53 protein-coding genes, 1 tRNA gene and 1 pseudogene (2 of these 55 only partly in view) are annotated in these 57,671 nt (G+C 61.2%); 27 read left to right on the top strand and 28 right to left on the bottom strand.

The features are described 5' to 3' along the window. The 3 genes in view from purB to mnmA are tightly spaced (at most 35 nt apart) and all read right to left on the bottom strand, a layout consistent with a single transcriptional unit that may run on beyond the window. Positions 1-923 carry the 5' portion of an adenylosuccinate lyase gene (purB, locus tag R3E82_05940; protein MEZ5550408.1) on the bottom strand. The gene continues 448 nt to the left of window position 1, outside the view, so the window shows 923 of its 1,371 coding nt (coding positions 1-923); it begins with the start codon at positions 921-923; the stop codon falls past the left edge of the window. A gap of 35 nt (positions 924-958) precedes the next feature. Next, positions 959-1,582 (bottom strand): DUF489 family protein, encoded by a 624-nt coding sequence (locus R3E82_05935; GenBank protein MEZ5550407.1) that lies wholly within the window; start codon positions 1,580-1,582, stop codon positions 959-961. Beyond that, complete coding sequence (gene mnmA / locus R3E82_05930) at positions 1,575-2,720, bottom strand: tRNA 2-thiouridine(34) synthase MnmA (protein MEZ5550406.1); 1,146 nt, start codon at positions 2,718-2,720, stop codon at positions 1,575-1,577. The genes R3E82_05935 and mnmA overlap by 8 nt, the downstream gene beginning before the upstream one ends. A 231-nt stretch (positions 2,721-2,951) precedes the next feature. Between mnmA and moaC the strand changes: the two genes are divergently transcribed. From moaC to R3E82_05915, 3 genes are read left to right on the top strand one after another with little or no spacing between them, the layout of a single operon-like run. Then, positions 2,952-3,431, top strand: a complete 480-nt coding sequence (moaC, locus tag R3E82_05925) for a cyclic pyranopterin monophosphate synthase MoaC (protein ID MEZ5550405.1) — start codon at positions 2,952-2,954, stop codon at positions 3,429-3,431. Then, entirely contained in the window at positions 3,428-3,676 is a 249-nt protein-coding gene (locus R3E82_05920) for a MoaD/ThiS family protein (GenBank protein MEZ5550404.1), read from the top strand. The genes moaC and R3E82_05920 overlap by 4 nt, the downstream gene beginning before the upstream one ends. 5 nt (positions 3,677-3,681) lie before the next feature. Beyond that, positions 3,682-4,185: a molybdenum cofactor biosynthesis protein MoaE gene (locus R3E82_05915; protein ID MEZ5550403.1), complete on the top strand. Its 504-nt coding sequence runs from the start codon at positions 3,682-3,684 to the stop codon at positions 4,183-4,185. Between the two features lie 268 nt (positions 4,186-4,453). Here R3E82_05915 and R3E82_05910 read toward each other — a convergent pair. Beyond that, positions 4,454-4,678: pseudogene (locus R3E82_05910) on the bottom strand (cold shock domain-containing protein). A 441-nt stretch (positions 4,679-5,119) separates the two neighbouring features. Between R3E82_05910 and clpS the strand changes: the two are divergent. Together clpS and clpA are read left to right on the top strand one after the other, a co-directional pair. Further along, positions 5,120-5,524, top strand: a complete 405-nt coding sequence (gene clpS, locus R3E82_05905) for an ATP-dependent Clp protease adapter ClpS (GenBank protein ID MEZ5550402.1) — start codon at positions 5,120-5,122, stop codon at positions 5,522-5,524. Positions 5,525-5,535: 11 nt separating this feature from the next. After that, a complete protein-coding gene (gene clpA, locus R3E82_05900) occupies positions 5,536-7,821 on the top strand; it encodes an ATP-dependent Clp protease ATP-binding subunit ClpA (protein ID MEZ5550401.1) in 2,286 nt (761 codons plus the stop codon). Positions 7,822-7,869: 48 nt separating this feature from the next. Here the strand turns inward: clpA and infA are convergent, their stop codons facing one another. The 4 genes from infA to R3E82_05880 all read right to left on the bottom strand — a co-directional run bounded on the left by infA (position 7,870) and on the right by R3E82_05880 (position 10,073). After that, on the bottom strand, positions 7,870-8,085 hold the full coding sequence (gene infA, locus R3E82_05895; GenBank protein ID MEZ5550400.1) for a translation initiation factor IF-1: 216 nt from the start codon (positions 8,083-8,085) through the stop codon (positions 7,870-7,872). A 128-nt stretch (positions 8,086-8,213) separates the two neighbouring features. After that, entirely contained in the window at positions 8,214-8,924 is a 711-nt protein-coding gene (locus R3E82_05890; GenBank protein MEZ5550399.1) for an arginyltransferase, read from the bottom strand. Positions 8,925-8,992: 68 nt separating this feature from the next. Then, a complete protein-coding gene (gene aat, locus R3E82_05885) occupies positions 8,993-9,787 on the bottom strand; it encodes a leucyl/phenylalanyl-tRNA--protein transferase (protein MEZ5550398.1) in 795 nt (264 codons plus the stop codon). A gap of 100 nt (positions 9,788-9,887) precedes the next feature. Then, complete coding sequence (locus R3E82_05880) at positions 9,888-10,073, bottom strand: hypothetical protein (protein ID MEZ5550397.1); 186 nt, start codon at positions 10,071-10,073, stop codon at positions 9,888-9,890. Between the two features lie 274 nt (positions 10,074-10,347). Between R3E82_05880 and R3E82_05875 the strand changes: the two genes are divergently transcribed. The 6 genes from R3E82_05875 to cysG are packed head-to-tail and all read left to right on the top strand — an operon-like array spanning position 10,348 to position 17,704. After that, positions 10,348-12,591, top strand: coding sequence for a DNA translocase FtsK 4TM domain-containing protein (locus tag R3E82_05875; protein MEZ5550396.1), 2,244 nt, complete (start codon positions 10,348-10,350; stop codon positions 12,589-12,591). 25 nt (positions 12,592-12,616) lie between these two features. Continuing rightward, entirely contained in the window at positions 12,617-13,318 is a 702-nt protein-coding gene (locus tag R3E82_05870) for an outer-membrane lipoprotein carrier protein LolA (protein ID MEZ5550395.1), read from the top strand. Beyond that, entirely contained in the window at positions 13,302-14,660 is a 1,359-nt protein-coding gene (locus R3E82_05865; GenBank protein ID MEZ5550394.1) for a replication-associated recombination protein A, read from the top strand. The genes R3E82_05870 and R3E82_05865 overlap by 17 nt, the downstream gene beginning before the upstream one ends. Next, the gene (gene crcB, locus R3E82_05860; protein MEZ5550393.1) at positions 14,657-15,025 is read left to right on the top strand and encodes a fluoride efflux transporter CrcB; all 369 of its coding nucleotides are present in this window, start codon (positions 14,657-14,659) and stop codon (positions 15,023-15,025) included. Before R3E82_05865 ends, crcB begins: the two co-directional genes overlap by 4 nt. A gap of 16 nt (positions 15,026-15,041) precedes the next feature. Next, positions 15,042-16,319, top strand: coding sequence for a serine--tRNA ligase (gene serS / locus R3E82_05855; GenBank protein MEZ5550392.1), 1,278 nt, complete (start codon positions 15,042-15,044; stop codon positions 16,317-16,319). Positions 16,320-16,333: 14 nt separating this feature from the next. Next, the gene (cysG, locus tag R3E82_05850) at positions 16,334-17,704 is read left to right on the top strand and encodes a siroheme synthase CysG (protein MEZ5550391.1); all 1,371 of its coding nucleotides are present in this window, start codon (positions 16,334-16,336) and stop codon (positions 17,702-17,704) included. 9 nt (positions 17,705-17,713) lie between these two features. Here the strand turns inward: cysG and R3E82_05845 are convergent, their stop codons facing one another. From R3E82_05845 to tusD, 4 genes are read right to left on the bottom strand one after another with little or no spacing between them, the layout of a single operon-like run. Then, positions 17,714-18,022 carry a TusE/DsrC/DsvC family sulfur relay protein gene (locus R3E82_05845; GenBank protein MEZ5550390.1) on the bottom strand — a complete coding sequence of 103 codons (309 nt, stop codon included), beginning with the start codon at positions 18,020-18,022 and terminating at the stop codon, positions 17,714-17,716. 5 nt (positions 18,023-18,027) lie between these two features. Next, on the bottom strand, positions 18,028-18,288 hold the full coding sequence (gene tusB, locus R3E82_05840; GenBank protein MEZ5550389.1) for a sulfurtransferase complex subunit TusB: 261 nt from the start codon (positions 18,286-18,288) through the stop codon (positions 18,028-18,030). Next, a complete protein-coding gene (gene tusC / locus R3E82_05835) occupies positions 18,288-18,644 on the bottom strand; it encodes a sulfurtransferase complex subunit TusC (protein ID MEZ5550388.1) in 357 nt (118 codons plus the stop codon). The genes tusB and tusC overlap by 1 nt, the downstream gene beginning before the upstream one ends. Next, positions 18,644-19,036, bottom strand: coding sequence for a sulfurtransferase complex subunit TusD (gene tusD, locus R3E82_05830; GenBank protein MEZ5550387.1), 393 nt, complete (start codon positions 19,034-19,036; stop codon positions 18,644-18,646). The genes tusC and tusD overlap by 1 nt, the downstream gene beginning before the upstream one ends. Positions 19,037-19,372: 336 nt before the next feature. Between tusD and R3E82_05825 the strand changes: the two genes are divergently transcribed. Beyond that, entirely contained in the window at positions 19,373-20,002 is a 630-nt protein-coding gene (locus tag R3E82_05825; protein ID MEZ5550386.1) for a PEP-CTERM sorting domain-containing protein, read from the top strand. A gap of 44 nt (positions 20,003-20,046) precedes the next feature. On the opposite strand, the gene R3E82_05820 is transcribed toward R3E82_05825, so the two are convergent. The 6 genes from R3E82_05820 to R3E82_05795 form a co-directional block, all read right to left on the bottom strand. After that, a tRNA-Ser gene (locus tag R3E82_05820) sits at positions 20,047-20,134 on the bottom strand. A gap of 80 nt (positions 20,135-20,214) precedes the next feature. Further along, the gene (gene galE, locus R3E82_05815; GenBank protein ID MEZ5550385.1) at positions 20,215-21,228 is read right to left on the bottom strand and encodes a UDP-glucose 4-epimerase GalE; all 1,014 of its coding nucleotides are present in this window, start codon (positions 21,226-21,228) and stop codon (positions 20,215-20,217) included. Further along, the gene (gene prsR / locus R3E82_05810) at positions 21,225-22,565 is read right to left on the bottom strand and encodes a PEP-CTERM-box response regulator transcription factor (protein MEZ5550384.1); all 1,341 of its coding nucleotides are present in this window, start codon (positions 22,563-22,565) and stop codon (positions 21,225-21,227) included. The genes galE and prsR overlap by 4 nt, the downstream gene beginning before the upstream one ends. 1 nt (position 22,566) lies before the next feature. After that, positions 22,567-24,609, bottom strand: a complete 2,043-nt coding sequence (gene prsK, locus R3E82_05805) for a PEP-CTERM system histidine kinase PrsK (GenBank protein ID MEZ5550383.1) — start codon at positions 24,607-24,609, stop codon at positions 22,567-22,569. 27 nt (positions 24,610-24,636) lie between these two features. Continuing rightward, entirely contained in the window at positions 24,637-25,668 is a 1,032-nt protein-coding gene (locus tag R3E82_05800) for an NAD-dependent epimerase (protein MEZ5550382.1), read from the bottom strand. 2 nt (positions 25,669-25,670) lie between these two features. Continuing rightward, the gene (locus R3E82_05795) at positions 25,671-26,960 is read right to left on the bottom strand and encodes a nucleotide sugar dehydrogenase (GenBank protein ID MEZ5550381.1); all 1,290 of its coding nucleotides are present in this window, start codon (positions 26,958-26,960) and stop codon (positions 25,671-25,673) included. 187 nt (positions 26,961-27,147) lie between these two features. Here R3E82_05795 and R3E82_05790 point away from each other — a divergent pair, with 187 nt between their 5' ends. Next, positions 27,148-28,140 (top strand): AAA family ATPase, encoded by a 993-nt coding sequence (locus R3E82_05790; protein MEZ5550380.1) that lies wholly within the window; start codon positions 27,148-27,150, stop codon positions 28,138-28,140. Positions 28,141-28,147: 7 nt separating this feature from the next. Further along, positions 28,148-29,236, top strand: coding sequence for an XrtA-associated ATPase (locus tag R3E82_05785; protein MEZ5550379.1), 1,089 nt, complete (start codon positions 28,148-28,150; stop codon positions 29,234-29,236). Positions 29,237-29,243: 7 nt separating this feature from the next. Here the strand turns inward: R3E82_05785 and R3E82_05780 are convergent, their stop codons facing one another. Genes R3E82_05780 through imuA form a run of 3 tightly spaced genes read right to left on the bottom strand, consistent with a single transcriptional unit; the run spans position 29,244 to position 34,775 of the window. Continuing rightward, on the bottom strand, positions 29,244-32,450 hold the full coding sequence (locus tag R3E82_05780) for an error-prone DNA polymerase (protein MEZ5550378.1): 3,207 nt from the start codon (positions 32,448-32,450) through the stop codon (positions 29,244-29,246). Next, positions 32,434-33,897: a DNA polymerase Y family protein gene (locus R3E82_05775; protein MEZ5550377.1), complete on the bottom strand. Its 1,464-nt coding sequence runs from the start codon at positions 33,895-33,897 to the stop codon at positions 32,434-32,436. Before R3E82_05775 ends, R3E82_05780 begins: the two co-directional genes overlap by 17 nt. Positions 33,898-33,914: 17 nt before the next feature. Further along, entirely contained in the window at positions 33,915-34,775 is an 861-nt protein-coding gene (imuA, locus tag R3E82_05770) for a translesion DNA synthesis-associated protein ImuA (protein ID MEZ5550376.1), read from the bottom strand. A gap of 342 nt (positions 34,776-35,117) precedes the next feature. On the opposite strand from imuA, the gene R3E82_05765 reads away from it, so the two are divergent. Further along, positions 35,118-36,356, top strand: a complete 1,239-nt coding sequence (locus R3E82_05765) for a DUF222 domain-containing protein (GenBank protein MEZ5550375.1) — start codon at positions 35,118-35,120, stop codon at positions 36,354-36,356. A gap of 57 nt (positions 36,357-36,413) precedes the next feature. Here the strand turns inward: R3E82_05765 and R3E82_05760 are convergent, their stop codons facing one another. From R3E82_05760 to R3E82_05745, 4 genes are all read right to left on the bottom strand, one after another. Further along, complete coding sequence (locus R3E82_05760; protein ID MEZ5550374.1) at positions 36,414-36,950, bottom strand: RES family NAD+ phosphorylase; 537 nt, start codon at positions 36,948-36,950, stop codon at positions 36,414-36,416. Then, on the bottom strand, positions 36,947-37,423 hold the full coding sequence (locus tag R3E82_05755) for a hypothetical protein (GenBank protein MEZ5550373.1): 477 nt from the start codon (positions 37,421-37,423) through the stop codon (positions 36,947-36,949). The genes R3E82_05760 and R3E82_05755 overlap by 4 nt, the downstream gene beginning before the upstream one ends. Positions 37,424-37,540: 117 nt before the next feature. After that, on the bottom strand, positions 37,541-38,875 hold the full coding sequence (locus tag R3E82_05750; GenBank protein MEZ5550372.1) for a UDP-glucose/GDP-mannose dehydrogenase family protein: 1,335 nt from the start codon (positions 38,873-38,875) through the stop codon (positions 37,541-37,543). Positions 38,876-38,927: 52 nt separating this feature from the next. Continuing rightward, positions 38,928-40,568, bottom strand: coding sequence for an acetolactate synthase large subunit (locus tag R3E82_05745; protein ID MEZ5550371.1), 1,641 nt, complete (start codon positions 40,566-40,568; stop codon positions 38,928-38,930). 58 nt (positions 40,569-40,626) lie between these two features. On the opposite strand from R3E82_05745, the gene gorA reads away from it, so the two are divergent. The 4 genes from gorA (at position 40,627) to R3E82_05725 (ending at position 45,829) form a co-directional block, all read left to right on the top strand. Then, positions 40,627-41,985 carry a glutathione-disulfide reductase gene (gene gorA, locus R3E82_05740; protein ID MEZ5550370.1) on the top strand — a complete coding sequence of 453 codons (1,359 nt, stop codon included), beginning with the start codon at positions 40,627-40,629 and terminating at the stop codon, positions 41,983-41,985. A gap of 24 nt (positions 41,986-42,009) precedes the next feature. Further along, entirely contained in the window at positions 42,010-43,443 is a 1,434-nt protein-coding gene (locus tag R3E82_05735; protein ID MEZ5550369.1) for an alkaline phosphatase, read from the top strand. Positions 43,444-43,504: 61 nt separating this feature from the next. Beyond that, positions 43,505-45,193, top strand: coding sequence for a sodium:alanine symporter family protein (locus R3E82_05730; GenBank protein MEZ5550368.1), 1,689 nt, complete (start codon positions 43,505-43,507; stop codon positions 45,191-45,193). A gap of 72 nt (positions 45,194-45,265) precedes the next feature. Then, positions 45,266-45,829, top strand: coding sequence for a YkvA family protein (locus R3E82_05725; protein MEZ5550367.1), 564 nt, complete (start codon positions 45,266-45,268; stop codon positions 45,827-45,829). A gap of 27 nt (positions 45,830-45,856) precedes the next feature. On the opposite strand, the gene sppA is transcribed toward R3E82_05725, so the two are convergent. Then, a complete protein-coding gene (sppA, locus tag R3E82_05720; protein ID MEZ5550366.1) occupies positions 45,857-47,665 on the bottom strand; it encodes a signal peptide peptidase SppA in 1,809 nt (602 codons plus the stop codon). 123 nt (positions 47,666-47,788) lie between these two features. On the opposite strand from sppA, the gene R3E82_05715 reads away from it, so the two are divergent. The 5 genes from R3E82_05715 to R3E82_05695 all read left to right on the top strand — a co-directional run bounded on the left by R3E82_05715 (position 47,789) and on the right by R3E82_05695 (position 53,156). After that, positions 47,789-49,432 (top strand): acyl-CoA synthetase, encoded by a 1,644-nt coding sequence (locus tag R3E82_05715; protein MEZ5550365.1) that lies wholly within the window; start codon positions 47,789-47,791, stop codon positions 49,430-49,432. Positions 49,433-49,551: 119 nt separating this feature from the next. Further along, entirely contained in the window at positions 49,552-50,919 is a 1,368-nt protein-coding gene (gene murF, locus R3E82_05710) for a UDP-N-acetylmuramoyl-tripeptide--D-alanyl-D-alanine ligase (GenBank protein MEZ5550364.1), read from the top strand. Positions 50,920-51,034: 115 nt separating this feature from the next. Then, on the top strand, positions 51,035-51,223 hold the full coding sequence (locus R3E82_05705; protein ID MEZ5550363.1) for a hypothetical protein: 189 nt from the start codon (positions 51,035-51,037) through the stop codon (positions 51,221-51,223). Positions 51,224-51,648: 425 nt separating this feature from the next. Beyond that, positions 51,649-52,614 (top strand): radical SAM protein, encoded by a 966-nt coding sequence (locus R3E82_05700; protein MEZ5550362.1) that lies wholly within the window; start codon positions 51,649-51,651, stop codon positions 52,612-52,614. Beyond that, positions 52,614-53,156 carry a DUF1285 domain-containing protein gene (locus R3E82_05695; GenBank protein MEZ5550361.1) on the top strand — a complete coding sequence of 181 codons (543 nt, stop codon included), beginning with the start codon at positions 52,614-52,616 and terminating at the stop codon, positions 53,154-53,156. Before R3E82_05700 ends, R3E82_05695 begins: the two co-directional genes overlap by 1 nt. 4 nt (positions 53,157-53,160) lie before the next feature. On the opposite strand, the gene R3E82_05690 is transcribed toward R3E82_05695, so the two are convergent. Beyond that, positions 53,161-54,816, bottom strand: coding sequence for an electron transfer flavoprotein-ubiquinone oxidoreductase (locus tag R3E82_05690; protein MEZ5550360.1), 1,656 nt, complete (start codon positions 54,814-54,816; stop codon positions 53,161-53,163). 383 nt (positions 54,817-55,199) lie between these two features. Between R3E82_05690 and R3E82_05685 the strand changes: the two genes are divergently transcribed. The 3 genes from R3E82_05685 to R3E82_05675 all read left to right on the top strand — a co-directional run bounded on the left by R3E82_05685 (position 55,200) and on the right by R3E82_05675 (position 57,395). After that, positions 55,200-55,952 (top strand): electron transfer flavoprotein subunit beta/FixA family protein, encoded by a 753-nt coding sequence (locus tag R3E82_05685; protein ID MEZ5550359.1) that lies wholly within the window; start codon positions 55,200-55,202, stop codon positions 55,950-55,952. After that, the gene (locus R3E82_05680) at positions 55,949-56,878 is read left to right on the top strand and encodes an FAD-binding protein (protein ID MEZ5550358.1); all 930 of its coding nucleotides are present in this window, start codon (positions 55,949-55,951) and stop codon (positions 56,876-56,878) included. Before R3E82_05685 ends, R3E82_05680 begins: the two co-directional genes overlap by 4 nt. Positions 56,879-56,960: 82 nt before the next feature. Beyond that, complete coding sequence (locus R3E82_05675) at positions 56,961-57,395, top strand: hypothetical protein (protein MEZ5550357.1); 435 nt, start codon at positions 56,961-56,963, stop codon at positions 57,393-57,395. Between the two features lie 58 nt (positions 57,396-57,453). On the opposite strand, the gene R3E82_05670 is transcribed toward R3E82_05675, so the two are convergent. Further along, a protein-coding gene (locus R3E82_05670) for an aspartate carbamoyltransferase (GenBank protein MEZ5550356.1) crosses the window boundary here: on the bottom strand, positions 57,454-57,671 show its 3' end. It continues 805 nt past the right edge of the window; the window shows 218 of its 1,023 coding nt (coding positions 806-1,023); the start codon falls outside the window, past its right edge; its stop codon occupies positions 57,454-57,456.

Genomic DNA, 57,671 nt, shown 5'->3' with positions numbered 1-57,671 from the left:
TTCTCGAAATCGATCGGGTTTACCTTGTGCGGCATGGTGGAGGAGCCGGTCTCGCCTTCCACCTTGCGCTGGGTGAAGTAGTCCAGCGAGATGTAGCTCCAGGTGTCCCGGTCAAAATCCAGCAGTACCTGATTGAATCTGCACAGGGTATGGAACCACTCCGCCATGTAATCGTGGGGTTCGATCTGGGTGGTGTAGGGATTACTCACCAGCCCGAGCCCCGAGATGAATTTCTCACTCAGTCCGATCCAGTCGGTTTCCGGATAAGCCACACAATGGGCGTTGAAGTTGCCCACCGCACCATTCATTTTGCCGAGCACCTCGAGCGCAGAAAACTGCTGCAGCTGACGGCGTAACCGCGCGCTGACATTACGCAACTCCTTGCCCAGAGTCGTGGGCGAGGCTGTCTGACCATGCGTGCGGGACAGCATGGCGAGGTCCGCTGTCTGCAGTGCAAGTTTTTCGATACGTTCAATCAGATCACCCATTACCGGCAGCAGGATCTCCCGTCCGCGCAGCAGCATCAGACCGTGGGACAGATTATTGATGTCTTCCGAAGTGCAGGCGAAGTGCACGAACTCGATATGATTCGCGAGATCCGCAATCTTGCCGACACGGTCTTTGACAAAATACTCCACGGCTTTCACATCGTGGTTCGTCCTCGCCTCGATCTCCTTTATGGCCCGAGCATCCGCGAGGCTGAAATCCTGGTAGATCTTGCGCAGGGCGTCGAGTTGTCTGACATCCAGCTCGGGCAGTTCCCGGACCGACGGACAACTCGCGAGTGCCTGGAACCAGCGACACTCCACTTCCACCCGTGCGTGCAGCAGGCCGAACTCACTCAATGCCCGGGTCAGTGGCTCGATCTTCGATCGGTAGCGGCCATCCAGTGCACTGAGTGCCAGCAGGGGATCCAGACTCATGTCACCTCACGTTGCGTTGTCTGTTATTCGTGGAATCAATGTATCACCGTGCGATCTTTGAGCGCTGCAGCGAGGGACTGCAGAGCCTGCAGCACCCCGTTTCGCTGCAGCACAAGCTGCCAGCGCCGACCACCCAGCTGCTGCCAGAGCCAGGCAAACCGCACACCGCCAAGCAGCAGGGTGCGGATTTCATTGGCGACGGTCTCCTGCCGCAGCAGATCCGGATTTCCCCGTACTTCAATGCGCTGTCCGAGCGTACTGATTGAGCCCTGGTAGACGGCCGCATACTGCGAGTCCAGCGGATCCACGGGGAGATCATCCAGCAGCCGGCCCAGCCGCTCGAGCACGGCCTTGTGGCGTTTCAGCCGCCCGGCCAGGTCTATCAGCTGCAGACTGTAGCGCAGAATTTCAAGGTCCTTGGGTTTGCTGCTCATCAGCTCGATCGCAAGCTCGACACCGGGTGCAAGTGCCGCAGGATCCGGGAAGATTTCTGCAGTATTTTCAGGGTGCCGGCTGCGGATCGGATGTCTTACCGCTGCGACGGCTGCGGCTCCGAGGCCCGGGCCGTCGCGGCCGTGTGCGCGCGCCTGCACGAGTGCGGCGGCCTGAACCACCCCAGCCAAAGCCAGGCTGCGGTAGTCGAGGGCAGAATCAGGCACCGGAATCACCTCGTGACCGCCGCAGGTCGGCGGGCTCGGGGGCCGCTTCGATCACACCCCCTCCCAGACAGACTTCACCCTGATATAAGGCGACATACTGGCCCGGTGTAATGGCCCGTTGCGGGACATCGAATTTCACCCGCAGCCGCCCCCCCTCAGCCGCAGTAACCAGGCAATCCTGATCGGCCTGGCGGTAGCGGATCTTCGCCTGACAGCGCAGTGGCAGTACGGGCACTTCGACCAGCCAGTTCAGCTCCGTCGCCTCCAGCCAGTCGCCCTCGAGGTCGATGGCATCCTGGGACACCAGCAGCACATTTTCCGCTGCACGTTTGCCGATCACATACCAGGGAGATTCCGGCAGACCGGCCACCCCACCAATGCCCAGACCCTGGCGCTGGCCGAGCGTGTAGTAGGGTAGACCTCGATGCGCGCCGACCCGATTGCCTCGGGTGTCCAGGATCGGACCCGGGTCGGCTGACAGATATCGACTCAGAAAATCTGCAAAGCGGCGTTCGCCGATGAAGCAGATGCCCGTGCTGTCTTTCTTGCGGTGATTGGCGAATCCGGCCGCTGCGGCGCGCCGGCGTACCTCCTCCTTGTGCAGATCACCGAGCGGAAACAGGCATCGGCTCAGTGCAGCCAGTGGCACCGCCTGCAGGAAATAGCTCTGGTCCTTGTTCCGGTCTGCCGCCTTGCGGACCCGGAACTGCCTGTCAGGCCCCGCACCACACCAGTCGCCCCGAACGTAGTGACCGGTTGCGATGAAATCCGCTCCCAGGCTCGCGGCATAGTGCACAAACTGCTTGAACTTGATCTCCCGGTTACACAGTACATCCGGATTCGGTGTTCTTCCCGCGGCATAATCAGCCAGGAAATATTCGAAGACATCATCCCAGTATTCGGCTGCAAAATTCGCGGTATGCAGCTCGATACCCAGCGCATCGCACACCTGCTGCGCGTCTGCGAGATCGGCCTGCGCCGTGCAGTAATCGGTGCCATCGTCTTCATCCCAGTTCTTCATGAACAGTCCGGCCACCCGGTAACCCTGCTCGAGCAGCAGCAGCGCTGCCACGGAGGAATCCACCCCTCCGGACATTCCGACGATCACACTCGCAGAATTCTGAGCTGTTTGAGTCATCACTGGCTGGGATCACTGCGGGCACTTTGAGCGCTGACCACAGACCCCCTGGTACGGATTCTCTGTCTAAGGAGCCTCATTTTACCTGGCTTGGCGGAGAATGGCGCCACGGCTGCGCGCCCGCAGGAAAACGCCCGGACCGCTGCAGGCAGGGTCCTTACCTGTGAAGGCTGCAGGCCGCGGTCGCGAAGACAAACAGGCGCTCTGCTACCCGGGCTATAATGGCCGCCTATGAATAAACTCTCCCATCTGAACGACGCCGGCGAAGCCAACATGGTCGACGTCTCGGAAAAGACTTCCACCCGGCGGGTGGCCCGCGCGGGGGCACGCATCCGGATGCGGCCGGAAACTCTGGCAGCCATACTCGAAGGCGGCAGTGCAAAGGGGGACGTGCTTGCAGTGGCCAGGGTGGCCGGGATACAGGGGGCCAAGCGCTGCAGCGACCTGATTCCACTGTGTCATCCACTGGCCCTGTCCAGAGTGGCTGTGGATTTCACCCCCACTGAACCCGGCGTGCTCACGATCACCGTCGAAGCGACGGTTACCGGACCCACGGGGGTGGAAATGGAGGCCCTGACCGGAGCGAGCATCGCCGCCCTGACCATCTACGACATGTGCAAGGCCCTGGAGAAGGGCATGGTCATCGAGTCGGTGCGTCTGCTGCACAAATCCGGTGGCAGAAGCGGCGCCTGGGAGGCTGAGAACCCATGACCGTACGGGTCCGGTTTTTTGCTTCGCTGCGCGAAGCCGTTGGCGCAGATTCACTGGACGTACCACACCAGGCCAGTATTGAAGGGCTGCTGCGGATCCTGCGGGAACGGCTGCCTGAAACTGCATACCGGGCGATCAGCGCGGAAAACGTGCGGCTCGCCGTCAACCAGGAACTGATCCCGCTGACCACCACCCTCAGGGATGGCGACGAAGTCGCCTTTCTGCCGCCGATCACCGGCGGCTGACCGGCATGAGCCTTACCCCGCATATTGAGATCCGCATCGAAACCGCCGACTTCGATGTAGGCGCGGAAATGCATGCGCTCTATGGGCGGGCCCGCGGCCGCAGCACCGGATCCATCGGCGCAGTGGTGTCTTTTACCGGGCTGGTACGGGACCGGGCATCCGATCAGGCATCATCAGCCGATGTCAGCGGACTGTTTCTGGAGCACTACCCCGGTATGACAGAAGCCAGCATCCGGAAATTTACAGATCTCGCCTGTGAGCGCTGGCCGCTGACAGATGTGCTCATCCTGCATCGTGTCGGCCTGCTCGCACCCTCCGCTCAGATCGTCTATGTGCAGGTCGCCTCCGCCCATCGCAGCGCGGCTTTTGCCGGTGCCCAGTTTCTGATGGATTACCTCAAAACCGACGCGGTGTTCTGGAAGCGCGAGCAGCGGGAGGTCGACGACCGCTGGGTCGAAGCCACCGGAGAGGATCGGCAGCGCCGGGAAGCCTGGCAGACCGACAACTGACAGATGGACAAACAGACCTCAGTCAGCCGGGCAGGGCGCCGTCACCGGACACCGGCAATCAGCGGCAGGCGATCAGCACTCAGTGGGATTGGCTGGCTTTGCCTGGACTGAGACGACCTTCCGCCGCCTGCCCGTCAGCGGTCTCTTCCAGCGTGACCGACAGCACCCGCGACGTAGCAGGGGACGTACTGCCCGCCGATTCAGTGTCCTCGACACCGGAACCCATAGCCGGGCGTTCTTCCGCACGGATTTCGTCGGTTCCGGTTTCGAGACCTCGAATATTGGTCGCCTGCAGGCCTTTCGGGCCTTCGCTGATATCGAAGGTCACATCCTGACCCGCTTTCAGCGTCTTGTACCCATCCATCTCGATCGCCGAGTAATGGGCGAAGAGATCGGTACCGCCAATATCCATACCGCCATCCTCACTCTGGTCAGCGAGAATAAAGCCGTACCCTTTGGCATTGTTGAACCACTTCACTTTCCCCGTCGCCATGGCAAACCGCCCTCCTAAGCAGCTAGGAACTAGCCTGGCATCACAGTACGTTGTTCTGCAGTGAGTCGATTTCGGATTTTACTTTAGAATTTTCCGCCCACTGCGCGAACCGTCGTGGTGTGAAGTGATCGCAGCGAAGACCTGTTTCGCAAAGCGCACAGCCTCCCAACCGGAGTTCTGTCCACCGCCATATCCCCGCCTGTACCACGTCATCCCGCGACGGTACTGCCCCCTGACGCTGCGACTTTCTTACCATTTCGTCGCAGAGTCAAGGTCAAGGTGGTTGCAATCCGGGCGCATGCCCCCACTTCTACCGGGTGCACGGCACACAGACCCGAAGCTGGCAGTAGATCTGCCTTGCTTGGACTAATCACCAGTTTGTCTAATCTTAGGTATGATTACACCCGGATGCGCAGTGACTGGCAGACACCAAGCGACTGGATGAGATACTCGAAATACCCGGACGATTCGAAAAGCCGCTGGATCCGGGCAGCAGACTACGATCGGAGCGGCGACGGTGGCGACGGCAACGAGCAGGAATCCGAAGGCGGGAGCGGTCTCGCGACCGCCACCGCCAGGCCGAAGCTCAAGCGCCCCCCGATGTACAAGGTCATCCTGCTTAATGATGACTACACACCCATGGAATTTGTGGTGCATGTCCTGGAGGTGTTTTTCGGGATGCACCGGGAGAAGGCGACTCAGATCATGCTCGCCGTGCATACTCAGGGAGCCGCAGTGGTAGGCATATTTCCGAAGGACATCGCTGAAACTAAATCGGAGCAGGTGAATCAATACTCCCAGGAAAATCAGCACCCTCTGGTCTCAACCATTGAAATGACCGACTAACGGACCGATAAATGCTCAGTAAAGACCTCGAAGTCACACTCAACGAAGCCTTCCGGACAGCGAAGACCAAGCGGCACGAGTTCATGACCGTGGAGCATCTGCTGCTGTCTCTGCTCGACAATGCCGTGGCGGTAGACGTTCTCGAAAAGATCGGAGCAGATATCGAAAAGCTCCGTAAAGATCTCAGCGACCACATCGATTCGACAACACCCCTCATTCCGGCCGGTGATGCGGATCGCGAAACCCAGCCCACCCTGGGATTCCAGCGTGTCCTGCAGCGGGCCGTGTTCCATGTCCAGTCTTCCGGGCGCAAGGAAGTCACCGGTGCCAGTGTGCTGGTTGCGATCTTCAGCGAGCAGGAAAGCCAGGCCGTTTACTTTCTCAAGCAGCAGAACATTGCCCGCATCGACGTAGTCAACTACATCGCTCACGGCATCTCCAAGGTGGGTGAGGAGAACAGCGGCTCACCAGTACCCGGAGAAGGTGAGGAAGAGGGCGGTGCCGAGGGTCAGCAGCCAAGCGCTCTGGAAGCCTTTGCGACCAATCTGAATGATCAGGCGCGGGCCGGTCGTATTGATCCGCTGGTTGGCAGGGAACAGGAACTCGAACGGGTCATTCAGGTGCTGTGTCGCCGGCGTAAGAACAATCCTCTGCTGGTCGGCGAATCCGGTGTCGGTAAAACGGCCATCGCGGAAGGTCTCGCCAAACGCATCGTCGACGGCCAGGTACCCGACGTGGTCGCCGAAAGCACGATTTACGCACTGGATATGGGCGCTCTGCTGGCCGGCACAAAATACCGCGGCGACTTCGAAAAGCGCTTCAAGATGGTACTCGGCGAACTGAAGAAGCAGGAAGGTGCGATTCTGTTCATCGATGAGGTGCACACCATCATCGGTGCCGGCGCCGCCTCCGGCGGAGTAATGGATGCATCGAACCTGCTCAAGCCACTTCTCACTTCCGGCGACATCCGCTGCATGGGTTCCACCACCTACACGGAATACCGGGGTATTTTCGACAAAGACAGAGCACTGTCCCGCCGCTTCCAGAAGATCGATGTTACCGAACCGGATGTGAACGACACCTACAAGATTCTCAAAGGACTCAAGTCGCGCTACGAGGATCATTACCAGGTGCGCTACACCGATAAAGCGCTCCGGGCAGCGGCCGAACTCGCCGATCGCTACATCACCGATCGCTTCCAGCCGGACAAGGCCATCGATGTGATCGATGAAGCCGGTGCCGCGCAGCTGCTTGTGGCACCGAGCCGCCGCAAGAAGAGCATTGGCGCGCCCGAAGTAGAGCAGGTGGTAGCAAAAATCGCCCGGATTCCTTCGAGTCAGGTCACCACGTCCGACAAGGAAGCGCTGCGCGGACTCGACAAGAAACTCAAGATGGTCGTCTTCGGTCAGGACCAGGCGATCGATACCCTGACCTCGGCGATCAAGCTCTCCCGTGCCGGGCTCAAAGCCGGGGAAAAGCCCATTGGCTCTTTCCTGTTCTCCGGACCGACAGGCGTCGGCAAAACCGAGGTCTGCAAACAGCTCGCCAATGTCATGGGTGTGGAACTGCTGCGCTATGACATGTCCGAGTACATGGAGCGACATACCGTTTCCCGGCTGATCGGTGCACCGCCCGGATATGTCGGTTTCGATCAGGGCGGATTGCTCACCGAAGCGGTGACCAAACACCCGCACAGCATCGTGCTGCTCGATGAGATAGAGAAGGCGCATCCCGAGGTGTTCAATCTGCTTCTGCAGGTGATGGATCACGGTTCACTCACAGACAACAATGGCCGTAAGGCCGATTTCCGCAATGTGGTGCTCATCATGACCACCAATGCCGGTGCTCAGGAAATGAGCCGGGCGTCGGTCGGCTTCACAGAGCAGAACCACGCCCTGGATGGTATGGAGGCAATCAGGAAGCTCTTCACTCCCGAATTCCGTAACCGGCTCGACGCCATCGTGCAGTTCAGCTCCCTGGGCATGGAGGTGATCAAGACCGTGGTCGACAAATTCCTCACCGAACTGCAGGCGCAGCTCGACGACAAGAAGGTCACCCTCGACGTCGATGAGGCCGCCCGCGACTGGCTTGCAAGGGAAGGGTACGACGAGAAGATGGGTGCGCGTCCGATGCAGCGCCTTATTCAGGAGCGTATCAAACGCCAGCTGGCCGAAGACGTCCTGTTTGGCAGTCTCGCGAAATCAGGTGGCACCGTCCGTGTCACTGTAAAAGATGGCGACCTGCATCTGGATACCGTCTCTGCAGAGGATGCCAGAGCAGAGGATGCGCCGGCCTAGGCATCGCCCGGCAGCCTGGCGCTGACAGGGATCAGATAGCGCGCGCCATCACTTGCGGAAAGTGATGCGGCCTTTGGTGAGGTCGTAGGGTGTGAGCTCAACCTTCACCTTGTCACCGGTGAGAATGCGGATGTAGTTCTTCCGCATCTTGCCGGAGATGTGCGCGGTGACGACATGGCCGTTATCGAGTTCCACCCGGAACATGGTGTTGGGCAGGGTGTCGATCACCGTGCCGTCCATCTCGATCTGCTCTTCTTTCGCCATGAATTCCATTGGGTTGTAACGAAGCGAGCGGCATTCTGCCCCAGTCCCTGTCGAAGTGCAAAGCACCGGAGAACAGGCATTCCGCGGTGCGCAGCATCCCGGAACGCGGGAGGGCCTGCGGCAGCCGCTCAGCTCAGCCGGACCCAGCGCCCCTGCACGAGCAGTTCCACCGGCCGGTAATCGACTTTGTAGCGCATCTTCTGTGCATCGCGGATCCAGTAGCCCAGATACAGATGCGGCACCCCCATTCTCCGGCAGTGGTCGATCTGGCTGAGAATGGAAAAGACACCCAGACTGCGGTCACTGAGCAGCGGATCAAAGAAGGTATATACCGCGGCGAAACCGGCGGGTTGTTCGTCCATGACGGCGACCGCAACCAGCCGCTCCTCCAGGTAGCTGCACAGAAAACGGGTATTGGACCACTGACTCAGAAGGAAGGATCGGAACTGGTCCTGTGACGGCGGGTACATGTCGCCATCCGCGTGCCGTGCGCTGATGTACCGGGCATAGAGTTCGTAGTGGATCGGATTGTATGCCCCGGCCTCGATCCTCACTTCGAGATCCGCATTGACCCGCATGACGCGGCGGTGTCGGCGCCGGAGCATGAAGCCATCCACCGGGATCCGCGCCGGAACACAAGCCCGGCAATGCTCACAGTGCGGGCGATACAGGTGACCGCCGCTGCGCCTGAATCCGCGCTCCGCCAGGCCCTGGTAAATCTCAGCCGACACCGTGTCCCGCGGATCGAGGAACAGGGTTCTGGCTTCCCGGCCCGGCAGATAACTGCAGGGGTGGCCGGGCGTCAGGAAAAACTGATGACTGCCTGTCTGATCCTTCACTGGCTGGCTTTCATACTCCGTCTGTCATCTTCGTGTCTCTGACATTCTGCACTTCCCGCAGGGAAGTTTCAGGCCTGAGCCGGGTCCGGCGGCCGGAGTACCGGGTCGGACCCGGACCGGGTCCAGTCATCGGCACGATCCAGTTCGAGCGTCCACTTGCCCCGGCGCGTCTCCTGCAGCGGATTGTCCTCGACAAAGCGCATGAAAGTGCGCCGATCCATCTCCTCCAGCCCCAGAGTGAGCAAGTGGGGGTTACTGAGCTGGCAGTCTATGAGGGGAAACTCCCAGTCATGAAGCTGCCGGGCCAGGTAACAGAGCGCGATTTTGGAGGCATCCCGCTCCCGGCTGAACATGGACTCCCCAAAAAACAGCCGACCCAGAGAAACACCATAGAGTCCGCCGACCAGCACAGGGCTCGTCGAATCAGCATTTCGCCAGACCTCCACCGAGTGAACGAACCCCTCCTCATGCAGGGCCTCGTAGGCGGCCATCATCCGCGCCGTAATCCAGGTACCGCCGGCACCACCGCTGCGAGTAGTCCTGGCCGCCGCACAGCCCCGGATGACCTCAGAAAACGCGCGATCGAATGAGACTCTGAAGCCGGCATTACGCAGGCGTTTGACCAGACTGCGGCTGATCCGGAGGCCCGCCGGTCGCAGGACGCCGCGTGGATCCGGCGACCACCAGAGAATCGGCTCGGCATCGTCGTTAAACCAGGGAAAAACGCCCGCGGAGTAGGCCGCCAGCAGCCAGTCCGGGCTCAGCCGACCTCCGGCCGCCAGCAGGCCATTGGGCTCCTCGAGGGCCTGATCCACCGGCGGAAAGCTGGGACCACGGCGGTGTTTGAGGTTCAGCGCAGCCATGACACAGCGCAACCGAGGCAGGACACCGGCAGAAACGGCTTCATGGGTACCTGTCCTCGATATGACTTCGATTCACGTCCGGCTCGCCTTCAGTTCCCCTTCAGCGGGCTGGTCGCACCATGGGTGCAGAGAAATTCCCGAAAAGGGGTCGCATGCTCCGGCAGGTATTCAGCAGCACGCTGCAGTCGCCGCTGGATGCGTTGCCCATCGGGAGCTTTTCGAGGAAGCTTTCGATACGTTGATCGTCCCATACTTCATTGACGAGGCTGGTTTTGTCCGGACGCATGACTGTCTCTCAATCGGGGTGACCGCAGCCGTGGCAGACGATGATAGCCTGGCGCAGGCCTGTGCGCAGCAGCGTCACCGGGGACACCCTGCGCCAGGTGGCGGGCGTAAACTGTCGTGGCGCACCTGCTGGATTACTGTGGCGGGTCGCCGGGTAAGCACAGAGACAGCGATTTTGAATCGAGATTGAACACGTAACAACCTGAATTAAATGGATATTTGTTAGCAAGATGATAGTTGGTTACACTCCGCCGGTCTTTTCACGGAGCCCTTGAGTGAGCACCAGAGCCTCCCTGCCTGTACGCGAGATTGGCCTGCTGGGCCTCGCCGCAGTGGCACTGTATGTGCTGCTGGCGATTGTCTCCTATTCGCCTTCGGATCCGTCCTTCACCTTCAGCGGCAACGGCGGCGAAGTGAGCAATCTGGTCGGTCGCAGCGGCGCCTGGTTCGCCGACCTGATGCTCTATCTGTTCGGGATCATGGCCTATGCGCTGCCGATTGCACTGGTCACCGCAGGCATCCGGCTGGTCCAGGGCCCTCTCGAGTCACTGTCCTGGCTGCTGGCCGCCGTGCGCGCGCTGGGCTGGCTGGCACTGTTTCTGTGTGGCTGTGTGCTCGCGCAGCTGCATTTCACCTTTGACATGACACTGCCGGCCGGAATCGGCGGTGTCATCGGCCAGTGGCTCGTTGTCGCCGGTGAACCGGTTTTCGGCTGGGTCGGACTGACCCTGCTCTGTGTCACCGGCGCGCTTGTCGGGGTACAGGCGGCCGCAGGGTTCTCCTGGCTCGATGTCGCGGAATCCACCGGCCGGCTGCTGCATGTGACGGCCAGCACCACGGTGGGTTTCACCCTGCGCCAGATCGACCGCTGGCGGGATCGCCGACTGCAGCAGCGCAATCGCCAGGACAAGGTCGATGCACGACTGGAAGCGCGCAGCAGAGACGCGGTGAAACGCGCGGTTCGTCAGCTGCCGAAAATTGAAACGGTCGAAAAGCCCGCGCCGAAAGCCAGGCAACAGAAACTGTTCAACCTCAAATCCACCGGGGAGCTGCCCGATCTGGAGCTGCTCGACGATCCCACGGACGACACGGAGCTCGGCTTTTCCGAACAATCCCTCGAGGCGATGTCCCGCCTGCTCGAGCTGAAACTGGCGGATTTCGGCATCGAAGCCCAGGTGGTGTCGGTGCTCCCCGGTCCGGTAATCACACGCTTCGAGATCCAGCCCGCCGCGGGTGTGAAAGTTCAGCGCATCAGCGCACTGGTGAAGGATCTGGCGCGCTCCCTCGCGGTGATCAGCGTGCGGATCGTGGAAGTGATCCCGGGAAAACCGGTGGTAGGAATCGAAATCCCCAATGAGCACCGGGAGATGGTGCGTCTGAAGGAAATCATCAGCGATCCGGTATTCCAGGACTCGAAATCGCCTCTGACACTCGCGCTGGGCAAGGACATCATGGGAGAACCGGTAATTGCCGACGTCGCCCGCATGCCCCACCTGCTGGTCGCCGGCACGACCGGTTCAGGTAAATCCGTGGGGGTGAACGCCATGCTGCTCAGCGTGCTCTGCAAGGCGACGCCCGCGGAGGTGCGCCTGATTCTGGTGGATCCGAAAATGCTCGAACTCTCGGTCTACGAGGGCATCCCCCACCTGCTGGCACCCGTGGTCACTGACATGAAGGAGGCGGCACACGCGCTGAACTGGTGCGTGGCGGAGATGGAACGCCGCTACCGGCTGATGGCGGCACTGGGCGTACGCAACCTTGCCGGCTACAACCGCCAGGTCGCCGATGCGGAAAAATCCGGCGGTCTGCCGGACCCACTGTGGCAGGACGAACTCGAAGGCGAGGCACCAAAACTCGAGCAGCTGCCGGTGATCCTGGTGGTGATCGACGAATTTGCCGACATGATGATGATCGTCGGCAAAAAGGTGGAACAGCTCATCGCCCGCATCGCGCAGAAGGCGCGCGCGGCCGGCATTCATCTCATCCTTGCCACCCAGCGGCCGTCGGTGGACGTCATCACCGGACTGATCAAGGCGAACATTCCCACTCGCATCAGTTTCCAGGTCTCTTCAAAGATCGATTCCCGGACCATTCTCGATCAGGGCGGCGCCGAACAGCTGCTGGGGCATGGCGACATGCTCTATCTGCCCCCGGGCAGCGGAATGCCGACCCGGGTCCACGGTGCCTTCGTGGATGACGACGAAGTGAACCGCATCGTTGAAGACTGGAAACAGCGCGGAGACCCGGACTATCGACCGGACATACTCACTGGCGGTGACGATGAACCCTTTGTGACCATTGAGCCCGCAGACGGATCCGAAGAAAACGATCCACTCTACGATGAGGCAGTCGAATTCGTGATCAGCTCCCAGCGTGCCTCGATCTCCTCGGTGCAGCGCAAACTGCGTATCGGCTACAACCGGGCAGCCCGCCTGATCGAGACCATGGAGTCTGCGGGTATCGTCAGTGAGATGGGCACCAATGGCGGCCGCGACGTGCTGGTACCGAATCGTGAATAGCCGCCGCACAGGCGCGCGCGCAGGCATGCCTGTGCGGAATTACCTGCGCAGGCTCGGTGGGTTCTGCCGCAGCCTGGGCGATCCGGCAGTCCGGTCTGCCAGCCTGGTGCTGATGCTCGGTATCGCATCTCTACAGGCGGCCCCGGCGGATCCGCTGCTCGATGCAGACCCGGTCAGCGCAGATCGGCAACAGCTCGCGCAACGCCTGCAGGTGCTCGACCGCTACTCGGCCACCTTCACCCAGGCCATCGCCGGAAATCAGGGTCAGATCCTCGAACAGTCCACAGGCTATGTGCGACTGCTGCGTCCCCTTTTCAAATGGGTGGTCGATGATCCCTATCCACAGACCATCCTCACCGAAGGCGATGTCCTCAAGGTCTACGATCCGGATCTCGAACAGCTCACCGTGCGCCCGCTTGCCGAAGCCCTGAAGGACACGCCGGTTTCCGTCCTCACCCGCAGCGAAGTGGTACTCGGTGAAGATTTCCTGGTGTTTCGGATGCCGGTGGAGGAGGGTGAACTGTATGTCGTCGCCCCGCGCGGTGAAGACAGTCTCTACGCTGAGATCCGCCTGACCTTTTCGGCCACCTCACTCACCGGCCTCGGCATCCTCGACCACTTCGGTCAGTACACCGAAATCCGCTTTGTGCCGGATGACAATCCCCAGCTCAGCTCAGCAGACTTTCACCTCGATATACCGCCGGATACCGATGTCATCGGCGGATGAACTGCCGTTCCCGGCCGATGCTGTGTCCACGGCAACAGAGGACGGGGCACCCCTGGCCGACCGGCTGCGACCGCGCAGCCTGGACGATTTCGTCGGTCAGCAGCACCTGCTGGGTGCGGACCGTCCCCTGTCAAGACTGGCTCAGGCCGGCACACTCCATTCCATGCTCCTGTGGGGTCCACCCGGCACCGGTAAGACCACACTCGCCCGGCTGCTGGCTGAAAGTTCCGGGGCGCGCTGGCTGAGCCTTTCAGCGGTGCTCAGTGGTGTGAAGGAGGTGCGTGCCGCCGTTGCGGACGCTGAAGTGGCCCGCCAGCGCGGGCAGCGCACAGTGCTGTTTGTCGACGAAGTCCATCGCTTCAACAAGGCCCAGCAGGATGCGTTTCTACCCCATGTGGAGAAGGGCACCATCACCTTCATCGGCGCCACCACGGAAAATCCTTCCTTCGAGGTCAATGCCGCCCTGCTGTCCCGGGCGCGGGTGTATGTTCTGCGCGCGCTGTCCAGTGAAGATCTCGCCCGGGTAGTGGACCGGGCCTGCACAACCGAACTCGGGCAGACGATCGATCCGCTCGCCCGCACCCTGCTGTGTGATCTGGCCGATGGGGACGCCCGGCGCTGCCTGAACCTTCTTGAAGTCGCCGCCCAGCTCGCCGATGGCCCGATCTCGGAACACTGGGTGCAGGAGGCGGCGGGCACCCGCTATCGCCGCTTTGACAAGGGCGGAGACGCTTTCTACGACCAGATCTCCGCTCTGCACAAATCCGTGCGGGGCAGTGCGCCGGACGCGGCTCTGTACTGGCTGTGTCGGATGCTCGACGGGGGCTGCGATCCCCTCTACGTCGCCCGACGCGTGGTTCGCATGGCGAGCGAAGACATCGGCAATGCGGATCCGCGCGGCCTGCAGATCGCGCTGACCGCCTGGGACACCTATGAACGACTGGGATCACCCGAAGGGGAACTGGCACTCGCCCAGGCGGTGCTCTACCTTGCCAGCGTGCCGAAGAGCAATGCGGTCTATACCGCTTTCAACAGCGCGCAAGCCTATGTTCAGGAACACGGCTCCCACCCGGTACCCATGCATCTGCGCAATGCGCCGACCCGGCTCATGAAGCAGCTCGGACACGGGGCCGGCTATCGCTACGCACACGACGAACCCGACGCCTATGCCCCGGGCGAGGACTACTGGCCGGATGAAGTCCCGGCACAGCACTTTTACCAGCCGACGGATCAGGGACTCGAGGCCCGCATCCGGGAGCGGCTCACCCGCCTGGGACAGCTGGATGCAGCCCAGTCACCCGCGCACAGACGCAAGCCCGGGCAGACCGGGGAAAAAGGATGACGAACGCCCTGTTCTGGGTCGGTCTCGGCGGTGCTGCGGGTGCCTGCGCCCGTTTTCTGCTGAGCACCTGGCTTTTCGTGCCCGCTCAGTTCCCCTGGCCCACCTTAGTGATTAACATCGCCGGCTCACTGGGTATCGGTGTGCTCTGGGGACTTGCCGCAGAGCAGCTCTGGTTCGAAAACTGGGGTCGCTACCTGCTGGTGGTGGGTCTGCTGGGTGGTTTCACCACCTTTTCAGCCTTCTCCCTGGAGGTCGTCGGACTCATCGAAGGCGGACGCATCAGCCAGGCCCTGTTGTACGTGCTCGCAAGCACAGTCGTCTGCGTTGCGGCGGCCTGGCTCGGGCAGCGCCTCGCCGGATACTGATCAGGAATTCTCAACAATGCTGGATCTCAGAACCCTGCGGCAGGATCCGCGCGACATACAGACAAGACTCCGGGTCAAGGGGTTCGAGCTGGATGTCGAGCGATTCGAAGCACTCGAAAATCAGCGCAGGCAACTGCAGAGCGAAACCGAACAGCTCCAGAACGAGCGCAATACCAAATCAAAAAGCATCGGTCAGGCAAAGGCCGCCGGCCAGGACATTGCACCGCTGCTCGCGGAAGTCGGCGATCTCGGGACACGGCTCGAAGCCGCCAAACAGAATTTCGCCCGCCTGCAGGACGACTACCAGGCTTTCGTGCAGGGTCTGCCGAATCTGCCGGATCCGTCGGTTCCGCAGGGCGCTGATGAGTCCGACAACCTGGAAGTAGAGCGCTGGGGCAATCCCCCCGAATTCAATTTTCAACCGAAAGACCACGTCGATCTCGGCGCCGGCGGCGCCCTCGACTTCGAAGCAGCGGTGAAAATCAGCGGCAGCCGCTTTGTCGTGATGCGGGGTGAAATGGTGCGCCTGCATCGTGCACTTACCCAGTTCATGATCGACACCCATGTGCGGGAACACGGCTACGAAGAAGTTTATGTGCCCTATATCGTCAACAGCGACTCGCTGTACGGAACCGGTCAGCTGCCCAAGGCCGCGGCAGACATGTTCCGCCTGGAAGGGGACGCCGGTTTCTATCTCGCACCCACCGCTGAGGTCCCCGTTACCAACCTCTATCGCGACGAGATCATCGATCCTGCCGAGCTGCCGATCCGTCACGTCTGCCACACACCCTGCTTCCGCAGCGAAGCAGGCAGCTACGGCCGTGATACCCGGGGCATGATCCGTCAGCATCAGTTTGAAAAGGTGGAACTGGTGCAGATCGTGCACCCGGAGCGTTCCTGGGAGGCCCACGAGGAACTCACCGAGCACGCCAAAGCCATTCTGCGCAAACTCGAACTGCCTTTCCGCACAGTGGTGCTGTGCGGCGGTGACCTGAGCTTCGCATCGGCGAAGACCTACGATCTCGAGGTCTGGCTGCCGGGACAGAATCAGTACCGGGAAATTTCCTCCTGCAGCAATTTCCTGGATTTCCAGGCCCGCCGCATGCAGGCCCGCTATCGGGATCCCGGCTCGGGCAAGCCCGAGCTCGTGCACACGCTGAACGGCTCCGGTCTCGCTGTGGGTCGAACACTGGTAGCAGTGCTCGAGAATTACCAGGACGGCGACGGACGCGTGCATGTACCCGATGCGCTGCGCCCCTACATGGGTGACGTGCAGACCCTCGAGCTGCGCTGAGGCGCGCAGCCGACGTGGACTACCTGCCGCTTTTTGTCGACCTTCGGGACAGACCGTGCCTGGTCGTCGGTGGCGGCGCCGTGGCAGCCCGCAAGATTGAGCGCCTGTGCGAGGTTGGCGCGGCGGTGTGCGTGGTGGCACCCAGGCTGGCTTCCCGGACCCAGGCGCTCATCGCCGAACATGGGCTCCGACACATCTCCAGATTCTATGAAACCAGCGATGCGGCGGGCATGGCTCTGGTGGTCAGCGCAACCGAAAACAGGGCAGTAAACGCGAAGGTATTTTCCGACTGCACGGCAGCCGGAATTCCCGTCAACAGTGTGGATATGCCGGCGCTGTCCAACGTGATCTTCCCGGCCATCGTCGACCGGGCACCCGTGATTATCGCGGTATCCACCGGTGGCCGTTCGCCGACCCTGGCAAGAGTCGTCCGCACCTGGATCGAAGCGCGACTGCCGCCGCAACTGGGTGCGCTTGCGGATTTTATCGGTGCCCGTCGAGAGCGGATCAAGGCGTCCCTGAATTCGGTGAGCGAGCGACAGAGATTCTGGGAACGGATCATCAACGGACCAGTTGCCGAACAGGTCCTGCTCGGCAATCCGGACCGGGCAGAGCGGGCATTCGAGGAGACTCTGAAGACGGCGAACCCTGGCTTCGTCGCTCTGATCGGAGCGGGACCTGGAGACCCGGAGCTGCTTACGCTGAAGGCGCTGAGATTGCTGCAGAGCGCCGAAGTCGTGCTTTACGACAATCTGGTCAACCGGAAGATACTCGACTACGCGCGGCGGGATGCGGAACTGATCTATGTCGGCAAGAAATGGCGGGCAGCGAGTACCCGTCAGGAAGACATCAACTCGCTGCTGGTTACCGAAGCCTCAAATGGGCGCGCAGTCGTCCGGCTGAAAGGCGGTGATCCCTATATTTTCGGACGGGGTGGCGAGGAGGTGGAAGCACTGCGGGCTGCAGGAATCGACTGCATCGTGGTGCCCGGAATTACCGCAGCCAGTGGCGCTTCGAGCTATGCAGGCATTCCGCTGACCCATCGCCAGGTCTCCCAGTCCATTCGTTTTGTCACCGGACATCGCGCGTCCAACCAGGCCAACCTCGACTGGCCGGAACTGGCCAGACCCGGCCAGACCCTCGTCATCTACATGGGCCTGCCTGCACTGGCAGAGATTGCTCAGAATCTGATCCACCATGGCCGCTCCCCTGACACCCCGGCGGCGCTGATCTCGAAGGCCACCCTGCCTGATCAGGAAGTAATCACGGGAACCCTCGCATCCCTTCCTGCGCTGGTCAGTGAGAGCGCCATAGGTGGACCGACCACAATCATCGTCGGCGAAGTCGTGGCCTTTCGAAACCCGGGCGATACGCCCGGCGGTTAGAGAGGTTCCCTAGAGGCAGTTCGTCGGTCTTGGCAGACCGGCGATCTTTGCCAGCAGTTTGGCGGGACTGCCCGGAAACAGAGTGAGCAGATAGATGCTGTTGGCCTTGTCGTCTCCGAGCCGTTCGCGGATCTGTTTCACCAGCGGACGCATGGCCGGGGAGACTTCGAAACGCGCGTAGAAGTCCCGAACCAGGATGATCAGATCCCAGTGCTGGGCGGTGAGTGAAAGGCCTTCTCTGGCGGCCAGCTCCCGCGCGACCGATTCTGTCCAGTCCGAACGATCCAGCAGGTAGCCTTCGGCGTCCACGTTCAGCATGCCGATCAACGCCAGCTGGCAATCGGCTGATGATCAACCACCAGATCCACGAAGCCCGCATAACTGACGAGTCGGACAGATTCGGACATCCGATCCAGCAGACCCCGAGCCGCGACGTCGTCCTCGAGTGCCAGCAGCTGACGCGACGCAGTCGCCACACCCGCGTACACGCCATCTTCAATGAGGAGAACGGCATCCTGCGGGGCGGCGAGTGTCAGGCAGGAGGCCAGTGCAGACGCACGGTTGACGATATGCAGCGTCGCCATCAGTCGTTCACCACCGCCTGCTGTGTGGCCATCAGAGCCCGCTGTCCTGCCGCGTCCAGCAGTATCACCGGCAGCACGAGGTCCGCCGCTACCAGATGACGCTCGGCCAGTGAAGTGGCACAGACATAGATACGGGTTACCTCGTATTCCGGCAGGGCGGCCACCACTTTCCCCTGAGTCCGCACACCCAGACGATCACCAGCCTGGCCGTTAACCAGCTGCCAGACACCATCATCCTTGAACAGCACCGACACGTTCTGTTCAAACACCCCGGCCACAAACACCGCGTCCAGCGCCTCAATGGCGCGGGCACCATCGTAGGGCGGCTGACGAAGAAGAAAGAGGATGTCCGCCATCAGGCAGCAAAAGTCAGGAATCGGTCGGAGGAAATCATCGCCTCGATAAGCTGCCCAAGGCCCACGACTTCAAATGCTGGGAGCAGGTTACTGGCGGAGCGCCCATAGCGCACCCGTTCTTCTTCATTCAGCACCCCCCGCCTGAGTGCGGCTGCGATGCACACAGCGAGTTCGACACCGTGGTTTTCGTGAAGCGAAATCCAGGCCTGCACCGGGTCCTTTTCACCCTGAGGCGCTATGGTCAGGGCATCCGCTGCGTGTACCGATTCATGGTAGAAAAACACCCTCCGGATCTGATGACCGGCCTGGATGGCGGCCTCGGCGAATCTGATCGCGGAACGTACGGCCGAACCACCGGACGGCGAACCATGAATGGCGATGGCAAAAATCATTTTTCGAGCCTCAACCCCTATCCCTATGCAAGCCAGACCGCCTGGGTTCCCGGCCAGTTTCCGGCCGGATTGTAGCGCCTGGAGCCCCCATCCGGCGAAATTGGGGTCTGTTCCAGTTTCCGTCGAACTTTTTTACATCATTTCCGAGCAGCGGGTGAAATGTGTCGGAATTACTTACAATTGGCGCCTCGCCTGGAATTTTTTCTTTATATTTCAAATAGATAAGATCTGGCCCGTATATTGCTCCTGAAAACCTAGCTGGTACCAGGCGCTGTCCGCAAAGGACAAGGCGACAGGTACTAACTGGTAGTTTGTTTGCCATTTAAAGGAGTCAACGTGAGTGTTTTCGTACGAGTCATTGCGGTCCTGCTGACGTGTCTGGCGATCCCCGCCCATGCATTGCTGATCGATTTCACCTCCAGCACCTGGTCTGGTGTCAGTGGCTCCATGGCAGGCCGGAACATCTCCGGGATCGCCGTAACATTGAGCGCCAGCGGTGGCTCGCTGACATTTAACGCCGCCGATAACGCCGGCTGTCTGGGAAGCGCGGGAGCTGCCGGGGTGCCTCTGGCTTGCGCCGGTGACGGCATCGGCATCGGCGACGACGAAGTCACCAACGGCAACGAGCGCCTCAGCGTCACCTTTGCAAATCCGGTGGATGTTCTGGAAATCTATCTGCTCGATCTGTTCAACAACCAGCAGGAACAGGAGATGGCGCGGATATCGGTGACCATGAATGGCGCACCGACCGCGGTGTTCGACCGCAACGGCGGCACCGACAGTGGCGGCTTCATCATCACCGGGATCACCCGCAACAACGTGACACAGATTCTCTTCGAAGCCATCGGCCGTCAGAGTGATTTTTCACTGGCTGCAATTTCGATCTCCGTTCCGGAACCCGGAACACTTGTCCTGCTTGGCACCGGATTGCTGGGATTGGGTCTGATGCGTCGAAAGGCACGCTGAGCCGGCCAGCAGATTCCGGCCCTCGCTTCAGACGTCATCGAGCCTGGCGGAGGGGGTGGGATTCGAACCCACGGAAGGTTGCCCTTCGCTGGTTTTCAAGACCAGTGCTTTCGACCGCTCAGCCACCCCTCCGGAGGTGCGAATTCTAGGGAGCCCCTCCTGAAGTAGCAACGCTTCAGGGTTGTGCGTGCCCGCAGATGCTGCAGTTGCGGTCAGTGGAAGCCATCAGGATGGGCGGCCTGCCAGCGCCAGACATCCGCGCACATGCGTTCCAGTCCCAGCTCGGCGCACCAGCCGAGATCGGCACGCGCCTTGGATGGATCTGCAAATGACTGCGCGGCATCTCCCGGGCGGCGTGCAACGATTCTGTAGGGAACCGATTTTCCACTTGCGACTTCGAATGCCTGCAGCACCTCCAGCACCGAATAGCCGGTGCCGGTTCCGAGGTTGTGTACATGAACGCCTGAATTGTCGTTGAGATATTCGAGCGCCTTCTGGTGGCCGCGCACGAGATCGGAAACATGGATGTAGTCGCGCACTCCGGTCCCATCGGGAGTCGGATAATCGGCACCGAATACATTCAGATGGGGCCGCTTTCCGGCAGCCACCTGGGCAATATAGGGCACCAGATTGTTCGGGATGTCATTCGGATCTTCACCGATCTCCCCGGAGGGATGAGCACCTACCGGATTGAAGTAGCGCAGCAGCGATATCCGCCATTGCGGATCCGCCGCGCTGAGGTCTTTCAGTATCTCCTCGACAAACAGCTTTGTGCGTCCATAGGGATTAATCGGTGCAGTCGGAAACGTCTCGGTAATGGGCATGGTCTCGGGGACACCGTAAACCGTGGCCGAAGAACTGAATACCAGTGTTTTGACGCCGGTTTTCTGCATGCAGTCGATCAGCCGCAGCGTCCCATTGACGTTGTTGTCGTAGTAGCGGGCCGGATCCGTCACCGATTCGCCTACGGCTTTCAGCCCGGCGAAATGCAGCACCGCTTCGGGTTCATGGAGAGCGAAGACGCGAGCGAGCTGCGACTCATCCCGCAGATCGAGTTCGTGAAAATCCAGGGATTTCTGGGTGATACGTTCCACGGCTTCCAGCGAGCGCCGTGAACTGTTCACCAGATTGTCCACCGCCACCACCTGGTGTCCGGCCTGCAGCAGCTCGACACACATGTGGCTGCCGATGTATCCCGATCCGCCGGTGACCAGTATCCGGCTCAATGGCTGGTCTCCGCGTCGATATGATATTTCTTGAAGAGGTTGTACAGAGTGGGACGCGACACTCCGAGCAGCCGGGCGGTCTGGCTGACATTGTTTTCGGATCGATGCAGCGCCCGAAGTATGGCTTCACGTTCAGCGTTCTGGCGCACCGTCTTCAGGTTGAGCGGCGCATCATCGATGGGTGTATCCAGTTCCAGATCCTGCGGTGTAACCAGTGAAGATTCGCTGAGTATGCTCGCCCGCTTGATGCGGTTCTCAAGCTCCCGGACGTTGCCACTCCAGGTATGGTTTTCGATCGCTGCCAGGGCCTCACGGCTCAGGCGCAGTGAGGGGTTGGCGCGATTGAGGAAATACTTGGCCAGCAGCACCGAGTCCGAACCCCGGTCCCGCAGAGGCGGCAGTGTGAGAACGATCTCACTGAGCCGGTAGAAGAGATCCTCGCGGAATTCCCCCTCTGCAATCTGCTGGTCGATGGGATGGTGCGTAGCGCAGATGACTCTCACATCCACGGTGATCAACGAGTTTCCACCCACCCGTTCGAAATTCCGCTCCTGGAGAAAACGCAGGATTTTGGCCTGCAGAGACAGCGGCATGTCACCAATTTCATCCAGAAACAGGGTGCCGCCACCCGCCGCCTCGATGCGCCCGATCTTTCTTGTGACTGCGCCGGTGAACGCACCTTTCTCGTGACCGAACAGCTCGCTTTCCAGAAGGTTTTCCGGAATGGCCGCGCAGTTGATTGCAATGAACGCACCCCCACTGCGATTACTGAGCTGATGAATGTTGCGCGCAATGATCTCTTTGCCGGTTCCGGTCTCGCCCAGAATAGTGATGGTCGCGTCGGTCGGTGCGACTTTCTCCACCTGCTGACACAGGGCGTACATGCCCGCATGCCCCGTCACCAGCCCCTCCAGGGGCGTACTCGATAGATCTTCGTGCAGACGCCGGTTGTCCGACTCGATCTCCCAGAGTCGAAACGCCCGCTCCACGACAAACCGCAGAGTTTCCGAGTCGATCGGTTTGTTGTAGTAGTCATAGGCCCCGGCTGCGACGGCCTTCAGGGCATGTTCCCGATCCTCCTGACCGGTGATGACGATTACCTTGGTATTCGGCAGGAGTTTGCCGATGAGTTCCAGACAGGCGAATCCCGCACTCGTCCCGCCGGGATCCGGTGGCAATCCCAGATCCAGGGTGACCACCTGGGGTTCAAGCTTGCGCAGAACCGCTTCCGCTTCGCGACAACTGCCTGCGGTGCTCAATTCGGCATTGTCGATACACCAGCGCATCTGTTTCTGCAGGCCGGGATCGTCTTCGATGATGAGCAGGGAGCGCTTCATACTATTCATCCATGGGCAGTTTCAGCAAAAAACGTGTACCCACAGCGGGGGTACTGGAGACAGAAACCTCGCCACCGAGACCGCGGACATATTCCCGCACCTGATAGGCGCCGATCCCCATGCCGGTCAGTCCCTTCGTCGACTCGAAGGGGGAAAACAGGCGATTCGCGATGAATGCCTCGTCCATGCCGCATCCGGTATCTTCCACGGCGATTTCCAGCCAGGCGGACTCTTTCCGGGCAGTGATCTGCACAGTGCCGCTTTCCCCGGTAGCATCTATTGCGTTCTGTACCACGTGTGAGAGCACGTTCACCAGTCTATCCCGGTCCGCCCGGATGGTTGCGTCGGGATTGTATGTATGAAGTGTGGGTCTGGGGCAGGCCCCGGTGAAACGGGCCGCCACGGCAGGGAGCAGCTCGCCAAGAGTGATTGCTGTCACGCTGTCGCTTTGCGGATTTTTCAGCTGCAGCAGCAGCCGCTGCATCCGGTGGACCGAGTTGTCTATGGTTGCGAGCATGTCGTCGATAAACGCAGGGTTTGTCTTGTGTCTTGTTGCGTTTTCAGAAAGCAGCGACAGTTGTGCGGATATCGTTTTCACATCGTGCACGATGAAAGTGGTCAGACGATTGAGCGCGGCAAACTGCCGGGTTTCTCCGATTTCGGCATCTGCTCTGCGCAGCGCCAGAAACCCGGCCGCCTGCCGGGATATGAGCTTGACCAGATCGTAGTCCTCCCACTCCAGCACGGCGGGTGATTCCGGTTCCCGGATCCCGATAACGCCATATAAACGTTGCTCGACGTGGAGGGGCAGCAGATACCGGATGCCCGGGAGCCTCACCAGATCAGTACAGTCCGAAAGCAGATTGTCGGCCTCCGCCGGCAGACTGCGCAGATCGATTACCCAATCATGCTCGCCATAGAAGCGTCGCAGCGCCTGGCCGGTTGCCGGTGCAAGTGGTTCATTCCAGTCCACATGGAGTTTCGCCTCGAGCACCAGGGAATCCGCATCCATCAGCCGCCAGAGTGCACCCCCCGACGCTTCGAATACATCCAGCACAGAGCGAATGGCCTGTTGCCCCAGGTCGAAGTCGGGGCTGGGTTCGGTGAGCTGACGACTGGCGCTGTTCCACGCTTCCCGGTAGTCGTGCTTGCCGCCGTACAGGTTCTTACCCATCCATCGACGCAGTCGCCATTGAACCCGTTTCGAACCCAGTCCGATGAAAGCAGCCACTGCCAGCAGGGTCGCAACCATCAGAACGACTGCAACACCCACATCGCCGCCAAACAGCCGGACGTAGTACCCGGCCAGACCCAGCAGGAGCAGCCCGCTGCCTGTGGCAATCAGGACACCGCTGCGAAAAACGAACTGGCGGGAGAGATTGAGTTTGAGTTGATTTTCACGATTGCGCATTGACGCAATTGCGATCAGAGGCGCACAGATTGCCAGTACCGCGGGCTGCAGAATGACCAGCAGTGGCAGCACAATGCCGAACATCATTCCAAGCGCGTTGTGCACCAGCCCATAGGTAAAGAAGAGACCGAGCCCGACGTTCAGGTAGCGCAGCCGCCAGCGGTAATCGTCTCTCGCATTTCTCGCAAGCTGCTCAATTGCGACCAGACCGATTACCCCGAGCAGGACCTGCATCGCATACAGCCAGGTCGCTGAAGAATGCGGGGTTGTAAACGCTTCCAGCGGCAACTGCCAGGCGGTCCACAAGCCGATACCGGCGGTCAGCACAGCGCAGCCCAGCAGTCCGGACACGCTGCGCATGCCGCTGTCGAGGTAGTTTGCAGCATTCAGCCCGATGGCACGGATCAGCAGGAAGATCCAGGAGAGCTGTGAAAGCAGTTCCAGTGACGCCATCCAGGGTGTCGCGACCGCAACCGCACTGCAGATCATGAAGGCCAGTGTGGTGGTGGAAGCGACAAGCAGCGCCTTTCCGGTGATCTGCCGCCGGATGGTAACGAGGCAGAACAGCGTCAGGCCCAGGTAGGCAATCACACCCAGAAGCACACTCAACAGCAGGATGAAATCGATGGTCATCTCATGGACCGGGGTATCACACGATTGCTAGCGCAGATTGTGGGCAACATCGTCGATTCGATAGTAGGCCTTGTACCAGCGCACAAAGTTCTCGATGCCTGTCTCCACCGGCGTATCCGGCTTGTAGCCCGCGTCCCGGATCAGATCGTCCACATTGGCATAGGTGTCCGGTACATCACCCGGCTGCAGCGGCAGCAGATTCCGTTTTGCCCGCACACCCAGGGTCTCCTCCAGAACCTCGATGTAGCGCAGCAGCTGAATGGGATTGTTGCTGCCGATGTTGTAGAGACGGTAGGGCGCTGAGGAGCTGTGCGGGTCCGGATTGTCTCCCGACCACTGGGGATCCGCGCTGGCGGGACGATCGAGCACCCGGACAATGCCCTCTACAATATCGTCGATATAGGTGAAATCCCGCGTGTGGTGTCCGTAGTTGAAGATGTCGATCGGCTCACCCGCAAGCATCTGGCGGGTGAACTTGAAAAGCGCCATGTCCGGGCGGCCCCAGGGTCCGTAGACGGTAAAGAAGCGCAATCCGGTGGTCGGGATATCGAACAGATGACTGTATGTATGCGCCATCAGTTCGTTGGATTTCTTGGTTGCGGCATAGAGGCTCACGGGATGATCCACGTTGTCGTGCACCGAGAAAGGCATGTTGGTGTTGCTGCCATACACCGAACTGGTGGAAGCGTAGACCAGATGCTCTGTCCCGATTGCCCGCACACCTTCGAGTATGTTCAGAAAACCAACAATATTGGCCTCGATGTACGCATAGGGATTCTCGAGTGAATAGCGCACACCGGCCTGAGCAGCGAGGTGCACGATTCGCTGGGGTCGATGGCTATCGAGCACACGGTTCATTTCTGCCCGATCGGCAATGTCGACTCTTTCGATCGAGAAACCTTCACGAATGGTCAGGCGCGCGAGTCGCGCTTCCTTGAGTGCGACATCGTAGTAATCGTTGAGGTTGTCGACGCCGACGACTTCGTCGCCGCGATCGAGCAGACGATGACTCACATGAGAGCCGATGAAGCCCGCGGCACCGGTTACCAGCACGCGCATCTTCAGAGCCTGCCGGTGACGGCTTGACGGGAAAGCACAGATTTCACATCAAAGAGCACGTGCTCGGGTTTAAGGAATGCCCGGATGCCTTCTTCGCCCAGTGCGATGAATTCGCGGTGGGCGACGGCCAGTATCGCAGCGTCATACACTCCTGCTGCGGGCTGTGCTACGGGAGCAAGCCCGTATTCGTGCTGCGCCTCAGCGCATTCCACCCAGGGATCGAAGACATCCACTTCGATGGCGTACTCGCGCAGAGCGGCGATCACATCGACCACCCGGGTATTCCTGATATCGGGACAGTCTTCCTTGAATGCCAGCCCCAGCACCAGCACCCGGGCACCGACCACGTTGATACCGCGGCCGGTCATCAGCTTGATGACCCGCTCCGCAATGTGGCCACCCATGCCGTCGTTGATCCGACGCCCGGCCAGAATCACCTCAGGGTGATAGCCCACCTCCTGGGCTTTGAAGGTCAGATAGTAAGGGTCGACGCCAATACAGTGACCGCCCACCAGTCCGGGTTTGAACGGCAGGAAGTTCCATTTGGTGCCCGCTGCTGCCAGAACTTCCTGGGAGTCCAGCCCCAGCCGGCTGAAAATGAGGGCAAGTTCGTTGATGAGTGCGATGTTGAGGTCGCGCTGGGTGTTTTCGATGACCTTGGCAGCTTCTGCTACCCGGATGCTCGACGCCCGATGGGTACCGGCACGGATGATGGAGCGATACAGCGCATCCACAGTGTCGGCAACTTCGGGAGTCGATCCGCTGGTCACCTTCATGATGTCCGGCAGTCGGTGCGTCTTGTCACCGGGATTGATCCTTTCCGGGCTGTAACCGGCAAAAAAGTCCTGGTTGTAGACGAGGCCCGATGTCTCTTCGATCACCGGGATACACACCTCCTCGGTGGCGCCCGGATACACGGTGGATTCGTAAACCACTATGTCACCCGGTGCGATCACCGAACCGATGGTGCGGCTGGCAGCCCGCAGCGCACTCATATCCGGCCGTTTGTACTGGTCGATGGGTGTCGGCACCGTGACGATATAGAAATTGGCCGCTCTCAAGTCCGCTGTTTCGCTGCTGAACGATAAATGGCGGGGGCTGGCCAGAGCTTCTGCGTCCACTTCCCGGGTGTAGTCCCTGCCGGCTCGTAACTCTTCTATGCGGCTGACATTTACGTCGAACCCGATCGTGGGATAGAGGCGGCCCAGCTCCACAGCCAGAGGAAGTCCTACGTAGCCAAGGCCGATGACAGCTACTTTGACGTTATTCAGATCTGGTGGATTGCTCGACATGCCGCACGCCGGGTCATTCAGGGTCGCGTATTATGCATCAGGGAGTCCGCCAGACTGTTGTCACCATGTAGAACACTGACAGCACCGGCTCTTTCCGGGTACAACCGCCGGATTGGCCGAGGATTCCCGTGTTACAACGCTTTACAGACCCGGTCTCTCATGACCTCTAAACTCCACGGCCTGGCTGATGAATGAGCACGACAAATCCATGAGCACCATCGAGAGAGCTGCGGCGAAGCTGGCCGTACGGCTGCGGCAGCAGCCAGCACCGGCAGCGCCTGGCCGACCTGTGGACTCAGGACAGACTCCAGCGGCTGCTTCCGTGATGCAGGGCAAGAGCCAGGGTTTCACGCGGGCACCAGAGAGATTCTGCGATATCGACCTCAGCAGTCTCTCGGAGAAGGGCTATCTGCGCCCCGGCGAAGGGCGCAGTCAACTCGCCCACGAAATGCGCCGGATCAAGCGCCCGCTGCTGTTGAACGTGCAGAAGTATCAGGCGGCACCTACCGAACATCCTCCGGCGAATCTGATCATGATCACCAGCTCACTGCCCGGAGAAGGCAAGACTTTCATCTCCATCAATCTGGCCATCAGTCTCGCCGCAGAACTCGATCGACGGGTACTTCTGGTGGACGCGGATGTAAGTAAAGGCGACATCACCTCGCAGCTGGGTATCGAGGCCCATCGGGGTCTGTCCGACCTGCTCCATGAAACCAATCATGTGGCCGAAGACGGGGTGCTGACCTCCAATGTGGAACGCCTGAGTATTCTGCCCGCCGGTGGCAATACCGATCACATCGACGAACTCTATGCGAGTGCTCTGATGGCGACGATCACCCGCACTCTGGCCGCTGAGGATCCGGATCGTCTCGTCCTCTTTGATGCACCACCGCTGCTGGCAACCACTGAAGCATCCGTCCTTGCCCGCCACATGGGTCAGGTGGTGGTCGTGGTGGAGGCGAATAAAACACCACAGGACGCGGTTGCCCAGGCGGTAAGCCTCCTGGAAGGCTGCGCCAATGTCAGCCTGCTGCTCAACAAGACGACCCAGCGCGACTCCGGGGGGTATGGTTACGGCTATGGCTACGGTGCCGGGGGGCGACGTCGTGCCGAAGCCAGAAACGAAAATGATCGCGAAAGTGATGGCGAAAATGAACCGCTCAACGAGCAAGTGAGTTAACGCGCCCATGTACGAAGAACATTTCGGACTTACCGCAAAACCCTTCCAGCTCTCTCCGGATGCGGCCTTCTTCTTTCCGAGCAAAGAACACAAGCGTGCGCTGTCTTTTCTGGAATACGGCCTTGATCAGGGCGATGGTTTCATCGTCATCACCGGTGACGTCGGCACCGGCAAAACCACCATCGTGCAGACCCTGCTGAGTGAACTCGATCCCAATGCGCTGATGGTCGCAAACATCGTCACCACCCAGCTCGAGGAAGGCGACCTCATGCATCTGGTGGCGGCGAATTTCGGCCTCAAGGTGAACACCAACAGCAAAGCGCTGCTGCTGCGGGATCTCGAACGACTCTTCGTCCAGCAGGCGAAAGAGAATCGGCGGGTACTGCTCATCGTCGACGAGGCTCAGAATCTGCCGGCGCGGTCGGTGGAAGAGCTGCGCATGCTGTCGAATTTCCAGCGCGATGGAAAACCCCTGGTGCAGATTTTCCTGCTTGGCCAGGCGGAATTCCGCAACACACTGCTTTCGGAAGAATTCGAACAGCTGCGGCAGCGGGTCATTGCCACCTACCACCTGAACCCCCTCGAAGAAAGCGAGACCCGGACGTATATCGAACACCGCCTGAGTTGCGCGGGCTGGACTGGCCGGCCGGAATTCACCGACGAAGCCTTCCGCGCCATCTATGCTGCCAGCGAAGGGGTGCCGCGGCGGATCAACAATCTCTGCGACCGGATTCTGCTTTTTGCGTTTCTCGAAGAGCGGGAGTCCATCGATATCGAGGTTGTAGACTCTGTTTCCCGTGAACTCGGCGGGGAATTCTGGTCCGGACGCCCCGAGCCGAAGGCTTCTCTGGAGCGGGTCGAGGAGGTTTTCAACACACCCGGCCAGCCCCTCGAGGCGGTAGCCCGGGTCATGTTTGACAAAGCCAACGTGCAGCAGCGGCTCGGCTCTCTGGAGCGCGCGGTGGACGCCCTCGGCAGTTCACTGAAGTCCGACGTGTCAGAACTCAAGGAAGAAATCGGCTATCTGAACGTGCTGCTCGAAGAGGTACTCAGCGAGCTGCGGGAAAGTGGTAGCTCCGGCAAGAAGCGGGCCTGACTGCAGCCTAGCGGAAATCCCTCGATCTGAACGGGCCCTGGCCGGGGCCTGGCACGAGCTCCGCCAGGAGCCGGGTGACATCTTCGATGTGACCGGACACCAGGTGGATGACCTCCTTCTCGCGCTCCACCACCCCTTTGATCCTGAGCAGCTGACCCTGGAGCAGGGCGGCCCGGAAACGCTCGAGCACCGAAGTCCAGACCACCACATTGGTATTGCCGGTCTCATCTTCGAGGGTGACAAACATCACCCCGGAGGCCGAACTCGGCCGCTGGCGACCGGTTACCAGACCGGTCACCTGCACCAGCTGCCCATGCCGGCAGGCCACCAGATCCGCCGCCCTGCGGCTGCCGCCGACCTCGGGATGATCACGCAGCAGTGCCATGGGGTGAGGCCCTAAGGTGAGGCTCGTGTAGCGGTAGTCGTCGAGCATGTCGTCCGCCGGTGTGGGCGCGGGAAGCTGGATGCCGGGGCCAGGCTCCGCCACCTGAGGCACCGCATCGGGCGGGTGCCCGGGTTCCACAGGCTGTTCCAGTGCAACCGGCGGTTTGATCCCGGCCACTTCCCAGTGCGCCTGATAGCGATGACCGGCCAGCGCGGCCAGGGCGCCGGACCGCGCCAGAAACCGCAGCTCCCGGGTATCGAGAGCCGCCCGACGCGCCAGATCCTCAGGGTCCCTGAAGGGGCGTGCACTTTCGATGCGGCGGCCGGCGGCCTCACTCAAGCCTTTGACCATGCGCAGGCCGAGGCGCAGTCCAGGGGCAGACAGGCATCCCGGCGCTGTCTCAGTGCCTCTGAGCAGCCGGTGATCCCAGGTGCTTTCCTGCACATCCACACCCAGCACCGGCACGTCGTGGCGGCGCGCATCCTGCACGAGCTGGGAGGGTGAATAGAAGCCCATGGGCAGGCTGTTGAGCAGACCGCAGTAGAAGGCGGCGGGGTGGTGACGCTTGAGCCAGGCGGAAACATAGACCAGCAGGGCAAAGCTGGCTGCATGGGATTCGGGGAAGCCGTATTCGCCAAAGCCCTGGATCTGCCGGAACACCCGCTCGGCAAAATCCCGGTCGTGCCCCCGGGCCAGCATGCCGTCGATGAGCTTCTGCTCGAAATGCTCAAGCCCCCCCTTGCGACTCCAGGCGGCCATGGCCCGGCGCAGCTGATCGGCCTCGCCACCGCTGAAGCCGGCGGCCACCATGGCGAGCTCGATCACCTGCTCCTGAAAGATCGGGACCCCGAGGGTGCGCTGCAGCACCCGGCGCACCGCCTCGCTCGGATAGACCACCGGCTCGAGGCCCTGTCGACGCCGCAGGTAGGGGTGCACCATGTCGCCCTGAATGGGCCCGGGACGGACGATGGCCACCTCGATCACCAGATCATAGAAGTGCTGGGGCTTGAGCCGCGGCAGCATGGCCATCTGGGCACGGGATTCCACCTGGAACACGCCCACGCTGTCGCCCTGCTGCAGCATCTGATAGGTCGCCGTATCCTCGGCGGGAATCGTGGATACGGTGAGCGGCGGCGCCTCCGGCCGCAGTTCATTCACAGCGGCCAGCGCCTTGCGGATGGCGGTGAGCATGCCCAGGGCCAGCACGTCCACCTTGAGCAGACCCAGGGCTTCGAGATCGTTCTTGTCCCACTGGATCACCGTGCGCTCGGGCATGGTGGCGTTTTCCACCGGCACCAGCTGGGCCAGCGGCCCCCGGGAGATGACAAAGCCGCCGACGTGTTGTGACAGATGACGGGGAAAGCCGAGGATCTCACCCACCAGCTGCAGGAACTGCCCGACCACCCGGCTCTCTGGATCCAGGCCGGCACCGCGCAGGCGGGCTTCGAGTTCGGCCGGCTTGTCCCACCAGGACAGGGAACGCGCCAGCAGGTCCACCAGATCGGGACTCATGCCCAGGGCCTTGCCGACATCGCGCACGGCACTCTTCGGACGATAGGTGATGAGGGTGGCAGCAAGTGCCGCACGATCCCGGCCGTAGCGCTTGTAGAGATACTGGATCACTTCTTCGCGGCGCTCGTGTTCGAAATCCACATCGATGTCCGGCGGTTCGTCCCGCTCCTTCGACACGAAGCGTTCGAACAGCAGATGCATACGCGCCGGGTCCACCTCGGTGATGTGCAGGCAGTAGCAGACTGCGGAGTTGGCCGCCGAGCCGCGTCCCTGGCAGAGGATGTCGCGGCTGCGGGCAAAGGCGACGATGTCCTGCACGGTGAGAAAGTAATATTCGTAGCCGAGTTCCGAGATGAGGGCGAGTTCCTGCTCGATCAGAGCACGGGTATCCGCCGGCACTCCGCCAGGCCAGCGCTCGGCAGCGCCGGCCAAGGTCAGCGCTCTGAGATAGTCCTTAGGGGTGAGGTGGGGCGGCACCAGCTCTTCCGGATATTCATAGCGCAGTTCGTCCATCGAGAAGGTACAGCGCTCGGCGATGCGGCAGGACTCCTCGAGCATTTCCGGTGGATAGAGTCTGCCCAGTGCCTCGATCGGACGCAGGTGGCGTTCGGCATTGGCAAAACCCCGGCTGCCGAGCTCGGCCACGGACGTTTTCAGACGTATGGCGGTCAGCACATCCTGCAACGGCTGCCGCTGCGGTGCGTGACAGTGCACGTTGTTGGTCGCCACGATCGGCAGTTCGAGACGCATCGACAGGGTCAGTGCGTTGGCCGTCTTGTCGAGATCGCGGGATTCGTGAAACAGCTCCAGAGCAATCCACAGTTCCGGGAAGCGCCCCAGCAGCGCCTTGCCCTGCAGCATGAGAGCCTCGATGCCGACCGGCTCCGGCATCCACAGCGCGAAGCATTCGCTCACACCCCAGTCGAGATCCTTGAGGCTGAGGCGGTAAGTGCCTTTCGGCGAACGCCGGCGCAGCCGGGTGATGAGACCGGCGAGCTGTCCGTAGGCACTGCGGTCGGGGGCAAGCAGCACCAGCCGCAGACCTTCCTCGAGCACGAATTCGGCCCCCACGATCAGATCGATGCCCCATTCCTTGGCCGCCATATGGGCCTTGACCAGACCGGCGCAGGAGCATTCGTCTGTGATGGCGATGGCGCTGTAGCCCAGTTCCGCTGCACGGGCGACCATCTCCTCGGGATGAGAGGCGCCACGCAGAAAGCTGTAATTGCTGATCACGTGCAGCTCAGCAAAGGCCTGGGTGAAGGAAGAGTCAGGCCCTGATTTATCAGGCCCTGATTTATCAGGCAAAGTAGCCATGCAGATACCAGCGCTCGGCGGCGTCTTCAAATACCCAGCATTGCGCACCGTTGACATGACGGGCCACGTAATAGTCCCGGTGGACAGCCTGCTGCCACCAGGCCGTCTGGATCCGTTCCGGCCCGCGCAGCAGGGTGAGATGTTCAGGTTCGACGGGGCAGGGGGGATCGAACAGCCACAGGGGCAGGGCGCTTGTGGACTCAGTCACTCGCTCCGTGCGCGAACGCTCCGTGCGCGGACGCTCCTTGCGCGGACGCCCTGTATCCGGTCGCACGGGACGCCAGGCCCGCTCAGGCACCTGCTGATCGTTGACCGAAATACCCCGACAGGCATTGCGGCCGAGGCGCGCACTGAGTTCATCGAGCAATCCCGCAAGTGCCTCGGCTTTCAGGCCGGAGGGCTCCGGATCCGTGGGCAGCAGCTGCAGCAGACTGCGACTGTCACTCTGCCAGGGCTTCAGACGCTCGGCTTCGAGACCGATGGTCAGGATGTCCCGGGGCAGGTCCATGCGATCAAGTTTGAGCCGGGTGATATTGAGGAAGGTACGCCGGCTCTGCACCACGCCCGCAAAATGCACCGGCAGGATGACCGCACCCCGCGCACTGTGATCCGCAAAGCGCCAGAGCAGCCGTCCCGCGCCGAGCTGACGGCCGACCAGCCAATGGGCCAGTTCATCGAGCAGTCGCTGCATGGGAAACAGCAGCGCTTCCTTGTCTGTGATCGGCTCCAGCAGATGGCGCTCGCGCCGGAAATCGGGTGCCGGCCGGATCGACAGGCGCGGGTCTGGCACGCGGCCACTCAGGCGATCGAGGAAGTTGAGCAGTTCCTTGCCGAAGCGTTGCCCGAGCTCGGCCCGTGGCAGATCGAGCAGGGGGCCTAAGGTGTGTATGCCCATGTTGGCAAAGCGTTCGACGGCATCGGCGGCACCCGGGAGCCTGGCCTGTGCGAGGGGCACTCTTTTAAGGTGCTGCTGCTCGAGTTCAGCTCGCGCCAGAACCATGGCGGCCAACGGGGTGTTCGCCGTGCGATGTCGAACTTCGTGGCCGAGCGAGGCACAGGCCTCGGCCACCGCCCGGACCAGCGTCGCGACATTCCCGAACAAGCGCAGACTGCGACTGATTTCGAGCAGCAGCCCATCCGGCGGCTCCAGACTGACCTCGGCACTGAACCGGTAAAAGGTCTGCGCCAGCGCCTGGAGACGCTCCTGCTCCCGGGCTTCATCCCGCTGCAGGGATTTGAGGTCGGCACAGATGCTGTGGGCCGTGGCCAGAGTAGTGCCGGGGCAGATCCCGGCCCGCACGGCGGCCGCGTTACGGTCCAGTACCCGGTTGTCTTCCAGCAGTACTGCCGGGGTTCCTGATCTGTCTCTGTCTCCGCCTCCACCTGCATCGGCCTCGTCGAATACCTCGAGGCCCAGATGGGGGAACTGCAGCGCCAGCCACAACATGGATCTCCACCCACCTGTTAATGAGTAACGGGCCGGCGCGCCGGGTCCGGCTTCTTACCGGAGGAAGAAGAAGGAATGACATGCAGGACCCTCTCCCGACCGGCAGGTGCGGAGGCAGCACCCCGCCAGTGTCGCCACAGCGACAACTGCTCGTGGATCTCCGCCGGGCTGCACGACTCACCGAACTGCACAGGAATGGACGCCACCGGCCAGCCGCCGCGACGCTTGCAGATACTGACCTCGGCCCCCGACATCGCCCCCGCCAGGCCGACCACCGGGCGCATGGCCAGGCGCAGTTCCGCCATGGAGGGTAGCGCCGCCGCCGAGCCCGGCCGGAAAAGGCAGGAGAGGGTATTGCCTTCCCGGGCGGCCAGTTGCAGACGCCGGGTGTCGGGCACCGTCAGCTGCCGCTCATCGAGCCAGGCCAGCACCGCACTGCAGGTACCCGACCGGCTCGCCCGCTCCAGGGCCCAGAGTGCGTCTTTGTGTTTCTGTTGTTGTTTCTGCTGCTGTTGTTTTTGCTGCGGTTGAGGTTGCGCGTGCTGCTGTCTCGGCTGCTGTGGCCTCGGATGAATGAGCAGGATCCGGCTGATGTCGATACCGGCCGCGCTGAGGGCGGGTGCATAAGGAATGAACGGCGGGTTCACCCAGGCGATCCAGCGCATCTGCTGACTCAGGGTGCGCAGGGCGGGCAGCAGCAGCCGCAACTCGCCGATACCGGCAGTATCGAACAGCAGCTCGCTCAGCCCGCCCCGGGGCCAACCGCCGCCCGGCAACTGCGCGTCCAGTTCGGCAAAGCCGCTGGGCACCGTCTCCGGAGGGCGCCTCAGATCCCCCGCGCGCCACAGATCCGGATGGTCGAGCAGATGATCGGGCACTCTGCGGGCTTCTGACCCATGTGGCTGCCCATGTGGCTGCCCATGTGGGTTTGTCGAAGCCTCGCTCGGGCTTCCGGCATGGGATCCGGTAAAAGAGTCGATGACCATTTGATACTGTACTTCCATACAGGGGGTCGATCAGGTTAACTGTATATATATACAGTATCAAGGGGCACTTACAAGAGGCGCTTAAAAGGTATGGATGAATCCTGCGAAAAATACACACGCGCGATCTGAAAGATTGATTTCTGTTCATTTGGTCAATAAAAACATTGGGTTTTCGTGAGGCCAGGCGTAAAATACTGTATTTATATACAGTTATGATTTCGTCAGGAGAAGCCCATGTCGCACTACACGCCGATTCCCTGCGCCGAGTTCCTTGAGTCTACCGATCGTCTGTCTCCCATCGTCCGCCTCGGGCCGATTGATGACCTGGAGTCGGCCCTCGAATCGAGCTGGCTCGATGTCTCCAGAGCGACCTATCGATTCCTCTCTCTGCTGCGCGAGTTCGATCTTCGGCAAGGCTGGAAGGGCTACGGTTGCACCGATTGTGCCCAGTGGCTGGACTTCAAGCTGAAGCTGTCTCGGACCACCGCGCTGGAGAAAGTTCGAGTGGCCAAGGCGTTGTGGTTCGTGCCGCGGATCGATGCGGCGTTCAAAGCGGGCGAGTTGTCTTATTCCCAGGTCCGGGCGCTGACCCGGGTTGCGGATGCGTCGAACGAAGCCGATCTGCTCGCCTATGCTCGAACGTCTACTGCGGAGCAGCTCGAACAGTGCTGCCAGCGGTTGCGGCATGGGGATGAACGTGGCGGCCAGCAGACAGGTCGACATGATCATGAAGCGCGGTCGGTATCACTGTATCCCCATTCCGGCGAGATTGTGGTGAAACTGCCGGCCGAGGCATTTGCGTTGGTTGAGCAGGCGTTGGCGCAGATTGTGGAGACGCTGCCTGAGGATCCTGCGCGACCGGCGGCTGCAGCGAGGGCGGATGCGTTTATGGAAGTGTTTTTTCGGTCGAGGGCAGCAGGCGCAGCCTCGGACGACTCCGCGCCAGGAACAGCAGACAAAACGACAGATGAGGAAGCGGGCCCGTCGTCTGGCAGCTCAGCGGAACTTCCCGCCTATCAGGTTCTGGTCCATGTCGATGCCCAGGCGTTGTCCGGCACTGGTGGAGAATCCGACCTGCCATTGCCGACCATCCGGCGCCTGTGCTGCGAAGGCTCTCTGGTGCCGATCCTCAAAGACGGAAATCGTGTGCTGGATGTGGGCCGCAGGCAGCGCACTGTGCCGACCGCCATCCGCCGCGCGCTGGCGGCACGGGACCGCAGTTGCCGATTTCCCGGCTGTCATCACACCCGCTGGCTGGACGCACACCACATTCAGCACTGGTGCGACGGCGGTGCAACCTCGCTCGACAATCTGATCCTGCTCTGTAGTCATCATCACAAGCAGATGCATGAGGGTGGGTTCCAACTGCGGGCTGCTGGGGACGGCTTTTACTTTGCGCGGCCGGATGGGCGGCCGATTGAGCAATGGGCTTCAGCGGAAGATCTCACGCCGTCTTCAGCGGAAGACGATTAGATTCTGTGAAGGGGTAATACCCCCAAGCATCGGGCGCTGGTTTCGATTCCAACCGAACTACCCCCAGTACCACTCATCGAAAGTCTCGATGGCCACCAGGCGTGCACGGCTGCGAGTGGAGGCCGGGAACCAGGCCAGCTCGCGTCCAACCCCGTCCACAGTCTGGGCAGACCGCGCACGGACACCGCGCAGGCCCTGATCCTTTACCCGCACGCCGATCGGCTGGCAGCGGGCGTGCGGCACCACCCTGCCTGCGCGATCAACCGGATAGGTTGCCGGCAGATCCAGGGCAGCAATCCCCGCCGGTGTATGGGCGTCGCAGACCGTCTGATCCCGGGGCAGCAGGGCGGCTGCCAGCACCGGGCCCGTGTCCGCGCGCAGATCTTCCGGCTCATAAGGCCAGCGGGCGATGAACCGACGCAGATTGTGCCGCGCGGTGACCTGATCTTCATTCAGATAGAGTGTCGGAAAGCTTTCCGGAGGATTCCAGCGCCCGCCGCGCGTCCGGGCATAGTCCGGGTCCAGGGGATCGGACCAGACAGCTTCGGCGATGCGCCACCAGCGCCAGCCGTTGGGCAGCAATTCGGTGATCACGGAGCGTCGGGAGGATTTCCGAATTCAAACATCCCCCGGCAGGCGGCCAGCACGGCGCTATAGGCCTGCCGTTCGAGCAGCGCCAGCAGGGTGGAGCCATCCAGGGCGGGGGCAGGACGCCGCACGATACCCGGAATACGGTCGCGTTTCAGATGATGCACCAGCAGATCCGTGGCGGCCGCGAGATCGGCAATGTTTGCGGCACGATCCGCTGGCACCCCCTGATCGAACCATTTACTGATGGCCTGCCGGCTGACGCCGAAGATGCGCGCGGCATCGGTCTGATTCAGATCCCATACCGCCAGCACCCGCTTGAGCGCATCGGCATTGCGGTGTCGGTCCAGATGTTCGGAAAAGGCGTCCAGCCAGTCCGAATGCTGGCCCTGAGCCCTGATCAGGCGGGCGGCGGCCGCCTTCGGGTCGAGTCGGCCGACCTCGTCGATCCACTCCATACGATCCGCGATTGAACCCATGGCGCTGTTCCTCAGGCATCCACTCCTTCAGCGCAACCTTATGTCAACCGCAACCTTGTGTCAACCGCAACATTCGGCTGTCTGTCTGCGGCTATGGCGCACAGGGGTGGTAACAGATCAGAGGCTGCGGGCGCCTCTGCCAATCGCGTAATGGATCAGCCCCAGCCGCTTGAGCATGGACGGGTCGTACAGATTGCGGCCATCAAACACGACCGGTGTCTTCAGCAGCGCCTTGAGCTGCTCGAAGTCCGGGCTGCGGAACTCGTTCCACTCGGTGACCACAATGAGAGCATCCGCGCCTTCGAGAGTCGCATCCCGCTCATTACAGAGCATAAGCGCAGGCTGTGCGGCATAGATGCGTTTTGCCGCGGGCATCGCGACCGGATCATAGGCACGCACACGCGCACCCGCCGCAAAGAGCAGATCCATGATGGCGCGGCTCGGCGCTTCGCGCATGTCGTCCGTGTTGGGTTTGAAGGCCAGTCCCCAGAGGGCGAACGTCCTGCCCTGCAGATCTCCCTTGAAGTGCCGCTCGAGCTTATCGAACAGGACGCGTTTCTGAAGTTCGTTCACCGATTCCACACTCTGCACCAGGGCCGCCGGGTGACCGGTCTCCCGGGCGGTATGGATGAGCGCTTTCACGTCTTTTGGAAAACAGGAGCCCCCGTATCCCGTACCCGGATAGATGAAACTGTAGCCAATCCGCGGATCAGAACCGATACCCCGACGCACAGCTTCGATATCCGCACCCAGCCGGTCCGCCAGATTGGCCAGTTCGTTCATCAGGCTGATCCGGGTAGCCAGCATGACGTTCGCCGCATACTTGGTGAGCTCGGCGCTGCGCACGTCCATGTGCACCACCTTGTCGTGGTTGCGATTGAAGGGTGCATACAGCTCATCGAGCACCCGGGCGCTGTCTTCGCTGTTGGACCCGATCACGATCCGGTCCGGCTTCATGAAATCGCCGATTGCCGCACCTTCCTTCAGAAACTCAGGATTCGAAACCACATCGAAGGTGAGATCTCTGCCACGTCCGGTCAGCACTTCCGCAATGGCGGCGCGTACCTGATCCGCAGTTCCGACCGGCACCGTCGACTTGTCGACGATGATCTTGTGTTCAGACATACGCGCGCCAATGGTGCGGGCCACGCTCAGCACGTGGCTGAGATCGGCAGCGCCTTCTTCGTCAGAAGGCGTACCCACGGCGATGAAGAGCAACCGGCCATGATCGACTCCCAGATCGAGATCGGTGCTGAACTTGAGGCGACCGGCCGCACTGTTGCTGCGCACCAGAGATTCGAGGCCTGGCTCGTAGATGGGAATGCGGCCCGCCTCAAGCGCGGCGATCTTCGCTGCATCTATATCCACACAGAGCACCGTGTTGCCCATTTCTGCAAAACAGGCGCCGGTAACGAGACCGACATAGCCGGTGCCGAACAGGGTGATTTTCATAAGGTGATTCCGACGGCTGCTTCCAGTGGAACGTAACGAACAACTCTCTCGGTCAGACCATGGCCTCGATAACAAAGGGGCCAGGGGTGGCGAGACTTTCCGCAAGGGCGCTGTTGAAACCCGCGGTGTCGGTCACTCTGCGACCGGGCACCCCCATGCCCTTTGCCATGTCCACCCAGTTCAGATCGGGGTGGGAGAGATCGAGCATGCCCATGGCCTTGGGCCCCGGGTTGTGGGCGCCGACCCGCATGAATTCCACCTGCAGAATGGCGTACTTGCGGTTCGCAAACAGTACAACCGTGACATCCAGGTTCTCCCGGGCCATGGTCCACAGCGCCTGGACCGTGTACATGCCCGCACCGTCTCCCTGCAGCGTCAGCACCCGCCGGTCAGGACAGGCGACCGCCGCACCCACCGCCGCCGGCAGACCCATGCCGATGGCGCCACCGGTGAGATCGAGCCAGTCGTGGGGCGCGCTGTTTGCCGTGAGTCCTGGAATCGCGAAACCGGAGGTCGCCGCTTCGTTGACCACAACGGCGTGCTCGGGCATCAGGGCACCCAGGGCCTGGGCGATAGTGACCGGAGTCAGTTCACCCCGGGCGAGTTCCGGTCGTTTGAGTTCTGCAAAGGTGGGCTTGATACCTGCCGCACCCACACCTTCCACCACCGCCTCGAGTGCGGCAATCACATCCTCACCCGGCATTGCCAGCGGATGCACCTGACAACCTGTGGGTGTGAGTTCTGAAGCCCGCCCGGGATAGGCGAAGAAACTCACAGGGGCTTTGGTATCGACCAGAATCAGATGCTCGACACCGGCCAGCGCCTCCTCGGCCTGCTCGGCGAAGTAGGGCAGGCGTCCCAGATCCACCCGTCCGGCACCCCGGGGGATTCGACCGATGAAGGTGTCACCGAGCAGCCGTGCCCCCGTCTTCTGCGCAATGCGGCTGGCCAGCCGCAGTCCGGCGTCGGTGACCCCCAGACCGTTGATCAGCAGCGCACAGGGCTTTCCTGAAACCAGCGCCCGGATACTGGATTCGATAGATTCCGCGTTGGCGCTGGTCAGGGCTTGCGGACGCAGCGGTTGCGCCGCTCCGGAAGCCGGATTCCAGGCCGTGTCGGCGGGCAGAATCAGAGTGGCGATCTGGCCGGGCGGCTGCATCGATGCCTGAATCGCCCTGGCGGCATCTGCCGCGACGGTATCCGCGGACTCGGAGACATGGATCCACCCGGACACCGGGCTGGCGAAGCCCTGGATGTCCGAGGTGAGCGGGGCATCGAGTTTACGGTGATAGGTTGCATGTTCGCCGACAACGTTGACGATCGGTGTGCGAGCGCGGCGGGCGTTATGCAGATTGGCCAGGCCATTCGCCAGCCCCGGGCCGAGGTGCAGCAGAGTACAGGCGGGTTTACCCGCCATACGCCCGTAGCCGTCGGCCGCACCGGTCACGACACCTTCGAAGAGGCCCAGAATCGCCCGCATGCCCGGTTCCTTGTCGAGGGCGGCTACGAAATGCATCTCCGAGGTGCCGGGATTGGTGAAACACACTTCCACGCCCGCATCGACAAATGTCGAAAGCAGGCTCTGGGCGCCATTGATGTCTGCCATGGTGAGTCCGTCGCCAGAGTTGAGCCGGCAGTGTATGTGCCGCCTGAGCGCCTTGGCAACGGCCGCGCCTTCGAGTGTCGTGAGCACTTTGCAATCCCCGGATCATCCTTTACGCTCCGGGCTCTTCCAGGTACCCCGGATTCTCATGACCTACGACTATGACCTTTTCGTGATTGGCGCTGGTTCAGGCGGCGTGCGGGCCAGCCGGATCTCGGCAGGCTACGGTGCCAGGGTGGCCGTTGCTGAAGACCGCTACCTGGGCGGTACCTGTGTGAATGTAGGCTGTGTGCCGAAGAAACTGTTTGTCTACGGATCCCACTTCTCGGAGGAATTCGAAGATGCGTCGGCCTACGGCTGGGATGTCAGCACTCAAGGCGTCGACTGGCCACGCCTGCGGGACAACAAGACCCGGGAAATCGAACGTCTCAACGGCATCTACGCAAACCTGCTCGACAATGCCGGTGTCGAGCGCATATGGGGTACCGCCCGTCTCGCCGATGCCCATACTGTGGTCGTAGGGGATAAGACCTGCACGGCGGAACATATTCTGATCGCCACGGGCGGCTGGCCGGTAACGCCTGATTTTCCCGGCAGCGAACACAGCATTTCATCCAACGAGATGTTCTACCTCGACCGGCTACCGGAGCGCGCGCTCATTCTGGGTGGGGGTTACATCGCCGTGGAGTTTGCCGGCATTCTGCAAGGTCTTGGCGTGAAGACCCAGTTGCTTTATCGCGGTGAACTGTTTCTCCGCGGCTTCGATGACGGCGTGCGTCGGTTTGTGAAAGAGGAAGTCGAGCACAAAGGTATTGAACTGCGCTTCAACGACAACATCGAGCGCATCGATCTCGATGGCATGGAGCGGGTGGTCAGACTCGAAAGCGGCGCCGAGATCCGCACAGATCTCGTGCTGAGCGCCATCGGGCGGGCGCCCAAGACCGCGGGGCTCGGCCTGGAAGCTGCAGGGGTTGAACTGTCCGCCTCCGGCGCAATCAGGGTCGACGAGTACTATCGGACATCCGTGCCGAACATCCTTGCCATCGGCGATGTCACCGACCGACTGCAACTGACACCAGTCGCCATTGCGGAAGGCATGTGCATTGCGAATAACCTGTTTACCGATCGACCAAAGCGCTCGGTCGACTACGAGAACGTAGCCACCGCCGTGTTCTGCCAGCCCAATATCGGCACAGTCGGGCTCACGGAAGAACAGGCGCGTCAGCGCTACCCCGAGCTGCAGGTGTTCGAATCCACCTTCCGGCCCATGAAACATACCCTGACCGGACGTCCTGAACGCACGCTCATGAAACTGCTGGTCAACGGTGCGGATGATCGGGTTGTCGGCGCCCATATGGTTGGCGCCGAGGCGGGGGAAATCATTCAGGGCATTGCCGTGGCAATAAAGGCGTGTGCAACCAAGGCGGACTTCGACGCCACCATCGGCATTCATCCCACCGCAGCCGAAGAGTTCGTAACCATGCGCACACCGCGCGCTGCAAGTTGAATCACCATGCGACGAGAATTCAATATGACAACCAGCCTCCGCCAGCTCGCTTACCTCACAACCCTCACCCTGTTGTCTGCCTGTGCAACCCTGTCCGGCACAGACGCCAGGGTTGGCAGCCGCGCAGCAGCAGACAGACCGCACAACGTGATTCTGTTTCTGGGTGACGGCATGGGGGTTTCCACCGTGACCGCCGCGCGTATCTACGCGGGTCAGCGTCGCGGCGCCAGTGGCGAAGAGTATGTTTTGCCCTTTGAAACCTTCCCCAATGTCGCGCTGGTCAAAACCTACAACACGGACAGCCAGGTCGCAGACAGCGCGGGCACCATGTCCGCCATCATGACCGGAGAGAAAACCCGCATCGGTATGATCAGCGTCGGCCCTGACGCCGCCCAGAATGATTGCGCCGCAGGTCTGAAATATTCACTGCCAACACTGCTGGAGGCAGCAGAGGACGCGGGCCGCGCGACCGGCATCGTTACCACAACCCGCATCACCCATGCGACACCGGCGGCCACCTACGCGCACAGCCCCAACCGCAACTGGGAAGTGGACTACGCAATGCCGGCGCAGGCGCTCGAAGACGGCTGTCGTGACATTGCCCGGCAGATGATCGAGTTTTCCCACGGTGACGGCATCGACGTGATGCTCGGCGGGGGCAGATCCGTATTTACGCCAGCCGGACGCGCCGATCCGGAACACGCGGACGCGGCCGGTGTGCGCAAAGATGGCGTCGATCTCATTGAGGCCTGGCTCAAGGCGGATTCGCAGAGGAGGTACGTCTGGAACCAGGCGCAGCTGCAATCCCTGGAATCCTCGCCGGGTCAGGTACTGGGTCTGTTCGAACCCTCCCACATGAATTTCGAGACCGATCGTGCAGGCGATCCCGCCGGCGAGCCCAGCCTTGCGGAAATGACCCGGCTGGCGATTTCCCGACTGCAGAAGACAGGCAGCGGGTATTTTCTGATCATTGAAGGGGGCCGCATCGATCACGCCCACCACGACGGCAATGCCCACCGCGCCCTTGTTGATGCCGCAGCCTTCGCCGATGCGGTCGAGGTCGCCATGGAACTCACCGATGAAGACGACACACTGATCATGGTGACCGCAGATCACAGCCACACGCTGACCATCGGCGGCTATCCGGAGCGCGGCAATCCGATTCTCGGCAAGGTCAAACCGGCGCTGGGTGCGGAGGCCGTCGACCTGGAGGACCGACCCTTCACCACTTTAAGTTACGCGAACGGCCCCGGCTATCAGGCTTCCCTGCGTGATCTCACAGACGTGGACACCACGGAGCCCGACTACCGGCAGGCCGCCACCATACCGCTGGAGATCGAATCACACGGTGGTGAGGATGTGGCCGCGTATGCCCGAGGGCCGAATGCGGATACACTGCGGGGCGTCGTGGAGCAGAACGTGCTCTACGAGGTGCTCAGAGGCGCGCTGTTCAACTGATGCGAAGATCGGTATTCGAACCGGCAACCACCCTTAATAAAAACAACAATCCGGACGTGGCATGCAGTTATTTGAATCCCTGATCATCTTCCTTGACGGATACCTCGGCAGCGCCGTCTACTTCCCGTTCCTGCTCCTCGGTGTCGGCGTTTTCTTCACCCTCTACCTCGGCTTCCCGCAGATCCGTTTTTTTCGACATGCCTGGGGCGTGCTGCTGGGCAAACACACGGCGAGCAGCGCACCGGGTGACACATCGCACTTTCAGGCGCTCTCTACCGCACTGTCCGGCACTGTCGGCACCGGCAACATCGGCGGGGTGGCATTTGCCATCTATCTGGGTGGACCCGCCGCACTCTTCTGGATGTGGGCCACCGCGTTTCTCGGCATGACCACCAAGTATGTCGAAGTCACGATCTCACACCGCTACCGGGTAAAAGATGAGGAAGGCCGGATCGCGGGCGGTCCGATGTACTACATGGAGCGCGGGCTCAACATGCGCTGGCTTGCGGTGTTCTTTGCCGTTGCGCTGATTGTCAGTTCATTCGGTTCCGGCAATCTGCCCCAGAGCAACAACATGGCTTCCGGCCTGGAAGCCTCGTTCGGCATACCGACCTGGATATCGGGTGCGGTGCTTTCCATACTCCTCGGACTCGTGATCATCGGTGGCATCCGCAGAATCGCACTGGTTGCCGCCAGCATCGTGCCTTTCATGGGCATCTTCTATGCACTGGGCGCTTTCGCGGTGGCCTTCAGCAACGCGGATCAGATCCTGCCTTCCTTTGCCGCCGTTTTCAGCAACGCCTTCTCGGGATCCGCCGCCACCGGCGGCTTCCTCGGCGCCACCTTCGCCTATGCCTTCAACAGAGGCGTGAATCGCGGCCTGTTCTCGAATGAGGCAGGGCAGGGCTCCGCACCCATCGCACATGCCTCCGCAAAAACCGAAGAGCCCGTGGCAGAGGGTATGGTGTCCATTCTCGAACCTTTCATCGACACGCTGCTGATCTGCACGCTGACCGGTCTGGTCATACTGTCTTCCGGCGTCTGGACTGAAAAATTCGAAACGGCATTCACGACTTTCGATACCGAGATCATTGCCGGCAGCTATTCCGAATCGAATCCGGAACAGGTGGCGCAGCTGTTCGCCCATCTCGATCTGCTACCACCGGCAGATGATCCGGTTAAGAAATTCACTGGCTCGCTGACGGTCACCGAGGGCGTCCTGGCCGGTCCCGAATTCACCATCATTCACAACAGATCGATTGCCGAGGACGTGCGCGTATTCCAGGGTGGTGCACCCTTCACAGGCATCGTCGCGGTCGAAAACGGTAATCTGCAGGCCGCCGATCTCAGCCTGTCCGGTCGTTCGCTGCTGCATTCCGTACCGCTCACCGCAAAAGCGTTTGAACAGAGTTTTCTCGGTGTCTACGGTCAGTATGCGGTAACGATCGGCCTGGTCATGTTCGCTTTCTCCACGGCCCTGGCCTGGTCGTACTACGGCGACCGCGCAGTGACCTATCTCTTTGGACTGCGCTGGGTGCGCTTTTACCGGATGCTCTATGTGGCCGGTTTCTTCTCTGCCACCATCGCGGATACCTCACTGATCTGGCTGATATCAGCCGTCACTCTGGCCCTGATGACCATTCCGAATCTCATCGGCCTGCTGCTCATGCATCGGGAGGTGAAGACGCTGACAAACGACTACTGGCGCAAGGTCAAGGATTCCAGAAACACCCGGCGGGAGTCAGGTTGAGGTCAGATTAGGTATAGTTGCCCCGGGGAAGGGCGGAACTTTTTGATTACACCGACTTATGGAGGGGAAACCATGTCACTGAAAGTCACTTTTGAGCTGGAAGACAAGGATCTGCGCTATTTCCGCGCCAATATCAAGCAGGCGCAGCAGGCGGCTGAGAAACTCAGCGATGACCAGGTGCTCTCCAAAGCCGAAGAAATGGTGAAGGAGGTGAGCGCCGCTTCCGTGCCCCTGTTCGTCCAGCAGCGGGTCGATAAACTCACCGCCCTGATCGAGATGGTACGCGATCCGGAATGGGCCCTGGCCGACAAGGAGCGGAAGAATGTGTTGACCGCCCTGGCATACTTCGCCAATCCCCAGGACATGATCGAGGATTCAATACCCGTTCTCGGCTTCATCGACGATGCCATCATGATCGAGCTGGTCGTCAGCGAGTTGAAGCATGAAATCGATGCATTCGAGGACTTCTGCCGTTACCGTCGCGAGGAGGCGGCCCGCAACCGCAATCCCAACATCACCCGGGACCAGTACATCGAAATGAAACGGCGCGAGCTGCACCAGCGGATGCGCCGGCGCCGCACGAGCGGACGCAGCGCTGGCTCCCGCAGCGCCCGGACCCGCATCCGGTTGTTCTAGAGAGTCCTGCAGCTCAAAAGGCGGACTTCAGCGCAGAAGTCCGCCTGCACTCAGACAGGGCTCGCACAGCGCATAACTCGAAGCCGGATCGTTGAGGCTGTCGATCAGATCCCAACCGGCACGAAGGCGCTGCACGAGCGGATGGGCGGGCAATTCGATGCTTTCTCCCAGCTGCGCCAGAAGCAGTTCCCTGGCGGACATGGGGGTACTCAGATATCTCACCCCGTAGCTTTCGAGTGCCGCCAGCCCGGCCGCCTGCGCTATGGCGTCATCCAGATCGCCCAGATCATCGACGAGCCCGAGGTCGTGTGCCTGCCCCCCCGTCCACACCCGGCCCTGGGCGATCGCATCGACCGCTTCCGGGCTGAGGTCGCGCCCGCGCGCCACCAGGTTGAGGAACTGGGAATAGGTTTCCTCCACATTGAGCTGGAGAATCCGCGACATATCGCTGCTCACCCCTGAGAAGGGATCAAGCGCACGGGACAGCGGTGTGGTGCCCACGCCGTCGGTCCGTACACCGATCTGATCGAGACTCCGCTCGAAGGAGGTGAAGAGCCCGAACACGCCGATAGAGCCGGTAATCGTGGCGGGCTGGGCGAGAATGCGGTCAGCCGTGCTGGCGATCCAGTAGCCACCAGAGGCTGCCACGCTGCTCATGGATACCACCACCGGCTTGCCGGCAAGCTGGGTGAGTTCCAGTTCCTGACGGATCATTTCCGACGCGAAGGCACTGCCACCCGGCGAATCCAGTCTGAGCACCAGCGCGGCCACATCATCATCCTTGCGCGCCGCTCTGATCAGTTCGATCAGCGAATCCGAAGCGATCACACCTCTGGCCCGGCGGCCTACGATAATGGGTCCCTGCGCGGTTACCACCGCGATGCTCGGGCTGCCTGCCACCCCGGGCTCTCCGTCAATCGCGGCCAGGTAATCCTTGAAGCCGATCGCATTGAGATCACCGGCGGCATTGACGCCCACCTGGTCGGCGATCCGGGCCTCGATCGCATCCGGTGTCAGCAGTTCGTCGACCAGATCGTGTTCGAGTGCGACCGTGGCCATATCGCCATAGCGGGCGAGGGCGTCGGGAAACGCCTGGGTGTAAGCCTCAAAGCGGGTTCGATCGATCTTACGATTTCCGATCACCCGATCCCCGTACTGGCGCCACAGCGAGTCGATCATTGTCTGATTGGCGGTACGGGCCTCATCGGACATCCCGGTACGGGTATATGGCTCCACGAATTCCTTGTATTTTCCAACTCGGAATACATGCACGTTTACATCTAATTTTTCAAGTAACTCACTGATATATAGCTGATTAATACCAAATCCCTGCAGCAGCAACTGCCCCATGGGATGCAGGTAGAGGGCATCGGCATAGCTGGCGATCTGATACTGGGCCTGGGAGAAGAACCGTCCGTAGGCAAGCACGCGTTTCCCGGTGGACTGGAATCCGCGGATCGCTTCGCCGATGGACTCCGCATGGGTCGTGGCCACACCCGCCAGCTCGTCCAGATCCAGCACCAGCAGCTTGATCCGCTCATCCTCTGCGGCCTTTTCAATGGCCAGCGTCAGCGACGTCAGCGGCACTTCACCGGTCACACCGTCCATGGCGAAGAATTGCGCAATGGGGTCCCTGATGGACGGCTGATCGACAATGACCCCCTGGGGGTTAAGGATCAGTGCGGCATCCTGCGGCACCGGGATCCCGCCACGGGCAAAGAGGGCGAGCAGCACAAACAGCATGAGCAGGACAAAGAGGCTGTTGGCGAAGAAATTGCGTACTCGCGAAATTCCCCGGGCGAGCTGGGTCCATACACCAGCTTTGGGTTGAGTCATGTCTTTACCAGGTTCCGGATGGATCAGGAGAAAGGATGGCAGGTCGAGGCCCCTTGAGCCAGTGGCGGAACCCTGCGTAGAGTGCGTTCTTTCACATCCGGAGCGCGCCGGCGCCGCTACACCATGACCAGCATCTATGAAAAGGATCTCAACCGGCGGGAAGCGAATTTTTCGGCGCTGAGCCCGTTGTCATTTTTCCGTCGCAGCCGGGATATCTATCCGGATCGACCCGCGGTGATTCACGGCAATCTCACCTACAGCTGGGCACAGAGCTACGAACGCTGTGTGCGGGTGGCCGATGCATTGCGCAAACGCGGCGTCGGACGGGGCGACACGGTCGCCATCCTGGCCGCCAATATCCCCGAGATGTTCGAAGCCCACTTCGCGGTGCCGATGGCGGGTGCGGTACTCAATGCCATCAACACCCGCCTCGACGCACCACTGGTGCGCTTCATTCTGGAACATGGCGAGGCGAAGGTGTTCCTGGTCGATCGGGAATTCGCAGCGGTGGCGGAGGCGGCACTCGAGGGTATGCGCACACCGCCTCTGGTCATCGGGATCGATGACCCCCAGTTCACAGCGGGCGCCGTGATCGGCGAGCTCGACTACGGCGAACTGCTGGCGGAGGGTTCACCCGAAGCGCCCTGGACACTGCCGCCTGATGAATGGGACGCGATCTCTCTGAACTACACCTCCGGCACCACCGGCAATCCGAAAGGCGTCGTTTACCACCATCGCGGTGCCTATCTGAATGCCGTATCCAACGCCCTGACCTGGAACATGGGCGAACACCCCGTGTATCTGTGGACACTGCCGATGTTTCACTGCAACGGCTGGTGTTTCCCCTGGACCCTGGCGGTCAATGCCGGCACCTCCGTGTGTCTGCGCCAGGTTCGCGCCGACGCGGTTTTCCAGGCCATCGCTGCACAGGGTGTCACCCATTTCTGTGGTGCGCCGGTCGTACTCAGCACCCTGCTGGCGGCACCCGAAGCACTGCAGGCCCTGGCAGCGCACCCGGTTGAGGTGATGACCGCGGGGGCGGCACCACCAGCCGCCGTCATTGAAGGTATGGAAGCGCTGGGCATGCGGGTGACCCACGTCTACGGCCTGACTGAGACCTACGGACCCGTGACCCTGTGCGCCTGGCAGAGTGAGCGGTGGGACAATCTCACAGCAGCCGAACGCGCGGACCTCAAGTCACGCCAGGGGGTGCGGGGCCAGATGCTGGAAGGGCTCATGGTTGCCGACCCGGAAACGCTGCAGCCGGTCGCGCAGGACGGCGAGACGCTCGGCGAAGTCTTCATGCGTGGCAACAACGTGATGAAGGGCTATCTGAAGAACCCGACGGCCACGGCAGAGGCCTTCCAGGGAGACTGGTTTCACTCCGGTGATCTGGCGGTATGGCATGCAGACGGCTACATTCAGGTGAAGGACCGCTCGAAAGACATCATCATCTCCGGCGGCGAGAACATTTCCTCCATCGAAGTCGAGGATGTGCTGTATCGGCATCCAGCGGTCATGGAGGCTGCCGTGGTCGCAAAGACGGATGCGAAATGGGGTGAAACCCCCTGCGCCTTCATCGCCTTGAAGCCCGGGAAGACGGTCACTGCAGAGGCAATCCTCGAACACTGCCGCGCCAACCTGGCCCGCTTCAAGGTGCCCCGCTATGTGGTATTCGGGGAACTGCCGAAGACGTCCACCGGCAAGGTGCAGAAGTACCTGTTGCGGGAACAGGCTGAAGCCGCAGCCCCTGTGGCTGGAAGCTGAGCCGGCGCCCGCAGGCCCCGGCAGGGTTGCCCTGGACTGCAGATGCCCGGGCTGCAGATGACTCAGGACTCCGCCGAATAATTGCTGATTAAAACGATAGATTTCATAGGGTTAGGGAGATGACTGAAGTGTTGTGGCACTGGCCTGAGCTGTGCAACGCCCTGGGTGTTGAGGAGTTCGCGGGCCCGGACATCACAGGCATCAGTATCGACTCACGGACACTGGCACCGGGCGATCTTTTCATTGCAATGACCGGGGATCCCGGTCCACGCTTCAATCCGAGCCATCGTTCTGATCGGGACGGTCATGATTTCATCGCCGCCGCGCTGGAGCGGGGTGCGGCAGGTGTACTCAGTCACGACCCCGTCACCCGGGATTGCGCCGAGCTCAAGGTGGACGACACGCTCGAGGCATTGTGGCGGCTCGGTCGCGCCGCGCGGGCGCGACTGACCGGCCCGATCGTTGCAATTACCGGTTCGAGCGGCAAGACCACCACCAAAACCTGGATGTGCACCGCACTGCAGGCCTTCGCGACCGCCGGTTCCCTGAACAACCATCTGGGGGTACCCCTGTCCCTGGCTCGAACACCCCGCACGGCTACGGCTGCCGTTTACGAGATCGGCACCAATCACCCGGGCGAAATCGCACCCCTGTCCGGGCTCGTCCGGCCGGATGTCGCGGTGGTGCTGAATGTGCATCCCGCGCACGCCGAGAACTTCGCGGACCTGGTCGGACTTCGAACTGAAAAACTCAGTATTTATAAAGGCTTGACCGATAAAGGTGTGTTGGTGGTTGAAGATCTCATCGACACCCGCGAACTGCCGGCCACCCTGGCCAGAGTTACCTTCGGCGATACCCCGGGCGCGGATGTCCGGCTGGTCTCCGAGGCAGAAGGCAGTGCCGAATTCGAGATCAGCGGAAACCGGATCACCGCCCGGGTGCCCGGCGGTGGCGGACACCGGGCCCGTTCACTGGCCGCTGTTCTGGCTGTCCTGAAAGTGCTGGATCGGGACCTGGCGGCAGCCCGGAACCTGGATGCAGGCCTGGTGCCGAAAGGACGCGGCAATCCCACCCAGGTCGGCGGCATTACCCTGATCGATGACAGCTACAACGCCAATCCAGCCAGTATGGCGGCTGCCCTGCAGGGTCTGCAGAGGGCAACCGGTCGCCGCTTTGCGCTTCTCGGTGAAATGCTTGAACTCGGCGAAGGGGGAATCGAGCACCATGCCCGCCTGGCCCGGTACTGCAGTGGCATCGATTACGTCTACTGTGTGGGTGCCGGTATGCGGCCATTGAGCGAGGCGCTCGATCCTGCGCACTGTCACTATCAGCTGGTGCCGGATGATGCGCTGCTGGAACTGCTGTGTGCTCGACTTCAGCCCGGCGACACCCTGCTGGTGAAGGGATCGAACCGGGTATTCTGGGCGCGAGGCTTCGTCGATCGGATCATTGCGCGCCTCAGCACGCGCGTCCCGGACAGCGCCTGAGCACACCCGCCCGCCGCTTCGCGGCGAAAACCTGGTTACATTTCGCTGATGCTCTGCTCATGGCGCCGGTCGCGGTCATTCCCCACAATGCGACGCTCATACGGGGGAATACATCGTGGCCAACAAGCAGCTGGAAGGGCAGATATTCAATCATCAGGGGCGCTCCTACCTGGTGATGAAGGACAACGACTGGGACGCCAAAGATCTGAAAGTGAAGTCGGTGGACGGCCGTCGGCAGGTGACCACCATGCCGCTGATCCTCATCCAGGAGCGACTTGGCACACGGCAGGAGCAGGGCGCCTGAACCACATCCCGCGCAGACGGCTCCCGCTCGTCTGATCTGCTGTGTTGTTACGGGTGGGTCCCGTTCGTGGACTCCCCTTATCTGAGTCCCACTTCCCGAATCCCGCTTCCTGAATTCTGTTTTTACTGAATCACAGGCAAAAAAAAAAGCCCGGTTCCTGGAGAGAAGACCGGGCGAACTTCCACTAGGGAGTCACACATAGGAGGGGATTGTGTCCACCTCATGTCGCCGCTTGTCGTTGGGGGGAGGACGGGAGCGGCGACAGTTGCAGTAAAGCAGAGATTTCAGCCTCCGCCAGGGAACTGGTTCGCGTTTCAGCATGGTATTCCGCCGGCCGCCGGCATATTCTGGTGCCAGCAACCCGTCCGCGCCCACTTCCAGGGGGCCGGGAAAACGGCATTGAAAACGGGAACAAGGGCGAATTCATGATCGTAGACGCGCTCGGGCGTCGCTTCCGGAACCTGCGGGTCAGTCTCACCGCCGCCTGCAATTATGCCTGCACCTATTGTGTGCCGGACGGCAAACGACTGCAGGCCGCGACCCACGAGCTGTCCGCGGAAGAGCTGGTCTATGCCGTCGGACTGCTGGTGGATGCCGCCGGGATCGAGAAACTGCGTATCACCGGTGGTGAGCCGCTGCTGACCCCGAAATTCGATGCGTTCCTGCCGGCGGTCATGGGACTCGGCCTCAGCGACGTCTCCATCACCACCAACGGCCAGCTCGTCGAGCGCAAGCTGCAGACCATCCTGGAGTCCGGGGTGAAGCGCATCAACGTCAGTCTCGACACCCTGGACCCGGACCGCTTCCGGGCCATCGCACGTTCGGGTGATCTGCACACGGTGCTCGCCGGGCTCGAGGCCCTGCGCGCGGCCGGGCTGCGCATCAAGATTAATATGGTACCGATGCGCACGGCCAACGCCGATCAGATCCTGCCGATGCTCGACTACTGTCTGGCCCGGGGCTTCGAGCTGCGCTTCATCGAACTCATGCGGATGGGCCACCTCAAGTCCAGCGCGGCCTTTACCCGGGATTTCCTCGGCATGGAAGAGATACTCGAGACGATCGGCACCCGCCATGAATTCTCCCGCACGGACTCACCCTACGACTCCACGGCCGTGCGCTACGAAATCCCGGGGGCCGGCCGCTTCGGCATCATTGCCAACGAAAGCGAACCCTTCTGTGCAGCCTGCACCCGGCTGCGACTCTCTTCCAACGGCATGCTGTACGGCTGTTTGTCGAGTGCATCGGCCCACGACATCAAGCCCATTCTCGATCTGCCTGAGCATCAGGCCCTGGCGCGACTGCAGTCGGTGCTGGTGAGCGCCCTCGGCGATAAACAGCGCCTCTCCTTCACCGGAGAGGTCACCGTAATGAAATTCATCGGCGGCTGATGGCCGAGCGCCTGAATCCGCTTTTCGACGAACTGATCCAGCTGCAGCAGGAAAAACGGCTGCCCCCGGTGGACGCCTGGCAGCCGCCGCGCACCGCATCGATCGACATCCGCATCGACGCGGACGGCACCTGGTACCACGAAGGCGAGCCAATCCGCCGCAAGCCCCTGGTAAAACTGTTTGCCACGATCCTGCGCCGGGATGCGGACGGCTTTTGTCTGGTCACTCCGGCGGAAAAACTGCTCATTGAGGTGGTTGATGCACCTTTCCTCGCCGTGGATATGGAGGTGCGGGGGGCTGGAGCAGATCAGGAAATTCTGCTGGTCACCAACGTCGACGATGCAGTGATGCTGGACGACGGGCATCCACTTCGCGTGGCAGGTCTGCCAGACGCACCGCGGCCCTATGTGCGGGTACGGGGCGGTCTGGATGCGCTGATCGCCCGCAGCGTCTACTACCGTCTCGTCGATCTGTGTGAGGGTCCGGATGCCGGAGGCGCCTTCACGCTGCGCAGTTGCGGCGCGCAATTCCGGCTGGGGTAAATTCCTACATATTCGGGTAGTTCGGTCCGCCGGTTCCTTCGGGCACCACCCAGTTGATGTTCTGGGCCGGGTCCTTGATGTCACAGGTCTTACAGTGCACACAGTTCTGCGCGTTGATGCGGAACGCAGGCGCGCCGTTCTCCTCGATCACCTCATAGACGCCCGCCGGGCAGTAGCGCTGAGCGGGCTCGTCGTATTTCGGCAGGTTCACGGCAATCGGGATGCTCGGGTCTTTCAGCTGCAGGTGGCAGACCTGATCCTCTTCATGATTGGTGTTGGAGAGAAACACCGACGAGAGTTTATCGAAGGAGAGTACGCCGTCGGGCTTCGGGTAGTCGGGCTTCCGGCACTCGGCGGCCAGTTTCAGGGTCGCGTAGTCGGGCGTCGGATCTTTCAGGGTGAAGGGCAGATTGCCACGGAAGAGGGTCTGATCCACCCAGATAAACGCAGAGCCGGGGAGGGTGCCGAACTTGTGAATCGCCTGCTGGGAGTTCCTGGCGATATTGAGTTCCTCATAGAGCCAGGAGGCTTCGAACTTCTTTCTGAAACCATCGAGTTCGGTACCCCCCGTGGCGCCGCCAGCCAGGGCTTCCGCCACAGCCTCGGCGGCGAGCATGCCCGACTTCATGGCCGTGTGGCTGCCCTTGATCTTGGTCATGTTGAGGAAGCCGGCTTCGTCGCCAATCAGCAGCGCGCCCGGCAGAGTCAGCTTCGGCAGCGCCGCCAGACCGCCTTTCACGATCGCCCGGGCGCCATAAGAAACCCGGGTGCCTCCGCTGAGAACCTCACTGATCAGGGGATGGTGTTTGAACCGCTGGAACTCATCGAAGGGGCTGATGTGAGGATTGGCGTAGGAGAGGTCCACGATCAGGCCCAGGGAGACCTGGTTGTTCTCCATGTGATACAGATAGGAGCCTGTAAACAGCCCGCCGAAGTGATTGCCCGGCCAGCCCATGGTATGCAGGACCTTTCCCGGCACATGCCGCTCAGGATCCACATCCCACAACTCCTTGAATCCGATGGCGTAATGCTGGGTGCCTGAGTCTTTATTCAGATCGAATTTCGCCATCAGCTGCTTGCCGAGGCTGCCACGGCACCCCTCGGCAAACAGGGTGTACCTGGCCCGCAACTCGTACCCGGGGGTATAGGAAGCCTTTTTTTCACCGGTGCGGCTGATACCCATATCGCCGGTGGCAACGCCGGCCACGGCGCCACTGTCATCGTAGAGCACTTCCGCTGCCGCGAAGCCGGGAAACACGTTAACCCCCATTGCCTCAGCCTGCTCCCCGAGCCAGCGGCACAGATTGCCGAGGCTGGTGGCATAGTTGCCATGATTGTGGGTGGCTTTCGGCACGGCGAGGGCGGGCATGCGGATGCGATTGGTGTCGTTGGGCAGGTAGTAGACCTCGTCCACTGTCACGGGATTGTTGAGCGGCGCACCACGCGCTTTCCAGTCCGGAAACAGCTCATTCAGAGCCCGCGGTTCCACCACCGCTCCGGAGAGGATGTGTGCACCGATCTCGGAACCTTTCTCCACGAGACAGACCGAGATCTCCTGGCCGAGCTTTTCGGACAGCTGCATCAGCCGGCACGCAGCAGCGAGGCCGGCCGGACCGCCACCTACGATGACGACGTCGAATTCCATGGATTCACGTTCCACGCCGGTACTGTCCGCCTGTGTGTTCTCAGCCACTTTTTTCTCCCTTGATCTTTTCTTAACCGGTGCCGGTGCGCGCCTTCTAGCGTCGCCGCTGCACAGGCTTCCCCCGGCAACGGCGCGTGCGTCTTCCCGGTGTGCGCGTACCCGGTGAATTCCGCCGGCGATTATAGTGGATGTGAGGCGTTTCTGCGCGGACGTCGAAGCGCCGCGTGGACTGCCAATGCGACCCGGACGGTGATTGCGCCTTGACCCCATGGGAGGGTCAAGGGAGAATACGCCGCCCTGTCATCCGCGGTTTGTTCAACAACTGCGCTGGCCCGCTTGTTTAGAGCGCTTGTCTTAGGCATGTGCAATACGTAAAACCCGAGAAATCGAGGGACTTCATGAAAGTACTGGTTCCTGTCAAACGTGTGGTCGATTACAACGTCAAGATCCGAGTAAAGCCGGACAAAAGTGGTGTCGATCTTTCCAATGTGAAAATGTCGGTCAACCCCTTCTGCGAAATCGCAATTGAAGAGGCTGTACGACTGAAAGAGGCGGGTGTTGCCACGGAAGTCATCGCCGTCTCTGTGGGTGGAACGGCTTGTCAGGAGCAGTTGCGCACCTGTCTGGCGCTCGGCGCCGATCGCGCGATCCTGATTCAGACGGATGTCGCCGTGCAGCCACTGGGAATTGCCAAAGCCCTGAAGGCTCTGCAGGACAGGGAAAAGGCCGATATCGTTATTTTCGGCAAGCAGAGCATCGACGGGGACAACGCCCAGACCGGGCAGATGTTTGCCGCGCTCACAGGCATGGCTCAGGGCACATTCGCTTCCGTCGTGAAAGTGGCTGACGGCAAGATGCAGGTGACCCGCGAGATCGACGGTGGCCTGCAGACCGTCTCACTGAATCTTCCCGCGGTGGTCTCCACCGACCTGCGCCTCAACGAGCCACGTTACGCTTCGCTGCCGAACATCATGAAGGCGAAAAAGAAGCCGCTGGATACCATCACACCCGAAGATCTCGGCGTGGATGTCACGCCGAAAGTCGAAGTGTTGTCGGTTGAACCGCCCGCGGCGCGCAAGGCCGGCATCAAAGTCGACAGCGTGGATATGCTTGTAGACAAACTGAAGAACGAAGCCAAGGTGATTTCATGAGTATTCTTGTCGTAGCCGATCACGATAATGCCGAACTCAAACCTTCGACCCGTGTGGCCATAGCCGCTGCCGCGGCGATTGGCGGTGAGATCGATGTGCTGGTAGCCGGGCAGGGTTGTGCCGATGTTGCCGCAGCAGCGGCAAAAGTACCCGGAGTGCGCAAGGTTCTGTGTGCAGACAACCCGGCGTACGGTCACCAGCTCGCTGAAAATATTGCCCCCCTGGTTACCGAACTCGCCGCCAGCTACGGACATGTGCTGACCGCACACACCACCGTCGGCAAGAACTTCCTGCCCCGGGTTGCGGCCGCACTGGATGTCGGCCAGATCTCCGACATTCAGGAAGTCGTCAGCGCGGATACTTTCAAGCGGCCGATTTACGCCGGTAACGCGATTGCGACCGTGAAGACCAGCGACGCGATCAAAGTCATCTCAGTGCGTGGCACGGCATACGATCCGGTTGCCGCCGAGGGCGGCTCTGCTGCGGTCGAAGCGGTGAGCAGCGTGCATGACGCGGGAATCTCGAGTTTCGTCGGCGAAGAGATCGCCAAATCCGAACGCCCGGAACTCACCGCTGCCAGCATTGTCATATCCGGCGGACGTGGCATGGGAAGCGGCGAGAATTTCAAACTGCTGGACGGCATCGCAGACAAACTGGGTGCAGCCATCGGCGCTTCGAGAGCCGCTGTGGACGCCGGGTTTGTTCCGAATGACATGCAGGTAGGTCAGACCGGCAAGATCGTCGCACCCGACCTCTACATCGCCGTCGGCATTTCCGGTGCCATTCAGCATCTCGCCGGCATGAAAGACAGCAAGGTGATTGTGGCGATCAACAAGGATGAAGACGCACCCATATTTCAGGTCGCCGACTACGGCCTCGTGGCGGACCTGTTCCAGGCTTTACCGGAGCTCGAGGCCAAGCTCTGATCCCTCTGACCGATGACAGAGGATGTTGCGGGCCTGCCAGGCCCGGGGGTGCAGCAGAACAACATAGACCAGGAGTCAGAAAGTGGCAGTGTATGAACTGAACAACGGCCAGTTGCTGAGGGTAGCCCGCAGCATCGACGGCAAGCTGCAGCAGCGCTACTTCAGCCTGATCGGGCTGAAGCGGTCCCAGCAGGCAGCGGTGAAGCGCGAAGCGAAAGCGCTGGATGCGCAGTGGCAGGAAGAACAGGACAAGGCCAAAACAAAGCGCGTCCGGGAAGCATCCACCGAGAAGAAACACAGCACCGGTGTACGCGGCATCAATCTGGTGCGTCGGCCGTCACCGGCGTTCCGGGTGCAGGTCCAGACCGACGGAAAGTCCCATGTCCGGGAATTTTCAGTCAAGCGTCTCGGTGCTGAGAAAGCCTGGAGGCAGGCCACCAGGTACCTGGCCGAATGCCGGGGTTACAAATCCGCACCGAAGACCTGGGTGGACCGGATGCCGAAAGTAAAAGCCTGAAGTATTCGAAGGTGGGGTATGAGCGGTCCGCGCGTCGGTATCGACGCGTTGCAGGCTGCTAGCCGCGGGTAAAGCGCCGCGCCGTGTACCAGGTAACCGGTTGCGCGTGATTGTGCACTTTGTCGGCCACGTCCAGCACAAGGGCAAACAGCGCCATCCGGATCAGCACGCCATTGTCCGTCTGGCGGAAAATCGCCAGATTCGGATTCTGAATCAGATCGTCGTCGAGTTCCTGAGCGCCTGCCCGGGAATCCCGCGGCAGCGGATGCATGATCA

Source organism: Pseudomonadales bacterium (assembly GCA_041395945.1).
Taxonomy (GTDB): domain Bacteria; phylum Pseudomonadota; class Gammaproteobacteria; order Pseudomonadales; family Azotimanducaceae; genus SZUA-309.
The sequence above is the reverse complement of the archived record's forward strand: the minus strand, read 5'-3'. Positions and strand labels throughout refer to the sequence as shown.

Excerpts from the sequence above, each read along its gene's own strand:
- mnmA (MEZ5550406.1), bottom strand. The coding sequence starts at position 2,720 with ATGACTCAAACAGCTCAGAATTCTGCGAGTGTGATCGTCGGAATGTCC.
- moaC (MEZ5550405.1), top strand. The coding sequence starts at position 2,952 with ATGAATAAACTCTCCCATCTGAACGACGCCGGCGAAGCCAACATGGTC.
- R3E82_05920 (MEZ5550404.1), top strand. The coding sequence starts at position 3,428 with ATGACCGTACGGGTCCGGTTTTTTGCTTCGCTGCGCGAAGCCGTTGGC.
- R3E82_05915 (MEZ5550403.1), top strand. The coding sequence starts at position 3,682 with ATGAGCCTTACCCCGCATATTGAGATCCGCATCGAAACCGCCGACTTC.
- clpS (MEZ5550402.1), top strand. The coding sequence starts at position 5,120 with ATGAGATACTCGAAATACCCGGACGATTCGAAAAGCCGCTGGATCCGG.
- clpA (MEZ5550401.1), top strand. The coding sequence starts at position 5,536 with ATGCTCAGTAAAGACCTCGAAGTCACACTCAACGAAGCCTTCCGGACA.
- infA (MEZ5550400.1), bottom strand. The coding sequence starts at position 8,085 with ATGGCGAAAGAAGAGCAGATCGAGATGGACGGCACGGTGATCGACACC.
- aat (MEZ5550398.1), bottom strand. The coding sequence starts at position 9,787 with ATGGCTGCGCTGAACCTCAAACACCGCCGTGGTCCCAGCTTTCCGCCG.
- R3E82_05880 (MEZ5550397.1), bottom strand. The coding sequence starts at position 10,073 with ATGCGTCCGGACAAAACCAGCCTCGTCAATGAAGTATGGGACGATCAA.
- R3E82_05870 (MEZ5550395.1), top strand. The coding sequence starts at position 12,617 with ATGCCTGTGCGGAATTACCTGCGCAGGCTCGGTGGGTTCTGCCGCAGC.
- R3E82_05865 (MEZ5550394.1), top strand. The coding sequence starts at position 13,302 with ATGTCATCGGCGGATGAACTGCCGTTCCCGGCCGATGCTGTGTCCACG.
- crcB (MEZ5550393.1), top strand. The coding sequence starts at position 14,657 with ATGACGAACGCCCTGTTCTGGGTCGGTCTCGGCGGTGCTGCGGGTGCC.
- serS (MEZ5550392.1), top strand. The coding sequence starts at position 15,042 with ATGCTGGATCTCAGAACCCTGCGGCAGGATCCGCGCGACATACAGACA.
- R3E82_05845 (MEZ5550390.1), bottom strand. The coding sequence starts at position 18,022 with ATGCTGAACGTGGACGCCGAAGGCTACCTGCTGGATCGTTCGGACTGG.
- tusB (MEZ5550389.1), bottom strand. The coding sequence starts at position 18,288 with ATGGCGACGCTGCATATCGTCAACCGTGCGTCTGCACTGGCCTCCTGC.
- tusC (MEZ5550388.1), bottom strand. The coding sequence starts at position 18,644 with ATGGCGGACATCCTCTTTCTTCTTCGTCAGCCGCCCTACGATGGTGCC.
- tusD (MEZ5550387.1), bottom strand. The coding sequence starts at position 19,036 with ATGATTTTTGCCATCGCCATTCATGGTTCGCCGTCCGGTGGTTCGGCC.
- prsR (MEZ5550384.1), bottom strand. The coding sequence starts at position 22,565 with ATGAAGCGCTCCCTGCTCATCATCGAAGACGATCCCGGCCTGCAGAAA.
- prsK (MEZ5550383.1), bottom strand. The coding sequence starts at position 24,609 with ATGACCATCGATTTCATCCTGCTGTTGAGTGTGCTTCTGGGTGTGATT.
- R3E82_05800 (MEZ5550382.1), bottom strand. The coding sequence starts at position 25,668 with ATGCGCGTGCTGGTAACCGGTGCCGCGGGCTTCATCGGCTCTCATGTG.
- R3E82_05795 (MEZ5550381.1), bottom strand. The coding sequence starts at position 26,960 with ATGTCGAGCAATCCACCAGATCTGAATAACGTCAAAGTAGCTGTCATC.
- R3E82_05790 (MEZ5550380.1), top strand. The coding sequence starts at position 27,148 with ATGAATGAGCACGACAAATCCATGAGCACCATCGAGAGAGCTGCGGCG.
- R3E82_05785 (MEZ5550379.1), top strand. The coding sequence starts at position 28,148 with ATGTACGAAGAACATTTCGGACTTACCGCAAAACCCTTCCAGCTCTCT.
- R3E82_05780 (MEZ5550378.1), bottom strand. The coding sequence starts at position 32,450 with ATGGCTACTTTGCCTGATAAATCAGGGCCTGATAAATCAGGGCCTGAC.
- R3E82_05775 (MEZ5550377.1), bottom strand. The coding sequence starts at position 33,897 with ATGTTGTGGCTGGCGCTGCAGTTCCCCCATCTGGGCCTCGAGGTATTC.
- R3E82_05765 (MEZ5550375.1), top strand. The coding sequence starts at position 35,118 with ATGTCGCACTACACGCCGATTCCCTGCGCCGAGTTCCTTGAGTCTACC.
- R3E82_05755 (MEZ5550373.1), bottom strand. The coding sequence starts at position 37,423 with ATGGGTTCAATCGCGGATCGTATGGAGTGGATCGACGAGGTCGGCCGA.
- R3E82_05750 (MEZ5550372.1), bottom strand. The coding sequence starts at position 38,875 with ATGAAAATCACCCTGTTCGGCACCGGCTATGTCGGTCTCGTTACCGGC.
- gorA (MEZ5550370.1), top strand. The coding sequence starts at position 40,627 with ATGACCTACGACTATGACCTTTTCGTGATTGGCGCTGGTTCAGGCGGC.
- R3E82_05735 (MEZ5550369.1), top strand. The coding sequence starts at position 42,010 with ATGACAACCAGCCTCCGCCAGCTCGCTTACCTCACAACCCTCACCCTG.
- R3E82_05730 (MEZ5550368.1), top strand. The coding sequence starts at position 43,505 with ATGCAGTTATTTGAATCCCTGATCATCTTCCTTGACGGATACCTCGGC.
- R3E82_05725 (MEZ5550367.1), top strand. The coding sequence starts at position 45,266 with ATGTCACTGAAAGTCACTTTTGAGCTGGAAGACAAGGATCTGCGCTAT.
- sppA (MEZ5550366.1), bottom strand. The coding sequence starts at position 47,665 with ATGACTCAACCCAAAGCTGGTGTATGGACCCAGCTCGCCCGGGGAATT.
- R3E82_05715 (MEZ5550365.1), top strand. The coding sequence starts at position 47,789 with ATGACCAGCATCTATGAAAAGGATCTCAACCGGCGGGAAGCGAATTTT.
- murF (MEZ5550364.1), top strand. The coding sequence starts at position 49,552 with ATGACTGAAGTGTTGTGGCACTGGCCTGAGCTGTGCAACGCCCTGGGT.
- R3E82_05700 (MEZ5550362.1), top strand. The coding sequence starts at position 51,649 with ATGATCGTAGACGCGCTCGGGCGTCGCTTCCGGAACCTGCGGGTCAGT.
- R3E82_05695 (MEZ5550361.1), top strand. The coding sequence starts at position 52,614 with ATGGCCGAGCGCCTGAATCCGCTTTTCGACGAACTGATCCAGCTGCAG.
- R3E82_05685 (MEZ5550359.1), top strand. The coding sequence starts at position 55,200 with ATGAAAGTACTGGTTCCTGTCAAACGTGTGGTCGATTACAACGTCAAG.
- R3E82_05680 (MEZ5550358.1), top strand. The coding sequence starts at position 55,949 with ATGAGTATTCTTGTCGTAGCCGATCACGATAATGCCGAACTCAAACCT.